We start from the raw sequence: 55,162 nt of genomic DNA, 5'->3' as shown, positions 1-55,162 counted from the left end.
GGACGCCGCGGCCAACCGCCGCCTGCTCGGCCTCTAAGGGAAACCGCCATGGCCAACCTCAACAACCGCGCCCGGGCCGAGAACACCTACGACGCCATCGTGGTCGGCAGCGGCATCTCCGGCGGCTGGGCCGCCAAGGAGCTCACCGAGCGAGGCCTGAAGACCCTGGTCCTGGAGCGCGGCGGGCCGGTCCGCCATATCGAGGACTATCCCACCGCCCAGATGGCGCCGTGGGAGGCCAAGTACCCCCGCGGCCGCCTCCCGGCCGCGGAGCTCAAGAGCCGCTATCCGATGCAGCAGCGCACCGGCTATGCGCTCACCGAGTACACCAAGCACTTCTTCGTCAGGGACGACGAGAACCCCTACAGCGAGGAGAAGCGGTTCGACTGGATCCGCGGCTATCACGTGGGCGGCCGCTCGCTGATCTGGGGCCGCCAGACCTACCGCCACTCCGATCTCGACTTCACCGCCAACGCCCGCGAGGGCATCGCCGTCGACTGGCCGATCCGCTACGCCGACCTCGCCCCCTGGTACGACCATGTGGAGCGCTTCATCGGGGTTTCGGGCCAGAACGAGGGCCTGCCGCAACTCCCCGACGGCCAGTTCCAGCCGCCCATGGAGCTGAACTGCGTCGAGAAGGTGCTGAAGGCGAAGAGCGAGGCCCGCTTCCCCGAGCGGCGCGTCACCATCGGCCGCACCGCCCACCTGACCGCGCCGACCGAGGAGCAGCTCGCGCTCGGCCGCGGCAAGTGCCAGTTCCGCAACCTCTGCATTCGCGGCTGTCCGTTCGGCGCCTACTTCTCGTCGAACTCCGCGACCCTGGTCGCCGCCGAGCGGACCGGCAACCTCAAGATCCGGCCCAATTCCATCGTCACCACCGTCGTCTTCGACCCCAAGGCGAAGAAGGCCTCGGGCGTGCGCATCCTCGACGCCGAGACGGGCAAGGAGGAGGAGTTCCACGCCAAGGTCATCTTCCTCTGCGCCTCGGCCATCCCGACCGCCTGGATCCTGCTGAACTCCGCCAGCCGCCACTTCCCCAACGGCCTCGGCAACGGCTCCGACCAGGTCGGCCGCAACATCATGGACCACCACCTGGGCGTCGGCGCGAGCGCCGAGGCCCCGGGCTTCGAGGAGATGTACTACTCCGGCCGCCGGCCGAACGGCATCTATGTGCCGCGCTTCCGCAACCTCGGCGACGCTGCCACCAGGCGCTCCGACTACATTCGCGGCTTCGGCTACCAGGGCGGCGCGGGGCGCGGGACCTGGGAGCGCGAGCCCGGCGGCTTCGGCGCAGAGCGCAAGCAGGCGCTGACCCAGCCGGGCCCCTGGGGCGTGCGCCTGCATGGCTTCGGCGAGATCCTGCCCTACGCCGACAACCGCATGACCCTGAACACCGACGTGAAGGACAAGCACGGTCTGCCGACCATCACCTTCGACGTCTCGATCCGCGACAACGAGAAGGCCATGCGCAAGGACATGGCCGCCGCCGCCGCCGAGATGCTGGAGGCGTCGGGCTTCACCAAGGTCACCACCTTCGACGGGACCTATGCGCCGGGCCTTGGCATCCACGAGATGGGCACGGCCCGCATGGGCCGCGATCCGAAGACGTCGGTGCTGAACGCCCAAAACCAGCTGCACGATTGCCCGAACGTCTTCGTCACCGACGGGGCGGCCATGACCTCGGCCTCCTGCGTGAACCCCTCGCTCACCTACATGGCGCTCACCGCGCGGGCTGCGGCCTTCGCGGCCGCCGCCGGCCGCAAGGGAGACCTGTGATGGCCCCGATGCTCGACCGCCGCGGCGCGCTCGTGGGCCTGGGCGGCCTCGCCGCGTTGTGGGCCACGCCCGTGGTCGCCGCCGCCCAGGCGGCCGGCCAGCCGGTGCTGGCCTGGACCCCGAAGGCGCTCACCCCGGATCAGGCGCGCACGCTCGCCGCCGCCTGCGAGCGGATCATCCCGGCCACCGACACCCCCGGCGCCATCGCCGCCGGCGTGCCGCAGTTCATCGACCGCCAGCTCGCCGGCTGGTTCGAGCCTCTCGAGGCCGAGCGCCTGCGCTCCGGCCTCGTCCGCCTCGACGCCGAGGCCCGCGCCAAGGCCGGCGCGCCGTTCGCCGCCCTCCCGGCCGCCCGCCAGGACGCCCTGCTGCGCGAGGCGGACGCGGAAGGCCAGGCGGCCGCCAAGCAGCTCAAGCCGCACTGGTTCCTGTCGCTGCGGGAGATCACGACGGTGGCCTATTTCACCTCCGAGCCCGGCGCGACCAAGGCCCTGCGCTACGATCCCGTGCCCGGCGACTACCGCGGCTGCGTGCCGCTGAAGGACATCGGCCGCGGCTGGGCGACCACCTGATGCGCCGCGCAGCCGTCCTCGCGCTCCTGCTGGCGCTCGCCCCTGCCGCGGCGTCCGCCGCGGAGTGGAAGCCGATCTTCAACGGCCGCGACCTCTCGGGCTGGGTCCCGAAGGTCAACCACCGCCCGGCGGGCGACAACTGGCGCGACACCTTCCGGGTGAAGGACGGGGTGCTGGTGGTCAGCTACGCCGGCTACGAGCGGTTCTCGGACGAGTTCGCCCATCTGATCTACGAGACGCCCCTCTCGTCCTACCGCCTGCGCTTCGAGTACCGGATCACCGGCCCGGGCGTGCCCGGCGCGCCGGCCTGGGCGGTGCGCAACTCCGGCGTCATGCTGCACGGCCAGGCGCCTGGCGACATGCAGCTCCACCAGCGTTTTCCGGTCTCGGTGGAGGCCCAGCTCCTCGCCGGCGCGCTGGGCCAGACGCGTCCGACCGGCAACGTCTGCACGCCGGGCGTGACGGTCACCATCGCCGGCGCTCCCATGGCCGAGCACTGCCGCAACTCCAGCTCGAAGACCTATCCGGAAGGCCAGTGGGTCCGCTTCGAGGTCGAGGTCCGCGGCGCCCGCCACGTCCGCCACATCGTCAACGGCGAGACCGTGATGGAATACGGCGACCTGCGCCTCGCCCCGGCCGAGAACGCCGAATTCGGCGCCGCCCCCGCCGACCCCGCCACGGCCGGAACCCCGCTCGCCCGCGGCTACATCTCCCTCCAGGGCGAAGGCCACCCCATCGAGTTCCGCAACATCGAGCTGATGGAGCTGGCGGAGTAGGGGAGGGCTTCTTCCGGGCCGGGCGTTCGATTGCCAACCGGCGCCGCAGACGCTAACGGCGGGTGTGCCCGGACCGACAATCTTCAGGGGGGCGGCCGGCCTTGCGCTCGCCCTCGGCCTTGCGGCCGCCGGCCCAGGCGCGGCCGCCACGCCGCCGGCCCCGCCCGCCGACGACCAGGCGAGCGCGTCGGCGCCCCTGCCGGCGGAGGCGGTGCGGGCGGACCTCCGCCACCTCTACGACACGCTCGCCGCCGGCCATTACGACCTCTTCGTCTACCGGAGCCGCGGCGACTACGACGCGGAGTTCCAGCGCGCGCTGGCCACCGTCAGCGGTCCCGTCCCGCGCCGGGAGGCGGCGGCGCTGTTCCAGCGCTTCCTGGCCTATGGCCGCGTCGGTCACGCCCGCACCGAAGCGCCGCTCCAGGAGTTCGTGAGCCATCTGGGACGTGGCGGGACCCTGCTGCCGATCTTCATCCGCGTGGACGGGGACAGGGTTCTCGTCACGCGGAGCGCCGACCTGGCGGGTCGGGTCGGCCCCGGCGCCGAACTGCTCGCCATCGAGGGCCAGCCCGTCTCGCAGTGGCTCGATAGGCTAGGAAGGCTGGTCTCCGCCGAGCGACCCTACATGGTCCACGCGCAGATGGAGGAGAGCTTCCCCGCGCTGCTCTGGCTCGAACTTGGCGAGCGAGAGGGGGTGAACGCCACCTTCCGCGGCGCGGACGGCCGGTCCTTCGAGGCGCGCATCCCGGCCGTGACTCGCGCGGAGCTACGCGAGATCGGCCTGCGCCATCCCACGCCGCGCCTCGGAACCGACTTCGCCTCGCGCGAGGTCAGACTGCTGCCGGACGGCGTCGCCTACCTCCGGCCCGGTCCCTTTATGAACACCACCGCCGGACGACCCGGGCCGGAGCCATCCTACGAGGACGGCGAGTACCGGACCTTCCTCGACGGCGCGTTCGAGGCCATCCTCGCCGCGCGTGCGCCCGACCTGGTCATCGACCTGCGCAACAACCCGGGCGGCGACAACAGCTTCAGCGACGCCATGGTCGCCTGGTTCGCCGACCGGCCGTTCCGGTTCGCCTCCAGTTTCACCCTGAGGGCCAGCGCGCCCACCAAGGCCTGGTATCGCCGCCGCGCCGAGGCGGGCGCGGTGGACGGCATGCTGGCCCGACTGACGGCGGCGGAGGCGGGTCAGCCGGACGGCGCCCGCTACCCCTTCGAGATCCCGCTGGTGCAGCCGCGCCGGGGCCCCCGGTTCGAGGGCCGCGTCTGGGTGCTGGTCAACCGGCACAGCTACTCCAACTCAGCCTCCGTCGCCGCCCTGATCCAGGACTATGGCTTCGGCGTGGTGCTGGGCGAGGAGACCGCCGACGTGCCCACCAGCCATGCCTCCACCGTGCATTTCGAGCTGCCCAACAGCGGCTACAGCGTGGCCTACCCGAAGAGCTACTTCGTCCGGCCCAGCGGCGACCGCGCCGTCCGCGGCGTCATCCCCCAGGTCCCGCTGCCGCGAGAGCCCATCGGCGTCGCCGCCGACGCGACGCTCGACGCCGCCCTGGCGCACATCCGCGGCCGGCGCTGACGGCGCACCCGGCGTCTCTCCCCTACCGCCGCCGCTCGGGCAGCACGTCGGTGAACAGCGGGTGGGCCTTCCACTCGGGCTCGAGGGGCGGGCAGCCGGCTTCGGGCGCATGGGGGGAGGGGGCCAGGCTCCCGGCGGTCGGGATGTATCGGCCGCAGTTGGGGAAGATGTCCGTGGGCGTGACCTCGACCATGAGCTGGGCGCCGGGCGTGGCGGCGAGGTCGGGGTGTTCCTCGAAGACCCGCGCCACGCCGTTGACCCGGACGCGCCAGGGCTTCGGTCCCATGGCGACGAACAGCAGGCCCACGTGCGGGTTCGCCCGGATGTTGCCCAGGCTGCGGAACATGCCGTTGCCGTCGTAGTCGGGGAACACCAGCCGGTCGGGCGCCGTGACCCGGGCGAAGCCGGGCGGGCCGCCCTTGAAGGAGCCGTCGGGACGTCCCTGTTCGTCGGCGGTGGCCAGGAAGAAGAAGCTCTGGGCGGCGATGAAGGCCGCGTCCTGGTCGGTGAACCGGTCGTGGCGGGTGCGCTGGTCGAGGCGGTCGGCCAGCGGGCGGCTGCCGAAGTCGTCCTGCAGTCGGCGCTGGGCCGGGTGGTAGAAGCTGTCGCTCATATTCTCAGCCTGCCCCGCCGGCCGCGCGGCGTCGAGCTTCCCTGACGCTGCGGCGCCGCGCTAGAGGCGCAGGATGAGCGTACTGGAAGCCGATCTCTTTCCCCTGACCGCCGTCGCGCCCGGCCGCTGGACGACCCAGGCCGGCCCGGAGTGGCGCAATCCGAACGGCCCGCTGTGGGGCGGTTATCCCATCGGGCTGTGCCTGAGTGTGATGGCGGCCGAGCCGGAGGCGACGGGCGAGCCCCTGTCCATCACCCTGACCTATGTGGCGGCCCTGGTGGCCGGCGAGATCGAGGTCAGGACCCGTCGGCTGCGTCAGGGCGGCTCGATCGGCGTCTGGGAAGTGGACCTGCGCCCGGCCGGCGCGGACCATGTGAGCGTCCAGGCCATCGTCACCATGGCGAAGCGACCGGCGACCCCGCCGTTCGCGTTCGCGAAGATGCCCGACGCGCCCGATCCCGAGAGCCTGCCCACGCCGATGAGCCCCGGCGGGGCTCGGCACTTCGGCGCCCAGGCCTTCGAGCGGCGCACCGCCGAGACCTTCCCGATCCGCGCGGCCGCCAGCTCCTACTCCACGGCCTGGGTGCGGCCGAGGCTCGGGCCCTGGGACAAGGCCATGCTCGGCATGCTCACCGACCATTCGCCGCCGCGGGCCTTCTACGCCCTCGGCCACACGGTGATGACCACGACGCTGTCGCTGACCGTCTACCTGCACGCCACCGCCGAGGAGGTGGCCGCGGCGGGCCGCGACTACCTGCTGGTCGAATACGAGGGCCGAGTCGGCGGGGGCGGCGCCTCGGACGAGCGCTCCAGCTACTGGCGGCGCGACGGCAAGCTGCTGGCGACCAGTGAGCAGCTGGTCTGGTATCGCGAGATGCCCAGGACCGTGCCCGAGTGAGCGCTCGCCCGGACGCGCCCGCCACCACAGATCAAGCCGGACGAAACCAGAGGTCATCCATGCAGTTCGACGACGTGATCCTCGGCCGCCGCAGCATCCGCGGCTACAAGCCCGACCCCGTGCCGCGGAAGCTGATCGAGGAGATCCTGGCGATCGCCATGCGGGCGCCGTCGTCGATGAACACCCAGCCGTGGAACTTCTACGTCATCACCGGCGAGCCGCTGGACCGCATCCGCGCGGGCAACACCGAGCGCAACCTGGCCGGCGTGCCGCACAGCCGCGAGTTCCGCACCGGCGAGGCGTTCGCCGGCGTCCACCGCGACCGCCAGGTGGGCGTCGCCAAGCAGCTGTTCGGGGCCATGGGCATCGCCCGCGAGGACAAGGAGAAGCGCCAGGACTGGGTGCTGCGCGGCTTCCGCCAGTTCGACGCGCCGGTCTGCGTGATCGTCACCTACGACAAGGTGCTGGCCGGCAGCGACGACACGCCCTTCGACTGCGGCGCGGTGACCAACGCCTTGGTCAACGCCGCCTGGTCCCGCGGCCTGGGCTGCGTGATCAACAGCCAGGGCATCATGCAGTCGCCGGTGGTGCGCGAGCACGCCAGCATCGCCGACGACCAGGTGATCATGAAGGCCATCGCGCTGGGCTGGCCCGACGAGACCTTCCCGGCCAACGCCGTGGTCTCGGAGCGCAAGTCCGTCGAAGAAGCCGCCGTCTTCGTCGGCTTCGACGACTGAGGGGCGCGGCGGCCTCGCGGCCGGGAAGCGTCAGTTCAGCGGCCGGATCTTGATGTTGCGGTAGGCGACCGCGTCGCCGTGGTTCTGCAGGGCGATGTGGCCGGTGGGCGATCGCGCGAACTGCGGCCAGGCCTTGAACTTGGTCGCCGCCACCTTGGCCTTGAACTCTGGCGAGTTCAGGTCGTACTCGACCACCTTCACTCCGTTCAGCCAGTGCTCGCCCTTGCCGCCGCGCAGGACGATGCGGCTCCGGTTGAACTCGCCCACCGGCTTGGTGACGTCCCGGCTCGGCGCATAGAGGCCATAGAGGGCGCCGGCCCGCTCCAGCGGCGGCTCCCCCCGGCTGTTGTCCAGCACCTGGTACTCGGGCCCGCTGAAGATGGTCTGGTCGCCCTCTTCGACGACGCGGAACATCACCCCGGAATTGCCCTTGGGGGCGATCTTCCAGTCGAAGGCGAGCTCGAAGTCGCCGAAGGTCTCCTTGGTGATGATGTCCTTCGAGGACTTCGGGTCGGGGCCGAGCGTTCCGTCCTTCACCGCCCAGCCCGGATCTGGGGCGGGCGCCTTGAAGCCCCGCCAGCCGTCGGTGGTGCGGCCGTCGAACAGCAGCTTCCAGCCCGCGGCCTTCTCGGCCGCCGTGAGGGTGTTCTCCTGGGCCGCCGCGCCCAGGGCGCCGGCGGCCAGAGCGAGGCCGAGCAGCAGAGCCTTCATGGTTCCTCCTAGAGACCCAGCGCCTTCAGGCGCTCCTCGAGGGCGAGCTTCACCTCGGCCGAGGGGCCGGGGTCGGTGGCGCGCGCCTGGTTGCCGATGTAGCCGATGTCCCTGAAGCCGGCTTCGGTGGTGTAGTAGGCGCCCACCGTGAGCGCCCGGAACCGCTTGAAGAAGGTCAGCGCGGCTTCGTCCGCCGCGCGGGGCAGGGCGGCCAGCGCCGCGTCCCGCCGCGGGCCGCCGGCCAGCAGCGCGGGCATGATCCGCTGCAGCCCGTTCCTGATCACCACCCGGTCCTTCACCTGGTCGGGGTAGGGGGCGCTCACCCACTCGTCGATGAAGTCGGGGATGCCCAGGGCGCTCGCCGCCGGCGCGGTGGCGCTGGCCGGCAGGATGAAGTCGGCGAGGACGGCGGCCGCCTGCAGCTCGTCCTTGGACAGCAGCCGCGGCCAGGGGGCCGGGGCGGGCTTCACCAGGTTCGGATCCGTGCCGTAGGCCTTGGCCTCCGCGCGGTCGCCGGCCCCATAGACGGCGAGGCCCACGCTCCCCGCCACGGCCGCGCCGGCGGCGCCGATCCAGGCCAGCGCCGTGCGCCGGTCGACCTTGGAGACGTATCCGTCGCTCATATGGCCCCCTGCTTGGCCACCGTCGCCAGGTGGTCGCTGGAGCGCCACGCCAGCGCCAGGATCGACAGCGTCGGGTTCTTGTCCGGGCTCGAGACCAGCACCGCCCCGTCGGTCACGAACAGGTTCGGGACCGCCCAGGCCTGGCCGAACTGGTTGACCACCGAGTCCTGCTCGGAGGCCCCCATCCGCACCGTGCCCACCTCGTGGATCATCTCGCCGCCCTTGGAGATCGCCTTGCGGCCGTCGCGCTCGACCTCGCCCAGCGGCGTCCCGCCCAGCCGGTCGATCACCTCCAGGAAGGTCTTAGCCATGTGCGCAGCCTGCCGGGTCTCGGCCTCGCCCCACTTCCAGTGGAACCGCAGCACGGGGATGCCCCAGCGGTCCTTCACCGTCGGGTCGAGTTCGCAATAGCAGTCGTCGTTGGGGATCATCTCGCCGCGGCCGTTGAAGCTGATGACGCTGCCGTACCGCTGGCGAAGGCGGGCCCGCAGCGCCTCGCCGACGCTGACGTCGTCCTCGGGCAGCAGCCGCGCCGTGCTCATCGAGGGCATGCCGCGCCCGCCACCGATCTCCACGTGATAGCCCCGCGGGAAGCCGAGCTCCGCGTGCCGGTCATAGCCCCACCAGGGGACGTAGGTGTGCGAGACGCTCATCCCGTCGTCGTTGGTCGGCGGCAGGCCCTCCAGCGCCGGGAACTGGCCGGTGACGTTCAGGCCGACCGAATCCATCAGGTAGCGGCCGACCATGCCGTGGTCGTTGCACAGGCCGTCCGGGAACTTCGGGCTCTTCGAGTTCAGCAGGATCCGCGCCGTCTCCCCCGAACCCGCCGCCAGCACCACCGCGCGCGCCGTGGCCGAGCGGTGCGCGCCGCTCACCCGGTCCACGTAGGTGACGCCCTTCGCCTTGCCGGCCCGGTCGAGGTCCACCTGGTAGACGAGGGCGTTGGTGACGATGGTCAGGTTGCCGGTCGCCACGGCGGGCGGCAGCAGCACGGTGGTCGACTGGAAGTTGGCCCCGATCGCGCAGCCGCGGCCGCAGGCGGTGGCGAAGACGCAGGTGTTGCGCCCCTCCATCGGCTCGGTGACCACCGCCCCGTGCATGGGGACCACCGGAATGCCCATGGCCTCGAAGCCGCGGGCGTAGAACAGCTCGAAGGCCCGCGGCGGCGGCGCCGCCAGCAGGCAGCCCGGCGGCGAGTCCGGGGTGTTCGTCAGGTTCCGGGGCGGCCCCGCGCCGGTCACCCCGATCAGCTTCTCGGTGCGGTCGTACCAGGGCGCGAGGTCGTCGTAGGTGATCGGCCAGTCGTGGCCCAGGCCGTCGCGGCTTCGGGGCTTGAAGTCCAGCGGCCCGAACCGCAGCGAGATCCGCCCCCAGTGGTTGGTCCGCCCGCCCAGCATCCTGGGCCGCCACCAGATGAAGGGCTCCGAACCCTCCGCCACCGTGTAGGGCTCGTTGGGCACCTCCCAGCCGCCGTCCACCGTGGCGTCGTAGAAGCCGAAGGGCTTGTCCGGCGTGGAGGTCCCGCGCAGCGGGGCCTCGGCGGGGATGTTGTACATGGGGGTCTCGGCGACGGGATCGTAGTCCCGCCCGGCCTCCAGCATCAGCACCTTCAGGCCCGAGCGGGTCAGGTGGTAGGCGCTCATCCCCCCGCCGGCCCCGGAGCCGACGACGATCACGTCATAGGGCTCAGCCATCCGCGCCTAGTCCCCTCCGCCGGCCAGGGCCCCACCTTGGCGCCGCCCGCCCTGACGGCCAAGCCGCCGCGGCGGTTTCGGACGCCCGAAAGTGGCGAAAGCCCCTCGGGTTCGGCTACAAGGCGCCTCGACGTCGCCCAGGCCCGCTGATTTCCAAGGGAAACCCGCTGACCCACCCGCCCCACAGACTGTCCGTCGCCCCGATGATGGACTGGGCGGAGAGAACGAAATAGATCAATGACTTAGGCGAAGTCGGGTGCAAAAATAGTGCACTGAGTTCGCGTTCGCTTCCCTATCCGTTCACGCGTCGCAGCACTCCAAGCGAGCTTGGCCGCATTGCGTATGCTGACGACTCTCAATGGGCGTTGAGAACGTCTGCTGGCCCGCAGAAGCCCTGGAATGGGGGAAGCATCGTTCGGCCAAAGGCGCCGCTGAAGCCGAAGCACATCTGGGCGATCGCTAAGCAGTTGGAGACGAGCGGGCGTCCTCGCAACCTGGCCCTGTTCAACTGCGCCATCGGCGCCAGGTTTGGCTTCTCCGACCTCGGCCTATGACGGCGCCGGACCTACAGACAGATTCACGGTTCCAGTCTGTAGATCCGGCTTGAGAGCAGCCCGCTTCTCAGCGGGCCTCGCCCTCATTCGGAGCGCCGTAGGATGACCGTCATCCGACGCCGGCCGCGGCGCGCCGTGGGGCGAAGCCCGGCGGATCAACTCTGCCAGCTGCGCACCCGGCCGACGTCCTCCTGGCGGCGCTCGTAGAGCTTCTTGGGGCCTTCCTCCTTCCACCCGTGGATCAGGTCCCGGCCGAGCAGACCAGCCAGTTCCGCGTCCGCGTCGCCGTCCAGGAACCCGTCCGGGACATGGGTGCGGTCCTCCTGCGGCTGGATGTACTCGCGGCAGTAGAAGGCGGCGAGGTTGACCCGCAGGCCCGGGACCTTGCGCGGGAAGGAGCCGTGCCATGTGTTGCCGTGGAAGACGATGGCCGAGCCTGCGGGAACCTCCACGGCGATGGCGTGCGGGTTGCGTTCGTTGCCGTCGAGGCCGCGCTCCGCGGGCGTGACCTGACGGGCATGCCGGTGGCTGCCCGGGACGACCGCGAAGGCGCCCTTCTCTTCGGCGTAGTCGGTCATGCAGAAGTTGACGTTCGCCACCTGGGAATAGGGCGGGAAGGGGTCGGGGTAGCCGTTGCCGTTGTCCGAGTGCAGCAGGAGGCCCGGGCCACCGGGACCCTTCACGTGGCTGCCGAGGCTCGACAGGATGCACCGCTTGCCGAGCAGGTAGCGGATAAGGGCCAGCGTCTTCCGGTTGGTGACTGCCTCCTTGAACATCGGGTCCTCGAACAGCAGGTACTGGGCGTATTTGGTCTCCTTGTGCTCGGTCTCGTTCTCGAGATCGAGGCTGTTGCCGAGCCGCTTCTCCGCCAGCGCGAGGATGCGGTCGCGCATGGCGACCGTGGTGTCGTCGTCGAGCGCCTTCTCGATGACGGTGAAGCCGAAGGCCTCCAGCTCCGCCAGATGCTTCTCCAGACCCAGAGCCTCGATGTCCCTATAGACGTCCACTAGGTCCGGACAGGCCGTCCAGTTGTCGATCCGCATGCGCTTTCCTCCTGTTTGAGAGAATGCAAACGAAAGTGCCACTCAGTGTCAAGTGGCGCGCGGTGTCACCAAATCGTGGGTGCGCGGCGCTGTTGACATCCGCCACGGGTCCGCTTTTGCTACTGAGTGACATAAGCGCCTAAGCGCCAATAAGAACGAACCAGGGAGGACAAGGGGATGCGGGTTTACCCAGGCCGCCGCCGTCTGGCGGGGCTTCTTTGCGGTGTGGCCGCCGTCGCGGTGGCACTGCCGGCCGGCGCACAGACCGCCAGCGAATCGACCGCCCTCGACGAGGTGGTCGTCACCGCCCGCCGGGTGGCGGAAGACCTCCAGAAGGTTCCGGTCGCAGTCACCGCCATCGGCGCGGAGGCAATCCGCGAGCAGGGGATCGTCACCACCACCGACGTGATGTTCGCTGCCCCGTCGGTGCAGATGACCACCAGCTTCGGGCGCCTGTCCGGCGGTTTCTCGATCCGCGGCCTTGCCGGCGGCACCCAGACCTACTTCGCCGAGATCCCCGGCGGGCCGACCGAGAGCGCCGCACCCCTCTACGACATTGCGTCGGTGCAGGTGCTGAATGGTCCGCAGGGCACCCTGTTCGGCCGCGCAAACACGGCCGGCGCCGTCCTGGTGGAGCCGGCCAAGCCGGAATTCAACGACTACTACGGCTCCGTGGAGGCGAGCGGCGGCAACCTGGGCCTGCTGCGCGCCACCGGCATCGTCAACATCCCGCTGATCGACGACATGCTCGCGATCCGGGCGGCGATCCACAAGGACCACCTCGACGGCTATGTCCGCGCCTTTCCCTCCAACGAGAGGCTGTCGGAGAACAACAGCGAGGAGGCGCGGTTCAGCGTCAACTTCAAGGGCTTCGATGGCCGGCTCACCAACTATGCGGTCCTCGACTACTACAATGTCGACCAAGCCTCTTCAGGCGCGACGGTCGGGGCCATCAACCCGAACCTGGCTATCTTCAACCTGCCGGCCAGCCTCGACGCGCCAAACGGGGCGGCGGTGGGCGCCCAGAGGTTCGGAGCGGTGTGCAACCAGGCCGTGGCGGCCGGCCTGTCGCCGAACGTGAACGCCTGCATCGACCAGCGGCTGCGGATCGCCGCGACCCTGCGGCCCGCGCTCGAGGCCGAGTACAACCGCCTGCGGACCGGCGGCCACGACGCCATCCGGCGGACGCCGTCGGACCCGTTCCTGGAGCAGCGGGAGACGCTCCGGAAGTGGACGTTCGTGAACCAGACCTCCCTGGACCTCGGCAAGGTCCTGGACCTCACGACCGTGTCGATCCGCAACATCTTCGGCTACCAGGCCGCCAAGGGCTACACCGGCTGGGACGTGGACGGCCTGGGCGGTCTTATCCAGTCCTCCGTCTCCGTGCCGCAGGGCGCGGCCTACGCCTTCTCGGTGGCCGCGCAGCAGTCCGGCAACCGGGCGGTGCTCGGCGCGGGGCCCTACCAGAAGGTCTACAGCAACGAGACCCAGGTGCGCGGGGAGGTGGGCGACCAGCGGCTCGTCTGGAGCATCGGTGGCTATTACCAGGAGAACCCCAACCCGGTGAGCCTCGGCGGGATCCGCAACCTGAGCCGGGTCAACTCTGGGGTCACCCTGGTCACCCTTGGCTACAATCCCTCTTTCCCCTTCTCGGACGGCGGCAAGACCACCCAGAAGGCGGTCTACGGCCAGGCGACGGCGGACATCTCCTTCGTCGCCCCGTTCATCGAGGCGCTTCGCCTGACCTACGGCTACCGCAAGTCCTGGGACAAGTCGGAGCTGTTCACCCGCAACGTCGTGACCGAGCTGCCGTCCGGCCGCTATGTCCCGGGCCCCAACCGCAGCCGCAGCTTCACCAAGAGCGACGGGTCCAACACCACCTTGACGCTCGACGCCCAGGTGACGCGGGACCTGCTGGTCTACGGCGCCACCCGCAAGGGCTATCGGCCGGGCGGCCTGAACCTGGTGCTGAACTCGACCGGGCTGCCGAACTTCCGGCCGGAATACGACCCGGAGACCGTCCGCGACTACGAGTTGGGCGCAAAGTGGGAATTCGGCGTCGGGGAGGGCCGGGCGCGGCTGAACGGCGCGCTCTACCGCACCGAATATTCCGACATCCAGCGGACGTTCTCGGCCGCCGTTGCGGGCGTGACCACGACCTACATCGTCAACGCCTCGGCCGCGGTGATCGAGGGCGCCGAGCTGCAGGGCCAGCTGGCCCTGGGCCCGTGGGACTTCTCTGGCTCTTACGCCTACGCCAAGCCGCGGTTCACGGATTGGGTCGGGGCGGATCCCCTGGCCCTGATCACCCCCGGCAACGCCCGCTGCGTGGCGCCGTCCAGCGCCTCCCTCTGCCTGATCGACCTCACCTCCAACCCGTTCCCCAACATCTCCAAGCACCAAGGAAGCCTGACGGCCAAGTACACCCTGCCGATCGACCCGGACCTCGGCGAAGCGAGCCTGCAGGGCACGGTCTACAAGCAGTCGCGCCGGTACTTCTCTGACGCGGCCCAGCGCAACATCGAGGTCTACGGGCCCGGGGTGCTGGAGGCGGTGTCTCAGAAGGGGTTCGAGCGGATCAACGTCCGCGCGGACTGGAGCAACATCCGCGGGACCAGCTGGAGCGCAGCGGCCTTCGTCAACAACCTGACCGACGTGAACTACAAGCTGACCACCGTCACCCAGCTCCACTCCCTGGGCACCGGCACGGTCATCTACGCCGAGCCGCGGACGTACGGGGTCGAGGTCCGCTACACGTTCGGAGGCTCGTGAGCGCCATGAAGTACGCCTTCGCCAGCCCGGGATGGATGGCCTTCATGCATGGCCTGATCGTGGAGCGCGTAGCGAGCCTGCCCCGCGACGTCGCCTGGTCGCTCTGCGAGGTCTTCACCGACCCTCCGCCGGACCTGTCGCCGGACGGGCGGCCGATCGCCTGGCACGCGGTGGTGAGGGACGGCAGGGTCGAGTTCGGCGCCACCGAGCGCGACGACGTCGAGGTGAAGATCACCATCGACTACGCGGCCTGCGTGCCGCTCGGCCGCTTCGACACTCGGGGCGAACCGGAGCGGGCCGCGGAACTTGGCGCCATGGCCCAGGACCTACGCGAGCGAGGCCTCATGACGGTACGTGGGGATCGGGCCGGGCGGGATCCGCGCGCTGGCAACTTCCATGACGTGATCGCCCGCGTCACCGCTTGACAGGGGAGGCTCAGCCGCCGAGCAGGCCTTCGCGGACCATCCGCAGCACCTTCCGCTCGGTGGTCTCGAGGTCGGCGTAGGCGCCCTGGGCGAAAAGCATCTGGGCGACCGCATAGTTGCCGCCTACCAGGGCGGCTGCGGCCACCTTGGAGACGATCTGCGCGTCCGGCCGGTCCCGGAAGTCGGCCTCGAGCCCGGCGGCGATGAGGATCTGGTAGCTCTCCTGGATCGCCAGGTAGGCCGGTCCCACCGCGGGCTCGCTGCCGGCGATCTGCCGCATGTCGGCGTAGGCGCCGCGCTGCATCACCTGGCGGGCGTGGTGGATGACGTGGTCCTGCCACACATCCAGCGTCGGCTTGGCGCCGCGCGCCGCCATTAGGTCGCGGAATTCCTCGAGGGCCGCGTACTGCCGGTGGAGCACGAGGTGCGCCTTCGTCGGGAAGTAGCGGAGCAGGGTGCGCTTGTGGACATCCGCACGTTCGGCGACCTCCTCCAGCGTGGTGGCCTCGTAGCCCCGCTCGCTGAACAGCTTCAGCGCCGCGTCCGCGATCTGGTCGCGGGTCCGCGCCATCTTGCGCGCCCTGAGTCCCACGTCATTCATCGTTCGATCCTAGTCTAGACCAATGGGCTTGACACCCGCCGCCCAACCCCGCTTCGTGCCACCCGGTGGCGAAAGTCACCCGGGCGAGCGCAGCCGATAGAAGCTGTGGCCGAGTGAGTCCAGGGAGAGCCCATGACGACGGCCGACAACGCCGCTGGATCCGGCAATACGGGTCCGAGCGCAGCCGGGCGACTGCCCGTCCGCATCCGATTCCTGTACGGCCTCGGCGAAGCCGGCGAGGGGATCAAGACCGCGGCCCTGGAGACCTTCCTCTTCTTCTACTACGTCCAGGTGGTCGGCCTGTCGGGCACGCTCACCGGCCTGGCCCTGTTCGTCGCCCTGCTGTTCGACGGAATCTCCGACCCGATGGTCGGCGCCTGGTCCGACCGGACCCGCACCCGCCTGGGCCGCCGGCATCCGTTCCTCTACGCCGCGCCCATCCCGCTCGCCCTGGCGCTGCTCGGCCTGTTCCAGCCCCCGGCCCTGAGCGAGGCCGGCCTGTTCCTCTGGCTCACCGCCTTTGCCATCGCCGCGCGGTTCGCCATGACGCTCTACTTCGTGCCGCACATGGCGCTCGGGGCGGAACTCAGCCGCGACTTCCAGGAACGGGTGGCGGTCGGGGGCTGGCGGACGCTGTTCGCCTATGTGGGCCGCATCCTGGCGCTCTTCCTCGCCTTCTCGGTGTTCTTCGCCAAGCGCCCGGGCTTCGAGAACGGCCAGCTCGACCCCGCGGCCTATTCGGGTTTCGCCATCGCGCTGGGGGTCCTGGTGGTGCTGTTCGTGGTCGGTTCGGCCCTCGGGACCCAGAAGATCACCTTGGCCCGGATGCCGCCCGCCGGCCCGTCCCCGGCCCAGCCCGGCGTCTGGCGGACCCTGCGGCTTGCCTGGACCATCCCCTCCCTGCGGGCGCTGTGGGTCGCGCTCCTGATCATGTACGCCTACAACGGCGTCCAGTTCGCGCTCGCCCTGCACATGAACACCTACTTCTGGCGGCTTCCGCCCCAGCAGGTGCAGTTCATGTTCTATGCGACCACGCTCGGCTTCATCATCGGCATCCCGCTTGCGCGTCCGCTGGCGAACCGCTGGGACAAGAAGGCCGTCTACATGGCCGGCGTCGCCGGCTCTTGCATCGCAGGCTCCCTGCCCACGATCCTGCGGCTCGCCGGGGTCCTGCCGGCGAACGGGGACCCGGTTCTGCTGCCGATCCTCCTGAGTTCCTCCTTCGCAGTTGGGTTCATCGGCGCGCTGCCTGTCGTGTTGTCCGCGGCCATGCTGGCTGACGTGGCGGACGAGTACGACCACCGGCACGAGGGGCGGGCGGAGGGGCTCTTCTTCGGGGTGAACGCCTTCTGCCGCAAGGCGTCGCTCGGCCTCGGCGGCGCGGTCGCCGGGGTCATCGTCGACGTGATCCGGTTTCCCGCCAGGGCCGATCCTTCGGCCGTCCCGGCGGAAGCCCTGACGCGGCTCGGCTGCGCCTATGCTCCAGTGATGCTCGCCGTGCTGTTCGTCGGGCTCGCGTTCATGATCCCCTACGATCTGGACCGAAGGCGGCACGGGCAGATCGCCGCCGCGCTCGCGCGCCGCGACCAAGCGGAGTCGGGACTGGCCTGACCGACCGCAGTTGCGTTCGGCTGGTTCGTGTTCCTGAGAGATCCGCTCTCTACTCGCGCGCAGAGCGAAGCAGGCGGGGGCCTGCTAGTCAGCTGGCCCCAGCACGCGGCCTGGGTTGACCGACTAGGTCAGGCCGGTCCGTTAGGAAGGCAAAGGCGGACCGAGCAGCACGAAAAATGATTCATCCGTTCAGGTCTTTTCTCCCCCTCGTGGAGGCCCTCACTGACGAAGTCGAGCTCGCGCTCACCTATGTGGGGCAGCTTGAGCGAGGCCGCCGCAATCCGACGCTTGCGGTGGTGGAGCGCATCGCACGGATGTTCGTGTCGAGCTGATCGAACTTCTCGACCGGGCGGCTATCGCTCGCCGCGCGAGCATGCCGGCCGGCTCTGCGAGCGCGTCAAGGCCGGCTTCGCCGCCGCTGCGCGGTGCGGCCTGGCGGCCGCAGCCTTGACCCGCTCCCGCCGGCCGGCTCGGGCTCGGCGTGTCGCGAAAGCCTCTTCCCCTTCGTGAACGAAGCGGTGTGTCAGGGGATGGTCCCGCGATCGCCGTTGATGCGGCTGGTGTTTTCGTCCAGCGCGGGACCATGGGCGTCCCTCGGGTCCCGCAAATTCCTCAACACCCACAGGCGCTAAGGACCTCCAGGTCCCGCGCCCTTATATCTTGCAGTCATGGGCGGTGTGTCATGGCGTGCTTTCGGCCGGTGCTCAGAGCCTGCTCGAGAATCGGTCGTAGGCGTCGATCCGGCGGTGCGCGATCTCGACCTCCCGCCGATAAATCTCGGCCCGCAGCCAGGCGAGCTCCGCGGTGTGGTCGGCTTCGGCGACGTCGGTCCACCAGGCCTTCGGAGCCCCATCGTCGCCGCCGCTCCACCGGTAGCCGCGCGCCTTGAGCAGGTCCTTCAGATCGAAGGGGGAGTTCTCGGCCCAGATGCGGATGGTGGGATTGCGGGCGGCGTCGAGCAACTGGGCAAGCCCGGTGCGGCCGGTCTTCGGGAGCGGGCGGGCGAGCAGTTCGATGGCGGCGTGGCAGTCGTGGGTGGCGCGGTGACGTTCGTAGAAGAAGCCCGCGGCGGCGGCGAGATAGCCCAGCTTGGTCCCCTCGTAGCCTTCCGCCGCCCAGTCCACTTGGCTCATGGAGCAGGCCCAGGCCTTGGTGGTGAAGACCTCGCAGAAGCGCTCGAGAAATTTCCGATCGAAGCCGGCATTGTGCGCCACCACGAGGTGGGCGGGCGCTGCGAAGGCGTGAACGGCTTCTGGTGCGATGGCGTGGCCGGCCACGGCGGCGGCGTCGAGGCCGGTGATGGCGGTGATCTCGGGCGGGATCGGATGCGAGGGTTCGCGAAGGCTGTGGAAGGGCTCTTCGACGCCCAGCAGTTCGCCCCCCAGCGTGTAGGTGAAGGGGACCATGGCGAGCTCGATAATCTCGTGGCGGCCGGGATCGAGCCCCGTGGTCTCCACGTCAACGAAGAGACCTCTGCGCACGGCGCTCGGCGATCCGACCACGGGCGCGCGCGTTTGCAGCTTGCGCAGCACGCGATAACGGCCGCTCGCCTCGAGCAGCCCCGCCATCCTCTCCAGCTCGGCCTCGTCCGGCTGCAATGCCCCTTCGCGCCAGCGGCGCGTCCCTGTCCGCTACGCTCTAGCGCTCATCGCGTGCGGGTTTCTGCTGGCCACCAGCGCGTGCAGCGACTCTGGCCGTAGATGAGTGTAGCGCTGCAGCATCTTCCAGTCCTTGTGACCGGTGACGAGCGCCACATGTTCGATGCGGAAGCCGGCCTCGAACAATCGGCTCGCGCCTTCGTGCCGCAGGTCGTGGAAGTGCAGGTCCTCGATGCCCAGGCACGCGCAAGCCCTCGTGAAGGCGGTCCCTGCCGAGCGATGGTTGTAAGGGAAGATCCGCGGATCGGCGTTGGAGCGGGCCGTCCGCTGCTCACCGATCAGCGCCATGGCGTCATAGCCTGACACGTCCAACAGCGGGATACGCTGGTCATTGCCCTTCTTCTGGCGGGGGTCCTTCCGGTCACGGATCAGCAACATCCGCGTCCGGGTGTCTAGATCAGGCCAGCTCACCCGGAAGATCTCCTCCTGGCGCATGGCCGTGGCGATCGCGAACCGGATGACACGGCTCATCGGGATGAGCTGCCGATCGTTGCGGTCGAAGAATTCGAACAGCCGCTCCAGCTCATCCTCGGTCGGGCGCCGGTCCCGGGCGTTGCTGCGGCCAACCAGACCCAGCCGCTTCAGGCCCGCGCGCGCCAGGTCCACGGCCGCGGGCATCGTCTCCAGCCCGTGTACGGCCGCAGCGTGCGTCAGCACGGTCTTGATGAAGCTGAGGTCCATAGCGACGGTCACCGGGCCGGCGCCTTCGGCCCCGCGTTCGCGGGCGAAGGCGATGAGCCGGTCCCGCGTCACGTGCTCGATCCGCACGTCGCCTAACCGCCGTTGCAGCATGAGCAGGGTCGCGTGCTTCGAGCGACCAGGAGCGCGACCTACCGCGGCCATGTCGTCGACGTGCAGGTCGATCAGGTCGCCGAACGTCTTCAGGCGAGTCGCGCGCGAGGGACGTGGCGCTTCGCCCCGCTCCAGTTGCCGTTCGGCTTCGAGGGCCCATCTCCTTGCGTCTTCCCGGCGCTGGAAGGTTTCGCTGAGGGAGTGTCCCTTCCGGCGGAGCTGGACACGCCAGCGACCGGACTTTTGCTTTATGATCGTGGCCATGGTTCTAGGGTGCAAATCCCGTGCAGCGCGGCGGAAAATCGTGGCGAATTCCGTCGCATTCCGTGCCGTAATTTCGAAAACCGCAATCAGCATAACATGCTGAAAGATAGACGAAAATCCGTGATTTTTCAGCCTTACAGATTTTCTATTGCACCTATGATGGACTGGACGGACCGGCACTGCCGGGTCCTGCACCGGACGCTGACGTCGCGGGCGCTGCTCTATACCGAGATGCTGACCACCGGGGCGGTGCTCCACGGGGACCGCGAGCGGCTCCTGGCCTACGATCCCGTGGAGCACCCGGTGGCCCTGCAGCTCGGCGGGTCGGAGCCGGCCGACCTCGCCGAGGCCGCCCGCATCGGCGAGGCGGAGGGCTACGACGAGATCAACCTCAACGTCGGCTGCCCCTCGGACCGCGTGCAGTCGGGCCGCTTCGGCGCCTGCCTGATGCGCGAGCCGGAGCTGGTCGCCGAGTGCATGGCGGCGATCGGCGCGGCGGTGAAGGTCCCGGCCACCGTCAAGTGCCGGATCGGCGTCGACGAGCAGGATCCGGAGGAGAGCCTGTTCCGGCTCGTGGACCTCTGCGCCGCCGCCGGCGTCCGCCGCTTCGTGGTCCACGCCCGCAAGGCCTGGCTGAAGGGCCTATCGCCGAAGGAGAACCGCGACGTCCCGCCGCTCGATTATCCGCTGGTCTGGCGGCTGAAGGCCGAGCGGCCGGCGCTGACCATCGTCATCAACGGCGGGATCGGCTCGCTCGACGAGGCGGAGCGGCACCTGCCGCACGTCGACGGCGTCATGCTGGGCCGCGCCGCCTACCATACGCCCGACCTGCTGGGCCAGGCCGACGCCCGCATCTTCGGCGAGGCCGGGACCGTCACCCCGTTCGAGGCGGTGGAGCGCTACCGGCCCTATGTCGCGCGCGAGCTTGCCAAGGGGACCCACCTGGCGGCCATGACCCGCCACATGCTGGGCCTGTTCCACGGCGTGCCCGGCGCGCGCGCCTGGCGGCGGATCCTCACGGTGGAGGGCGTGAAGGCGGGGGCGGGCCTCGAGGTCATCGACCGGGCGCTCGCCGAGGTCTCAGGGCTGCAGGAACAGGGCCTGGCGCGTGGCCTGGAAGCTGGAGAGGCGGCCTAGGTAGGTCATCCCCAGCAGGGAGGCGTCGAGCCCCTTCTCGATGACCAGGGCGTCGACGTTGTCGATCCGCGCGCCGTCCACCGAGACCGAGGCGAGCTTGACGGAGGCCGCGCGGGTCTGACCGGCGGCCGTGCCCACGGTGTAGTCGTACTTCAGCTGGTCCAGCCGGATGCCCAGGCGCTGGGCGTCGGCCGGCGTCAGCGCCACGGCGGTCGCCCCGGTGTCCACCAGGAAGCGCACCGGCTCGCCGTTCACCTCCGCGTCGGCCCAGTAGTGCCCGTCGGGCGCCTTGGCGATCTCGGCCCGCTCGCCGGCGGCGGCCTCGGGGGCGATGGCGATGGCGATGGGGGCCTCGGCGCGGGCGGCGCGCAGCTCCGGCGGCTTGGGCGCGAGCGCCACGACCATGCCGGCCGCGCCGAACGCCGAGACGGAGGCGACCAGCGCCACCAACGCGTACCTGACGAGGCTGGACACCCGTTCGCTCACCCGTTCCGCGGCCGCGCTCGGCCGGTCTTGCGCGGCGAAGGTTAGGGGACAGCGGTTTGCAAGGAATGAACGGCCGCGGTCAGCGGAACATGGCCAGCTTCTCGGGCCTGATGCGGCTGCGGCGGGACGGCAGCTCGGCCATGATCCGCTCGCGCTCCGCCTCCGTGAGCTTCGCCCAGCCGGCCACCTCGCTGAGCTGGCGGTAGCAGCCCATGCACAGCCCGCTCTCGCCGTCGACGACGCAGACCTTGATGCAGGGGGTCTTGATGGCCTTCGGCGGGCCCGAGGGGAGGCTCATGACGATGGAAGGCTCATGACAGGGGCAGGGCGTAGGTGACGCCGGCCTGGGCGGCAAGCCTGTCCGGCGCCTCCGTCCACAGGCGCACGTCGCAGACCGCGCTGCGGCGGCCCAGGTGCAGCAGCTCGGCCTCGGCGGTGATGTCCCCCGCCTTGGCGCCCCGCAGGAAGTTCATCGTCAGCTGCGAGGTCACCGCCATCAGCTGCTCGCCGATGTGGGCGAGGATCAGGGCGTAGGCGGCGCTGTCGGCCATCGACATCAGGGTGGGGCCCGAGACCAGCCGGCCCGGCCGCAGCATGTGCGTCGCGAACGGCCTGACCAGGGTGGCCCGGCCGGGGGAGAGCGCCGTCACCGCGCCCAGCGCGGCGGCGTCGGCCTCCGGAAAGGCCTTGGCCATCAGGGCGTTGACGGCGTCGGCGTCCAGCCGGAGTTCAAATCGCGCCATGGGCGTTTCATGCCCGGTGACGTCGAACATTACAATCTGTTTATAGTGGGAAGTAACAACGATGTATCATTGCAGAATATTAATCTGCGACTACTGAACATTGCGGCTAATTCATTTGAAGTAAAGCGGCCTCGCGAGCAGTTTCGCCTCAGCAGATTTCTTGAGGGAGACACACGAAATGAAAGTCGCCGCCATCGCTCTCGTCGCCCTGGGTCTCACCGCCGGCGCCGCCACCGCCGCCGAGCGCGTGACCGACCTGGACTACATGAAGGCCAGCCGCTGCAAGGGCATCGCCGAGGGCGTCGGCCACGCCGACACCGCCGGCCTCGACGCCTTCCTCAAGGACCAGAAGAAGGGCCGCCACGGCCTGGTGCTCGAGCGCGCCGGCAGCGAGCACGACCGCGCCAAGCGCGAGGCCCGCAGCGAAGACCGCCGCGAGCGCCTGACCGCCGAACTGGCCGGCGCCTGCATGGCCTACATGGGTCCGGCCAAGGACATGGCCGCCCGCTGACCGCCTGATCTCGGAGCCCTCGGCCGCAAGGCCAGCGCGCCGCTTCCCCCGGGGCGGCGCGCTTTTTCTTGCGCGCGGCGGAGCCGGAACCCACCTTGGCCACAAGGCTTTGTTGAAGCCTCAAGTCCGCCACGGGGCGGTGCGGCGCAAGGAGTACGATGACGGTCCTTCGACCCGGCGAGACCTGCTGGCGGACCGCGCGGGCCGACCGCGCCGCCTTCCTGATCGACACCGAGGCCTATTTCACGGCCGTGTTCGACGCCCTGCAGAAGGCGCGCCGCTCGATCCTGCTGCTCGGCTGGGGGTTCGATCCCCGCACGCGGCTGTTCCCCGACGGCTACGACGGTCCGGACGATCCCGACGAGGTCGGCCGGATCCTCGTGGAGCTGGCGCGCGCCCGGCCCGAGCTCGACGTCCGCCTGCTGATCTGGAAGTCGGCCCTGCCGATCAGCGCCAGCCAGGAGTTCTTTCCGCACAAGGCGCGCAAGTGGTTCGAGAAGACCCCGGTGAAGTTCCGCCTCGACGACCAGGTGCCGTTCGGCGCCTGCCATCACCAGAAGGTGCTGGTGATCGACGACCGGCTGGCCTTCTGCGGCGGGGGCGACATCGGCGTGGACCGCTGGGACACCGCCCACCACCACGACGACGAGCCCCGCCGGATCATGCCCAAGCAGGAGCACCACGCGCCGCGGCACGAGGTGATGATGATGGTCGACGGGGCGGCGGCGAAGGCGTTGGGCGACCTGTTCCGCGAGCGCTGGCGTCGCGCCGAGCACGGCGAGGAGGTGGCGCCGCCGCCCGACGCCGGGGGCGATCCCTGGCCCGACCACGTGCCGCCGGCCCTGAAGGACCTCGACGTCGCCATCGCCCGCACCGAGCCGGCGTGGAAGGGGCGGCCGCTGGTGGAGGAGATCCGCCGGCTGAACCTCGCCTGCATCGCCGAGGCCCGGGACGTCATCTACCTGGAGAACCAGTACTTCACCTCGCCCCTGATCTGCGAGGCCCTGGCCAAGCGGCTGGGCGAGCCGGACGGGCCGGAGGTGGTGCTGATCTCCACCGGCAAGGCGCCCAGCTGGTTCGACCAGATGACCATGGACCGGGCGCGCGGGACGATGATCTGGCGGCTGCGCGCGGCCGACGTCTTCGGCCGCTTCCGCGCCTTCTATCCGACGACGCCGGCCGGCGAGGTGATCATCGTCCACTCCAAGGTCAGCGTGTTCGACGACCGCATCGCCCGCGTCGGCTCGGCCAATCTCAACAACCGCTCCGGCGGCTTCGACACCGAGTGCGAGCTGGCGGTGCAGCAGGACGATCCGGAGGCGCGCCTCACCATCACCGCCTTCCGCGACCGGCTGGTGGGCCACTTCATGGGCATGACCGGGGACGCGGTCTCCAAGGCGCGGGCCGAGTTCGGCGGGCTGGGTCCGGCCATTGACGCCCTCAATCGGGAGGGCCGCCTGGCGCCCATCGAGCCGCCGATGATGACCGGGATCGGCGAGTTCATCGCCGCCTATCACATCGGCGACCCCTCCGACACGGCCGACTCCTGGCGCCTCGCCCGCCGGCGCGAGCGGCTGTTCCAGGAGGCGCGGCGGATCGCCGATGCGAGCAGCGCGGCCGAGGCCGACGAGGTCACGCGGGCGCTGCGGCGATCCTGAAGTCCATGACCAGCGGCAGGTGGTCCGAGGCCACCCGCCACGCCGGATCGAAGGGCACGAAGACGTCCTCCACCACCACCTCGGGGCTGACGAAGATGTGGTCGATCCTGAGCACGGGCAGGGGCGAGGGGAAGGTGGCCGTGGGCGTGCGCCTCGGCGCCAGCCGCCGCGCCGGCTCGAGCTTGGCGCTCAGCGTGCGGTAGACGATCGAGGTCGCCGTGGCGTTGAAGTCGCCCAAGAGAATCCTGGGGCCCGCGCAGCGCGGATGCTCCAGCCAGGACGGGCCGGCCAGGAAGGCCGCCTGCACCTGCTGTTCCTTGGGCACCAGGCCCAGGTGGGTGTTGATCACCTGCACCTTGCGGCCGTCGATCTCCACCTCGATCCACAGCGCGCCGCGTGGCTCCAGCTGCACGATCCGCGGGTGGCCGGGCAGCGGCCCGGTCTGGATCAGGGTCTCGGGATAGGCGGTGAGGATGGCGTCGCCGTAGAGTTCCTCCTCCACCCGCATCGCCGGGTGGAAGTGGCTGACCATGCGCAGGCGGTCGGCGATCTCGTGCGCCTGGTCGACGTGGTTGGTGCGCGCCCGGCCGACGTCCAGCTCCTGCAGGGCCACGATGTCAGGCTGCAGCGTGGCCAGAACGTCCGCGATCCGGGCCACGTCGAGCCGGCGGTCGTTCCCGACGCAGCGGTGCACATTGTACGTCACGATCCGGGGCATGGGGCGCGGAGGTGTCGCGCGCTTCCGTGGCGTTGGCAAGGCGAGGGGGGGCTTCCCGAACCCGGGCCGGCGCGGCAACGTGGGCGGGACGCCACCAAGGGTTGAACCATGCCGCTCGCCGCCGCCCTGTTCCTCCTCATGCAGTCTCCGGCCGCGCCCACAGCGTCCCTGGAGAACCCCCAGTGGGTGCGGCGGCCGAACATGGACGCCATGCGCAGGCACTATCCTCAGGCGGCCCTGGAGGAGGGGATCGAGGGGCGGGCCGTGATCGCCTGCGTCGTCGCCGCGGACGGCGCGCTCACCGGATGCACGGTCGCGGCGGAGGAACCGGCCGGCTACGGCCTCGGCGAGGCGGCCCTGAAGGTTGCGCCTGAGTTCCGGATGGAGGCCAGGACGAAGCAGGGCGCGCCGGTCGCCGGCGGCCGCGTGCGCATCCCGATCCGCTTCGGCATCAACCCCAAGGACGCCTTCATCTCGATCAAGGGCGAGGGGGGCTGGAAAATCCTGCAGCAGCCGTGGGAGTGGGAGCGGCTCTATCCGCTGAAGGCGCGCCAGCAGAAGGTGGCCGGCGAGGCGCGGGTGGAATGCAAGCCCAACGAGAAGCGCAAGATCATCTGCACCGTGCTCAGCGAGACGCCGGGCGGCCACGGCTTCGGCCAGGCGGCGCTCGACCTCCAGGGCAAGCTGATGATGGCCCCGCCCGTGGGCGTCAGCGAGAAGGTGCTCCGGATGACGGTGAAGTTCCGGCCGCCGCGCGACTGATAACGTTGACGTAAGCGTCATCTTTGCAAGCGCGGGGCGGGGGCGTATGGTCCGCGCCTTCTGCCGATACGCTGTAAAGCTTGCCAGGGAGTGGCCCCATGAACCTCGACTTCACGCCTGAAGAAAACGCCTTCCGCGAAGAGGTCCGGGCCTTCATCCGCGACAACTATCCGGCCGAGCTGCGCAAGGCGCAGGACGAGCACCGGCAGCTGACCAAGGAGGAGTACCTCCTGTGGCACAAGGTGCTGGCGAAGAAGGGCTGGGTGGCGCCGTCCTGGCCCGCCGAGCACGGCGGCACCAACTGGACGCCGACCCAGAAGTACATCTGGTCGGAGGAGCTGGCCAAGGCGGACGCCCTGCCGGTCCTGCCGTTCGGCGTCTCGATGCTGGCGCCGGTGATCTACACCTTCGGCACCGAGGAGCAGAAGAAGAAGTTCCTGCCGGGCATCTACAACGGCGACGTCTGGTGGTGCCAGGGCTACTCCGAGCCGGGCGCCGGCTCCGACCTCGCCAGCCTGAAGACCCGCGCCGAGCGGATCACCGCCGACGACGGCAAGGAGTACTACATCGTCAACGGCCAGAAGACGTGGACCACGCTCGGCCAGTTCGCCGACTGGGGCTTCTTCCTGGTCCGCACCGACGCGAACGCTAAGCCGCAGTCGGGCATCTCCTTCCTGCTGATCGACATGAAGAGCCCGGGCGTCACCGTGCGCCCGATCATCACCCTGGAGGGCGGCCACGAGGTCAACGACGTCTTCCTCGACAATGTGAAGGTGCCGGTCGAGAACCGCATCTTCCACGAGAACCAGGGCTGGACCTGCGCCAAGGCGCTGCTCGCCCATGAGCGCTCCGGCATCGCCGGCGTGGCGCGCTCCAAGCGCAACCTCGAGAAGCTCCGCAAGATCGCCGGCACCGAGCGGTCCGACGCGGGCGGCAGCCTGATCGGCGACGCCTTCTTCCGCCGGAAGGTGGCGGAGCTGGAGATCGACCTGACGGCCCTGGAGTTCACCGAACTCCGCACCCTGGCCGGCGAGTCCAGCGGCAAGGGCCCCGGCCCGGAGAGCTCGATCCTCAAGATCAAGGGCACCGAGATCCAGCAGCGCCTGCAGGAGCTGGCGCTCGAGGCGGTGGGCCACTACGGCGCGCCGTTCCTGCGCGACCTCGGCGACAACTTCCAGGCGGGTCCCGACTACGCCCGCGGCCTGGCCGGCGAGTACTTCAACGGCCGCAAGACCTCGATCTACGGCGGCTCCAACGAGATCCAGCGCAACATCATCGCCAAGATGGTGCTGGGGCTCTAGAGCTCAGCCATTCGACGCCATTCCTTTTTTGAGTTTCTGACGGAGCCGTTCGGGCGATGGATTTCAGCTTCACCGAAGAACAGTCGATGCTGCGCGACACGGTCGCGAGCTACCTGGCCGACAACTACACCTTCGAGCAGCGCCGGGCCGTGATCGGCAAGGAGCCGGGCTGGAGCCCGGCGGTGTGGAAGGCCTTCGCCGAGGAGCTGGGCATCCTGGGCGCGCCGTTCTCGGAGGAGCTGGGCGGCCTGGGCGGCGGCCCGATCGAGAACATGGTGGTCATGGAGGAACTGGGTAAGGCGCTGGTCGTCGAGCCCTACCTCGGCACGGTGGTGATCGGCGGCGGCTTCCTGAAGCACTCCGGCGCGGCGCAGGCCGCCGACCTGATCGGCGAGATCATCGCGGGCACGGCCACCTTCGCCTTCGCCTACGCCGAGCCGCAGGGCCGCTACAACATCGCCGACCTGACCACGACGGCGAAGAAGGACGGCGACGGCTGGGTCCTGAACGGCCACAAGGCCGTGGTGATCGGCGCGCCCTGGGCGAGCCATCTGATCGTCACCGCCCGCGTCAGCGGCGGCCAGCGCGACGCCCAGGGGATCAACGCCTTCATCGTGCCGAAGGACGCCGCCGGTGTCTCCACGCGCGACTATCCGACGGTGGACGGCGCCCGCGCCTCCGAGGTGACCCTGGAGAACGTTCGGGTCGGCGGCGAGGCCATCCTGGGCGCAGAGGGCAACGGCCTGCCGCTGATCGAGAAGGTGCTGGACGAGGCGATCGCCGCCACCTGCGCCGAGGCCTGCGGCGTGCTGCGCAAGCTGCACGAGGGCACGCTCGAGTACACCAAGCAGCGCAAGCAGTTCGGCCAGCCGATCTCGTCCTTCCAGGTGCTGCAGCACCGGATGGTCGACATGTTCATCCAGCTCGAGCAGTCGATCTCGATGACCTACATGGCCACCATCAAGCTCGCCGACGACGCCGAGCGCTCCAAGGCCGTCTCGGCGGCCAAGGTGCAGATCGGCAAGGCCTGCAAGTTCGTCGGCCAGAACGCCATCCAGCTGCACGGCGGCATGGGCATGACCGACGAGATGGCCATCGGCCACTACTTCAAGCGCGCCACCATGATCGAGAGCGCCTTCGGCAACACCGATCACCACCTGGCCCGCTACGAGTTCCTGAGCCTGGGCCAGGCGGCCTGAGCCATGGGCAAGGAGGCGCAGGTCAGCGTGACCTTCGCCGACGGGACGGATGAGGGGCGGCTCCAGCTGGAGCCGCCCCGTCTCGTTTTCAGGGGCGCCCGGCGCCGGGTCTGGGCGGGCGAGGCCCTGGCGGGCGTCCGCGCCGACGGACCCGACCTGGTCCTGGCCGACGGTGCGCGCTTCACCCTGGGCGAGAAGGCCGCCGCAGGGTGGGTCGAGGCGATCCTCAGACCCAAGGGGCGGATGGAGAAGATCGGCGTGAAGCCCGGCATGCGGGCCGCCGCCATTGGCGTCGCCGACACGACCCTGACGGGCGAACCGGCCGCCGCGGGCGCCGCGCCCGTGACCGAGCTCGCCGGCCTCGACCTGCTCTTCTACGCGGCCGACAGCGCCGAAGACCTGGCCCGCCTGGGCGACCTCGTCCCGGCGCTGGCGGCGCGCGGCGCGCTCTGGATCGTCTCGCGCAAGGGCAAGGCCGCCACGGTCCGCGACGTCGAGGTGATGGCCGCCGCCAAGGCCGCGGGGCTCGTCGACAACAAGGTGGTGTCGTTCTCCGACACTCACACCGCCCTGCGCTTTGTGCGCCGCCGAGCGGGTTGAGCGGCCTCTGCCTCAGGTCCAGATGTAGATGCCGCAAATAATTGTGGACCGTACAACATCCTCACTCGAGGATAACCAAGTTGAAAGGTGCGGCGTGGCAATAATGAGGAAATAAAAGTCGCACCTGAGAACATTATCTTGCTATCGATTGTCGCCGAGCGGGGATTTCATCCCTCCGACGCCGTGAAGGCGTTAGGCGCCGCCGTCGTCCTCACCACGGTGGTCGGCCTCGCCGCGCTGGCGCCCGGCGACTCCGCCGAGGCCGCGGCCGTCTTCCCGCCGTGGTGGCCACAGGGCGCGGCCGTCACCGCCGCCGCCTCGGCCGGCGACGTGGTCGCCGTCGGGGCGGGCCAGTCCATCGTGATCGTGCGCTCGTCCGGAGGCGGCCCCGTCGGGCGGCCCCTGCAGGACGCCGGCGCCCTCATCGTCTTCGCTCCCGGCCCGCTCGCGGGCTGCCTCGCACCAGGAGGACGTGTCCGTGCTCAAGACGCTCTCTGAACAGCGCCGCCAGGGCGGCCGCATCATGCTGGCGGCCGTCTGGCTGCTCGCGCCCCTCGTGCTCGCCGCCTCCCTGCTGATCGGCGGGCCGACGGCGCAGCTCGCCGGCGGCGCGGTCGTGGTGGCCGGCGGCTCGACGCTGATCGCCTGGCGTCACGGCGGGGCCCTGCTGGCGCGCCTGATCATGCCCATGGCCCTGATGAGTCAGGTCTCGCTGCTGGTCGCCGCCTTCGCGGGCCATCCGTGGCAGATCGACATGCACATGGCCTATTTCGCGGCGCTCGCCGTGATCATCGTCTACTGCGACTGGCGGGCCATCGCCTCCGGCGCGGCGCTGGTGGCCGTGCACCACCTGGCGCTGAACTTCCTCCTGCCGTCGCTGGTCTTCCCGGGCGGCGCGGACTTCGCCCGGGTGGTGATCCATGCCGTGATCCTGGTGGCCGAGGCCGTCGTGCTCATGTGGTCGTCCGCCAACCTCGCGAAGATGCTGGAGTCCTCGGTCGCCAGCCTTGGCGAAGCGTCGGAAGCCCGCTCCACCGCCGAAGCCGCCCAGCACGAGGCCGAGCAGGCCCGCCGGAACGAGGCCTCCGCCGCGCAGGAACGCGAGCGGCTGCACCGCGAGATCGAGGCCGAGCGCGCCGCCGTCGTGGGGGCCCTGGCCAGGGGTCTCGGCGCCCTGGCCGCCGGCGACCTGCGCTGCGAGCTCACCGAGCGCTTCCCCACCGAGTACGAGCAGCTCCGCTCCGACTTCAACCAGGCGGTCGCCAGCCTGCAGGACGCCGTCCAGGAGATCGCCTCGGCGGCCGGGGCGGTGCGCCACGGGGCGGGGGAGGTGTCGAACGCCGCCGTCCAGCTCTCCGACCGGGCCGAGCAGCAAGCCGCCACCCTGGAGGAGACCGCCGCTGCGCTGGAGGAGCTCTCCGGCGCCGTGCAGGGCACCGCCGCGGGCGCGGAGGACACCAATGCGCTCACCGCCGCCGCGCGCAGCTCGGCCGAACAGTCCGGCGTCGTGGTCCGCGAGGCCGTGGCCGCCATGGCTGAGATCGAGCGGTCCTCGCAGCAGATCGGCACCATCATCGGGGTGATCGACGAGATCGCCTTCCAGACCAACCTCCTGGCCCTGAACGCGGGCGTCGAGGCGGCTCGCGCCGGCGACGCCGGCAAGGGCTTCGCCGTCGTGGCTTCGGAAGTCCGCGCGCTCGCCCAGCGCTCGGCCGACGCGGCGCGCGAGATCAAGGCGCTGATCTCCGACTCCACCGGCCACGTGGCCACGGGCTCGGAGCTGGTCGGCCGCACCGGCGAGGCGCTGGAAGGCATCGCCGGCCAGGTCGCCGACATCGCCGAGCGGATCGCCACCATCGCCACCGCCGCCCGCGAACAGTCCGTCTCGCTCGGCGGCCTGAACAGCGCGCTCGCCCAGATGGACCAGTTCACCCAGCAGAACGCCGCCATGGCCCAGCGCTCCACCGCCGACAGCGAGAAGCTGGCCGCCGAGGCCCAGGCCCTCTCCCAGGCCGTGGCGCGGTTCACCGTCGAGGACGGCGAGCCGGAGCGGGTCCGCGCCGCGGCGTGACGATGACGTCACGTCCTTCCGTCGCGGCCGAGGTTGCCCGGCCGGGCGGCGCGCCCTAACCGGAAGCGATGGCCCTCCGCGACTTCGGCGTCCTCGTGCTCGTCTGCCTGCTCTGGGCGTCGAACAACATCGTCTCGAAGTATGCGGTGAGCCACCTGGGCGCGCCGCCGCTGTTCTATGCCGCCCTGCGGTTCGGCGTGGTGGCGCTGGCGGTCTTCCCCTGGCTCTTTCCGATGCCGAGGCCCCGGTGGCGGCTGATCGTCGTGGCGCTGCTGATGGGCGGCGGCAACTTCGCCCTGCTGTTCCTCGGCCTGAAGACCGCCACGCCGTCGGCCGCCGCCGTGGTCAGCCAGCTCGGCGTGCCGATCACCACGCTCTTGTCGGTGATGATGCTCGGCGAGCGGATCCGCTGGCGCCGCGCCCTCGGCATCGCGCTGACCATGGCCGGCGCCCTGGCGGTGATGTGGGACCCGCACGGCTTCGCGCTTTCCACCGGCCTGATGTTCGTCGTCGGTTCGGCCGCCACGGGCTCGCTGGGCGCGGTGATGATGAAGCAGATGGACGGCGTGAAGCCCCTGCAGTTCCAGGCCTGGGTGGGGCTCGCCTCCTTCGTGCCGCTGCTGGGCCTGTCGGCCCTCTTCGAGTCCGGGCAGGTGAGGGCGGGCCTCGACGCCGGCTGGCCGTTCCTGGCGGCGGTGGTCTACTCCGGCCTCGTCGTCTCGGTGGGCGCCCACACCCTCTACTACGCCCTCGTCCAGCGCTACGAGGCGAACCTGATCTCGCCGCTGACCCTGATGACGCCGCTGGCGACCATCGCGCTCGGCGTGGCCCTGCTGGGCGACCCGTTCGGGCCGCGCATGGCGATCGGCACGGCGGTGGCGCTGGCCGGGGTGCTGATCATCGCGCTGCGCCCCAACCAGGTGGCTCCCCTGCTGCTCGCCATCCGCAACCGCGCGCAGTAAGGCTGGGCCATGGAGTTCATCGAAGCCCCGTCGCCCAACTTCGACGCCCGGACCGCCCCGCCGGACCTCCTGGTGCTGCACTACACCGGCATGCCCACCGGCCCCGAGGCGCTCGACCGGCTGCGCGATCCGGAGGCCAAGGTGTCCTCGCACTACCTGGTGGAGGAGGACGGCCGGATCTTCCGCCTGGTGCCGGAGGAGCGGCGCGCCTGGCACGCGGGCGTCTCGTTCTGGAAGGGCCAGAGCGGCCTCAACGCCACCTCCATCGGCGTCGAGATCGTCAACCCGGGCCACGAGTTCGGCTACCGCCCGTTCCCCGAGGCCCAGATCGCCGCCGTCATCGCGCTGGTGGCCGACATCCGCACCCGCTGGATGATCGACGACGGCCGCATCGTCGGCCATTCCGACATCGCCCCCGACCGCAAGATCGATCCCGGCGAGCTGTTCCCCTGGAAGCGCCTGGCGGAGGCTGGCCACGGCCTCTGGGCCGAGGCGCCGGCCGCGCCCGGCGCGCCGCTGGCGGAGGGGGAGAAGGGCGCCGGCGTCTTCGCCCTGCAGGCGGGGCTCACCCGGCTGGGCTACGATTGCGCGCCCTCCGGCGAGTACGACGCCCACACCGCCACCGTGGTCGGCGCCTTCCAGCGCCACTGGCGGCCCGAGCGGGTGGACGGCATCGCCGACGGCGAGACCCGCGCGCGGCTGATCGCGCTCCTCAGGCTCGGCGCCTGATGCATCCGGCCAGGCTGTTCCACGTCGCCGACGAGGGCCGGCTGCTGGCCCAGCTCGCCGAGCGGCCGTTCGTGACCATCGCCGCGGCGCCAGACGGCCGGCCGCGGGTCGCCCACGCGCCCGTGGTGGTGCGGCGGCTGACGGACGGCCTGGCCATCGACTTCCACCTGTCGCGCAACAACGCGCTGGCGCCGTTCCTGGCCGACGGGTTCCGGGCGGTGATCGTCAGCCTCGGCCCCGACGCCTACGTCAGCCCCGACTGGTACGAGAGCGCCGACCAGGTGCCGACCTGGAACTACGTCACCGTCGAGGCCGAGGGGCCGGTGACGATCCTCGACGAGGCCGGCCTGGTCGCCCAGGTCGACGCGCTGTCGGCCCAGGAGGAGGCGCGCCTTCTGCCCAAGGGCCCCTGGACCCGGGCCAAGATGAGCCCCGGCGTGTTCGAGAAGATGGCCCGCGGCATCGTCGGCGCGCGCCTCGCCGTCGAGCGGCTGGAGGGGATCTCCAAGCTCGGCCAGAACAAGAACGCCGCCGACCGGGCGGGCGCCATCGCGGGCCTCGGCGACCATCCCGTCGCCCGGCTGATGGAAAATGGGCCGGAATGACACCAGCTTGACCCGGACGTCCGCTCCCACCATGTTCCGCCCGGACCAGACGGCCGGGCGGTCGCGGGCGCAAGCTCGAGGAAAGTCCGGGCTCCACGACGACATGGCGGCGGGTAACGCCCGCCGGGGGCGACCCCAGGGATAGCGCCACAGAAAGCAAACCGCCGCTCCTCGTGAGCGGTAAGGGTGAAAGGGTGGGGTAAGAGCCCACCGCGTCCTTGGTAACAAGGGCGGCACGGCAAGCCCCGCCAGGAGCAAGACCGAATAGGGACCGCGCGTTCCCAGCAATGGGAACAGGGCCGTCGTTGGCCCGAGCAGGTCCGGGTAGGTCGCGAGAACCGGCCCGCGAGGGTCGGTCCAGAGGAATGGCCGCCGCGTCCCTTCGGGGGCGGCACAGAACCCGGCTTACAGGCCGTCTGGTCCCTCACATCTCCTCGGAACGTCCGCAAAGCATCCCCAGCAGCTTAACGGGTTCTCTGTACGTTCTGTGGATAAGTAGAAGCCGTTAACCATGAGACTCTGCGACATCTTTGATTTGGCGCTGCATGGGCAACCAGAGTCATTGTATCCCATTCGCTCCCATGTTAACCCAATAGTCATTCGCTGACTGCGTCGCGGGTCCCCGTTGGGGGCGGACCCGCCGGCATCGGGGAAGCGGATAGCGGGGCGGCCGAGGGTGCGGTCGCAGGGCAGGGGTTCTCAGGCGGTGTTTCTCTCGACCTTCGAGAAACAGCTGGACGCCAAGCGGCGCATCGTCGTGCCGCAGGAATTCCGCGCGCTCGCCGCCGGCCCCTTCGACGGGGTGTTCTGCTTCCCCTCCATCGAGGCCGACTGCATCGAGGGCGGCGGCAAGGCGCTGTTCGACCGCTACAACGGCCTCATCGAGGAGCTGGACTTCGGCGATCCGCTGCGCAGCGCGCTGGAGACTTCGGTGCTGGGCGGCATGGCCCGGCTCTCCTTCGACACCGCCGGCCGCATCACCCTTCCGGAAACCCTCTGCGACATGTTCGGCCTCACCGACTGGGTCGTGGTCGTGGGCCTGGGCGATCGGTTCCAGATCTGGCAGCGCGAGGCGTTCCAGGCCCACCGCGCCGCCCAGCGCGAGCTGGCCCGCGAGGGCCTGGCCCAGATGCGCGCCCAGCAGCGCGCCGCCCGCCTGGGAGGCGGCCAGTGAGCGGCGCGCCCCACGTGTCCGTCCTGCGCGACGAGGTGGTGGACGCCCTCGCGCCCAAGCCCGGCGAGACCCACGTCGACGGCACCTTCGGGGCCGGCGGCTACGCGCGCGCCATCCTGGCGACCGGCGCCAGCGTCATCGCCTTCGACCGCGACCCCTCCGCCCGCCGCTTCGCCGAGGGCCTGCCCGCCGACCGCTTCCGGCTGGTGGAGGCGCGGTTCTCCGACATGGCCGAGGTGGTGGGCGAGGGCGTCGCCGACGGCGTGGCCATGGACCTCGGCGTCTCCTCCATGCAGCTCGACGAGGCCGAGCGCGGCTTCTCCTTCATGCGCGACGGTCCGCTGGACATGCGCATGGGCGACGCCGGCCTCACCGCCGCCGACCTGGTCAACACCGCCGAGCCGGTCGAGCTCGCGCGCATCCTCTACGTCTATGGCGAGGAGCGGCAGAGCCGCCGGATCGCTGGCGCCATCGCGCGCCGCCGCGCCGAGCAGCCGTTCACCCGCACCCTGGAGCTGGCGGAGTTCATCGAGAAGGCGCTCGGCGGCCGCCGCGGCGCCAAGGTCCATCCGGCGACGCGGTCCTTCCAGGCCATCCGCATCGCCGTGAACGAGGAGCTGTCCGAGCTGGAGGCCGGCCTCGTCGCGGCCGAACGGACGCTCAAAACCGGCGGCCGCCTCTGCGTCGTCACGTTCCATTCTTTGGAAGACAGAATCGTCAAAAGCTTCCTGACGGTGCGAGCGGGTAGAACGCCCTCGGGATCGCGCCACGCGCCGCCGGTGCAAGCCGGCGCTGCGCCCAGCTTCCAGCTCCTGTTCAACGGCGCGAAGTCGCCGTCGGACGCGGAGGTGGCGGCCAATCCCCGGGCCCGTTCGGCGAAGTTGAGAGCGGCCGTGCGCACCGATGCGCCGGTCTGGAGAGACGCGGCATGAGCCTGCTCGATCGGAGGGTGCGCGGTTTCCGCCTGGTCGACCTGGTGGCCCTGGGGCTGCTGGTGATGCTGATCCTGGGCGTCTACCTGGCCAAGACCGTCGCCGGACGCGAGCGGGCCGAGATCGCCCGCATCGAGCGCCAGATCGCGGCCGAGAAGGCGCGCATCCGCCTGCTGCAGGCCGAGGTGAGCCACCTGGAGCAGCCGTCCCGCATCGAGCGCCTGTCCACCGCCTACCTGGGCCTCGCCCCGGTCTCGGTGAAGCGCGAGACCACCACCGACGCCCTGCTGGACGTCGCCCGCAATCCGGCCCCGCCCGTGGTGCTCGCCCCGCCGGCGCCGGCCGCCGCGCCGGTCGCCACCGAGGAAGAGGCCGAGCCCCCCGAGGACGCCCAATGAGCCTCGGTCAGCACAGCTTCGGCGGCCTGCCGTTCTCCCGCTGGCTGTGGGGCCTGGAGCACGCCTTCGAGCGCGCGCGCGCCTCGGGCAAGGCGGAGGACGACACCCGCCTGCGGATCTTCTTCGTGCTGGCGATCTTCAGCGCCGCCTTCCTGGCCCTGGCCGTCGGCGCCACCCGCGCGGCCATGTTCTCGGGCCTGCGCGGTCACGACGGCCTGGCGCCGATCGCCGGCGCCTCGCGCGCCGACCTCGTGGACCGCAACGGCCAGATGCTGGCCGCCGACCTGCTGCACTACGGCCTCTACATCGACCCGCGCGAGATCTGGGACACCGCCGAGACCCGCGCGGCGCTCACCCGCATCCTGCCGGAGGTCGAGCCGCACCGCCTGGAGCGCGCCCTGCGCGGCGAGCGCCGCACCTTCCTGATGGGGGGACTGACGCCCGAGCAGCGCGCCCGCGTGCACAGCCTGGGCCTGCCCGGCGTCAGCTTCGAGCCCGAGGAGCGGCGGGTCTATCCGCTGGGCTCCACGGCGGCCCACCTGATCGGCTTCGCCGACACGGGCGGGGAGGGCCTGACCGGCGCGGAGGCCGCGCTCAACGAGGACATCCGCAAGGCGGCCGCCAACAAGGCGGCGATCCCGCTGTCCATCGACCTGCGCGTCCAGGCCGCGCTGGAGGACGAGCTCTACAAGGCCGCCGCCGAGTTCCGGCCGCGCGGCGCGGTGGGTATCGTCACCAACGTCCACACGGGCGAGATCCTGGGCATGGCGAGCTATCCCACCTTCGACCCCAACAAGCCGGGCCAGGCCACCGACGACGCCAAGCTGAACCGCGCGGCGGCCGCGGTCTTCGAGATGGGCTCGACCTTCAAGGCCTTCACCGTCGCCGTCGGCCTGGACGCCGGGGTGGCGACGCCTTCGTCGACTTTCGACGCCCGCTTCCCGTACCAACTGGGCTATCGGACCATCAACGACTACCACGCCGCGCGTAAGGTGCTGACGCTGGTCGAGGTGTTCCAGCACTCCTCCAACATCGGCACCGCCAAGCTGGCGGTCAGCGTCGGGCCGCAGCGGCTCAGCCAGTACTTCAATAAGCTCGGCCTCACCCGCACCGCCCCCGTCGAGCTGATCGAGAGCGCGCGGCCGCTGACGCCGAAGAAGTGGGACGAGGACACCGTCGCCTCCACCTCCTTCGGCCACGGGATGAACGTCTCGCCGCTGACCCTGGTGATCGCCTACAACACGCTGATGAACGGCGGCGTCCGCCGGCCGCTCACGATCCGCAAGGTCGAGGACGGCAAGACGATCCCCGGCGAGCGGGTGATGTCCGAGCGCACCTCCGCCCAGATGCTGCAGATCATGCGCGCCAACGTGACCGGCGGCTCCGGCAAGTCGGCCAACGTCCCCGGCCTGTCGGTGGGCGGCAAGACCGGCACGGGCGAGAAGTACGATCCGGCGATCCGGGGTTATAGTCGCCAGAAGCAGGTCTCTTCGTTCGCCGCCGCCTTCCCCACTGACGGGGCGGTGGAGGACGACCGCTATTTCGTGCTGATCCTCATGGACGAGCCGCACCCCAGCGCCCGGACCTACGGCTACTCCACCGGCGGGTGGGTGGCGGCGCCGGCGGCCGGCCGCGTCATCGACCGCATCGCCCCGTTCCTCGGCGTCCGCCGCAAGAACGACATCCTGACCATCGCAGAGGGCGCGGCCGCACCGCCGCCGGGCGTGCAATGAGCCGCCGCCTCTCCGAGCTGGTGAAGCGCGAGCTCTCCGCCGATCCCGAGATCACCGGCGTGACCGCCGACAGCCGCAAGGTGCAGCCGGGCTTCCTGTTCGCCGCCCTGCCGGGCAGCCAGGTGGACGGCGCGGCGTTCGCGGCCAAGGCCGTGGCGGCGGGCGCCGCCGCGGTCATCGCCGACCGGGACCTGGGCCTCTCCGTCCCGACCGTGGCCACTCCCGATCCCCGCCGCGCCTATGCGCTCGCGGCCGCCAACTTCTGGGGCCGGCAGCCCCAGACCTGCGTCGCGGTGACCGGCACCAACGGCAAGACCTCGGTCGCCAACTTCTGCCGCCAGATCTTCGCCCGCGCCGGCCGCACGTCGGCCAGCATGGGCACGCTCGGCGTGACGGTGAGCTATCCGGACGGCCGCGACGAGCAGGTCACGCCGCCCGGCCTGACCACGCCCGACGCCGCCGACGTGGCCGAACTGCTGGCCAGGATCACCGACATGGGCGTCACCCACTTCGCCATGGAGGCCTCCTCGCACGGGGTGGACCAGCGGCGGCTGGACGCGGTGAAGCTCACCGCGGCGGGCTACCTCAACCTGACCCAGGACCACCTCGACTACCACGGGACCATGGAGGCCTACCGGGCCGCCAAGCTGCGGCTGTTCGAGACCCTGCTGCCGCGTGGCGGGACCGCCGTGCTGAACGCCGACTCGGACGACTTCCCGGCCTTCGCCGCGGCCGCCGTCTGCGCCGGCCAGACCATCCTGTCGGTGGGCGAGGCGGGGCAGGGGCTGAAGCTCGTCTCCCGCAGCCTGCTGCCGGAGGGCCAGCGGCTGGAGATCCTCGCCCAGGGCCGCACCTTCGACGTCCGCCTGCCGCTGGCCGGCGGCTTCCAGGCGTCCAACGCGCTGGTCGCGGCGGGCCTCTGCCTGGCCGCCGGGCTGACCCTGGACGAGGCTTTCGCGGGCCTGGAGGCGCTGCAGGGCGCGCCGGGCCGGCTGCAGCGCGTGGGCGCGGGCCCGCGCGGCGGCGAAGCCTATGTGGACTACGCCCACACGCCCGACGGGCTGGAGACGGTGCTGAAGGCGCTGCGCCCGCACGTCACCGGCAAGCTGATCGTGGTGTTCGGGGCCGGCGGCGACCGCGACCGCGGCAAGCGCCCGATCATGGGCCGCATCGCCGCCGAGCTGGCGGACGTCGCCATCGTCACCGACGACAACCCGCGCTCCGAGGATCCGGCCGCGATCCGCGCCGAGGTGCTGGAAGGCGCGAAGGGCGCGCAGGACATCGGCGACCGCCGCGAGGCGATCCGCGCGGGCGCGGCCCTGCTGGGCGAGGGCGACATCCTGGTGGTGGCCGGCAAGGGCCACGAGCAGGGCCAGACCGTGGCCGGCGTGGTCCATCCCTTCGACGACGTCACCGAGACAATCCAGGCGCTGGAGCTGGTCCATGGCTGAGCCCCTCTGGACCGCGGAGGAGATCGCCGCCGCCGTGGGCGGCCAGGTGGCCGGCGGCTTCGCCGCGACCGGCGTCTCCATCGACACCCGCTCGATCGCCCCGGGCGACCTCTTCGTGGCCCTGGCGGGAGTCCGCGACGGTCATGAGTTCGTGGACCAGGCGCTCGCCAAGGGGGCCGCCGGCGTGCTGGCCTCGCAGGCCGTCTCCGGCCCGGCGGTGATGGTCCAGGACACCTTCAAGGCCCTGGAGCAGCTGGGCGTCGCCGCCCGCGAGCGCGCGCCGCAGGTCCGCCGCGGCGCGGTGACCGGCTCGGTCGGCAAGACCAGCGTCACCCAGGCGATCATGGCCGGGCTCCGCCTGGCCGGCCGGGCGCACTCGTCGGTGAAATCCTACAACAACCACATCGGCGTGCCGCTGACGCTCGCCCGCATGCCCCGCGACACCGAGCGCGCGGTCTTCGAGATCGGCATGAACCACGCGGACGAGATCACCCCGCTCGCGAAGTTCGTCCGGCCGCACGCCGTGGTGGTCACGACCGTCGGGCCCGTGCACACCGAGAACTTCCCGGACGGCGAGGCGGGCGTCGCCCGCGCCAAGGCCGAGATCTTCGCCGGCCTCGAGCCCGGCGGCGTGGCGGTGCTGAACGCCGACAACGCCTGGTTCGACCTGCTGGCCGCCGAGGCCCGCAAGGCGGGCGCCGAGGTCCGCACCTTCGGGACCGGCGAGGGCTGCGACGCGCGCCTGATCGACTTCCAGGTCCCCGGCCGCCACGGCGTGGTGCAGGCCCGCCTGCACGGCAAGGCGATGGACTTCCCCATCCTGCAGACCGGCTTCCACTGGGGCCTCAACAGCATGGCCGTGCTGCTGATGCTGGAAGCCCTGGACGTCGATCTGAACGACAGCCTGGCCGCGCTGGGCTCCTTCGAGCCGCTGGAGGGCCGCGGGGCCGAGAAGCTGGTCCGGACGAAGGGCGGGACCTTCACCCTGGTGGACGAGAGCTACAACGCCAACCCGATCTCCATGGCCTCGGCGATCCGCACCCTCGGCGCCCGGGCGACCGAAGGGCGGCGCATCGTCGCGCTCACCGACATGCTGGAGCTGGGCGACGAGGGCCCGGCCTTCCACGCCGCCCTCGCGGAGCCCCTGGAGCGGGCCGGCATCGACCTGGTGTTCTGCGCCGGACCGCTCATGAAAAGCCTCTGGGACGCCCTTCCGCCGACTCGGAGAGGCGGGTACGCCGAGACAGCGGCGGATCTCGCGCCGCAGGTCGCCCGGGCCGTAGAGCCCGGCGACCTCGTGATGGTGAAGGGGTCGAATGGGTCGAAGGCGGGCGCGGTCGCGCACGCCCTGACCGCGCTCGACTCCGGTGGCGGGGAGGCGGGCTGATGTTCTACTGGCTTTGGGTCCAGCTTTCCGCCGACGGCTACGTCCCCGTCCTCAACCTCCTGAAATACCAGACCTTCCGCACCGGGCTGGCGATCTTCACCGCCCAGTTCATCGTGGTCGCGCTCGGCAGCCGCTTCATCCGCTGGATGCAGGCCAAGCAGGGCAAGGGCCAGCCGATCCGCAAGGAAGGCATCGAGCGCCACATCGTCGAGAAGGCCGGCACCCCGACCATGGGCGGGGTGATGATCCTGGCCGGCCTGCTCGCCGGCACCCTTCTCTGGAGCGATCTCTCCAACCCCTACGTCTGGGCCGTGGTGCTGGTCACCGCCGGCTACGGCGTGCTGGGCTTCCTCGACGACTACGCCAAGGTCACCAAGCAGACCACCGAGGGCGTGTCTGGCCGGGTGCGGCTGCTGCTGGAGGCGCTGATCGCCATGGCGGCGGTGGCGATCATCATCCTGTTCGCGGCCAAGCCGCCGGAATCGCCGGATCTGCTGACCTCGGTCACCTTCCCGGTCTTCAAGCAGGCGGTGCTGGACCTGAACTGGTTCTACCTGCTGTTCGGGGCCTTCATCATCGTGGGCGCGGCCAACGCCGTGAACTTCACCGACGGCCTCGACGGCCTGGCGACGGTGCCGGTGATGATCGCCGCGGCCGCCTACGGCCTGATCGCCTACCTGGTCGGCAACTTCGTCTTCTCGAACTACCTGCAGCTCCACTTCGTGCCCGGCGTCGGCGAGATCGCGGTCTTCTGCGGCGCGCTGATCGGGGCGGGGCTGGGCTTCCTCTGGTACAACGCCCCGCCGGCCAAGATCTTCATGGGCGATACCGGCTCCCTGGCCCTGGGCGGCGCGGTCGGCACCATCGCGGTCGCCACCCGGCACGAGATCATCCTGTCGATCATCGGCGGCCTGTTCGTGGCCGAGACCCTGTCGGTGATGATCCAGGTCGCCTCGTTCAAGCTCACCGGCAAGCGGGTGTTCCGCATGGCCCCGGTGCACCACCACTTCGAGAAGCTCGGCTGGTCGGAATCGACCGTGGTGATCCGTTTCTGGATCGTCGCGGTGATGCTGGCCCTCGTCGGCCTCGCCACGCTCAAGCTGCGGTAGGGAGGGTCAGCGCTCAGCCATGATCCCGGTCCGCGGCTTCGAAGGCAGGACGGTCGCCGTGTTCGGCCTGGCGCGTACGGGCCTCACGGCCGCGCGCGCGCTGATCGCCGGCGGGGCCGAGGTGGCGCTGTGGGACGAGAAGCCCGCCACCCGCGCGGCGGCTGAGGCCGAGGGCTTCACCCTCACCGATCTCTCCACCGCCGACTGGTCGCAGTTCGCCGCGCTCATGCTGTCGCCGGGCGTGCCCCTGACCCATCCCGCGCCGCACTGGACCGTCGAGCGGGCCCGCGCCGCCGGGGTCGAGATCCTGGGCGACGTCGAGCTCTTCGCCCGCGCGGTCAACGCCGCGCCCGAGCACAAGCGCCCGAAGATCGTCGCCATCACCGGCACCAACGGCAAGTCGACCACCACCGCGCTCATCGCCCACATCTGCGCCCAGGCGGGCCGCGACACCCGCATGGGCGGCAACATCGGCGTCGGTGTCCTGGGCCTCGAGGACATGCACGGCGGGGCGGTCTACGTCCTGGAGCTGTCGTCCTACCAGCTGGACCTCACCACCAGCCTGCACCCCGACGTCTCGATCATCCTCAACATCTCGCCGGACCACCTGGAGCGGCACGGCGGCATGGAGGGCTACGTCGCCGCCAAGCGCCGGATCCTCGCCAACCAGGGCAAGGGCGACACCGCGGTGATCGGCGTGGACGATCCCTGGGGCCAGCGGATCTGCACCGAGATCACCGCCGCCAACCGCCGCACCATCGTGCCGATCTCCGCCTCCAAGGCCATGGGCCGGGGGATCTACGCCCTGCAGGGCATGCTCTACGACGCCACCGGCGAGCGCGCCGTGGAGGTCGCCGACCTGACCCGCGCCCGCTCGCTGCCCGGCCGCCACAACTGGCAGAACGCCGCGGCCGCCTACGCCGCCGCCAAGGGCCTGGGCATCGCCGCCGAGGAAGCCGCCGAGCACCTGATGACCTTCCCGGGCCTGGCGCACCGGATGGAGACCGTGGGCGCGCTGGGCCGCGTCCGCTTCGTCAACGACAGCAAGGCCACCAACACCGACGCCGCCCGCCAGGCCATGTCGAGCTATCCGAAGTTCTACTGGATCGCCGGCGGCCAGCCGAAGACCGGCGGCATCGAGGCGCTCGCCGACCTCTTCCCGCGCATCGAGAAGGCCTACCTGATCGGGGAGGGCGCGCCGCTGTTCGCCCGCACCCTGGCCGGCAAGGCCCCGGTGCAGGAGTGCGGGACCATGTCGGCCGCGGTCGCCGCCGCCTACGCCGACGCCGCGGCGTCGGGCCAGGACGCCGTCGTCCTGCTCTCGCCCGCGGCCGCCTCCTTCGACCAGTTCGCCGACTTCGAGGAGCGCGGCGAGGCCTTCCGCGCCGCCGTCGCGCGCCTGGCCGCCGCCCCGCTCGCCGCCAACAAGGGGGCCGCGTGACCACGCCCTCCCAGGCCCACGCCTTCGCCCGCTCCGACCGCTCGCCGATCGGCGTCTGGTGGTGGACGGTGGATCGCTGGATGCTCGGCGTCGTGGGCCTGCTGATCTTCGTGGGCGTCCTGATGTCGTTCGCCGCCAGCCCCGCGGCCGCCTCGCGGATGAACCTCGGCGACCCGTTCCACTTCGCCGTCCGCCAGTGCGTCTTCGCCGGCGCCTCGGCCTTCATCCTGATCACCGTCTCGATGCTGGACGTCAAAGGCGTCCGGCGGGCGGCCTTCTTCATCTGGCTGGCGGCCATCGCGGTGATGATCGCCCTGCCGTTCATCGGCCACAACGCCAAGGGCGCCACCCGCTGGCTCGAGTTCGGCGGCTTCACCTTCCAGCCGTCCGAGTACATGAAGCCGGCGCTGATCATCCTGGTCGCCTGGATGTTCGCCGAGGGCCAGAAGGGGCAGGGCGTGCCCGGCGTCTCCATCGCCTTCGGCCTCTACTTCATCTCCGTGGCCCTGCTGCTGATCCAGCCGGACGTCGGCCAGACGGTGCTGATCACCGTCGCCTTCGGCGCGGCCTTCTGGATGGCCGGCGTGCCGCTCTCGTGGGTGATGCTGCTGGGCGCGACGGCCATAGCCGGCCTGTCGTCGACCTATTTCCTGTTCCCGCACGTGGCCAGCCGCGTCGACCGCTTCCTCAGCCCCGACAAGGCCGACACCCACCAGGTCGACCGCGCGGCCGAGGCGATCGCCGCCGGCGGCGTCTTCGGCCGCGGCCCGGGCGAGGGCGTCATGAAGCGCCACGTGCCCGACCTGCACACCGACTTCATCTATTCGGTGGGCGCGGAGGAGTACGGCCTGATCTTCTCCCTGCTGCTGATCTCGCTGTTCGCCTTCATCGTCATCCGCGGCCTCTACCGCGCCATGAAGCTGTCGGACCCGTTCGAGCAGGTGGCCGCCGCGGGCCTCTTCGTCCTGGTGGGCCAGCAGGCCTTCATCAACGTGGCGGTGAACCTCAACATGATCCCCACCAAGGGCATGACCCTGCCGTTCATCAGCTACGGCGGCTCGTCCATGCTCGCCATGGGGCTGACGCTCGGCCTCGCGCTCGCGCTGACCCGCCGCCGGCCCGGCGCCTACCTGCCCTCGGAAGGGCTCGCCAAGGCCGGCGCGTTCGCTTAGTGGCGGGCCGGTCATGAACAAGATCGCGGTCGTCGCCGCCGGGGGCACCGGCGGACACCTGTTTCCCGCCCAGGCCCTGGCCGAGGCGCTGATCGCCCGCGGCTGGCGCATCGTGCTGGCCTCCGACGAGCGGGTGGCGGGCCTCGCCCAGGACTTCCCGGCGGAGCGCCGCATCGGCCTGTCGGCGGCCACCTACAGGCCCGGCGACCCGATCGGCATGGCCCGCGCGGGCCTGGCGGTGATGGCCGGCGCCATGAAGGCCCGGCGCGAGTTCCGCGAGATCGGCCCCAACGTCGTGGTCGGCTTCGGCGGCTATCCGTCCGCCCCCGCCCTGGTCGCCGCCATCCTCGACCGCCGGCCCACGGTGATCCACGAGCAGAACGCGGTGATGGGCCGGACCAACCGGCTGCTGGCCAGCCATGTGAAGACCGTCGCCTGCGCATTCCCGACCCTGCAGAAGGCCCCCCCGAAGGTCGCCGGCCGGGCCATCGTGGTCGGCAATCCCGTGCGCCCGGCGATTCGGGCGCTCGCCGAGCTCGCCTACGTCCCGCCGGAGCCGGGCGGCCCGGTGCGCCTGCTGGTCACCGGCGGCAGCCAGGGCGCGCGCCTGCTCTCCGAGCTGGTGCCCGAGGCGATCAAGGTCCTGCCCGAGGACCTGCGCCAGCGCCTCGTCGTGCAGCAGCAGACCCGCGCGGAGTCCATGACGCTCGCCCGCCGCGTCTACCGCGACGCCCTCGTTGACGCCGAGATCGCGCCCTTCTTCCGCGACCTCGCCGGCCGGCTGGCCGCCGCCCACCTCGTCGTCGGCCGCTCCGGCGCGGGCACGGTCTGCGAGCTGGCCGTGGCCGGCAAGCCGTCGATCCTGGTGCCGCTGGCCATCGCCATCGACGACGACCAGGGCCAGAACGCGCGCCTGCTCGCCGAGGCCGGCGGGGCCGAGGTCGCCCGCGAGCACCAGCTCACCGTCGACAGCCTGGCCAGTGCGCTGGAGAAGCTGCTGAACAATCCGGCGAGGCTCGCGCGCATGGCCGCCGCCGCCCGCTCGGTCGCCATCCCCGACGCCGCCGAGCGCCTGGCCGACGTGGTCGAGAAGACCGCCCGCGGCTGAGCCGCTACGCCCGCGCGTTAGCGGCGCATTATCCAATTTCTGCAACCTTGGGACGCAGGGCGTTCAGGGTAACAGTGATGCGTAGAGTTCCGGTCGATCCGGGTCAGCCAGGGCGGCTGGAAGTCCTCCACGTCGACGACGATCCGATGAATCTCAGGGTGGTCGGCGAGATCCTCACGGCCTTCGGCTTCGACGGCGTGCAGGCGCAGAGCGGGGCGGCGGCCCTCGAGCAACTGAGCCGCCGCCGGTTCGACATCGTCCTCATGGACATCCACATGCCGGAGATGTCCGGCCTGGAGGTGGTGAGCCGGATCCGCGCCTCCCTCGGACCCGAGCGGCTGACCCCCGTCATCGCCCTGACGTCCGACAGCCTGTCACGCACCCGGGCGCAGTACCTCGAGCTCGGCTTCGACGAGTTCGTGACCAAGCCGATCCTCATCTCGCGCCTGCTCGAGGCGATCCTGCGGTGCGTCTCGCCGCCGGCCGCCGCGTCCCTGCAGCAGTCCGCCTGAAGGCGCGCGCCTACTTCGCCACCGTCAGCCGGCCGGTCATCCCCGGGTGGAAGCGGCAGTAGAAGGCGACGGTCCCCGCCTTGGTCAGCGTCATCCGCCTGCGGGCCTTCGGCGCCAGGTCGACGTCGAAGGACCTGTCCCGGGCCGTAGCCGTGTGGCGGAAGATGTCGTCGTTGGCCCAGATCACCACGTCGCCGACCTTGAGGTCCGCCGGGACGGGCCCGAACACCATGTCCTTCATGGTGATGGTCCGCACCCGCGGCGCCGGCGCGGCGAGGGCCGCCCCGCCGGACGCCGCCGCCAGCCCCGCCGCAAGCGCGGCGACCAGCTCGCGCCGTTTCATCGCGCGGCCTGCGCCACCTGCTCGGCGTGCGCCTGGTGCTCGCTGAACAGCTTCAGCCCGGTCTGCAGCAGGGCCTTCAGCTCGCCGTTCTTCGCGTTCGGGATCAGGGTGGATTTGAGCGCGCCGTTGACCGTCTGGTGGAACGCGACCTCGTTGGCCAGGTAGGCGCGGTCGAACGCGGCGCCGTCCAGGGCGGCCATCGACTTCAGCTTGGCGGCCGCGTCGGCGGAGAGCGCCTGGCTGGTGGGGTTGTCCTGCGGCGTGACGCCCAGCTTCTTCACCAGGGCCAGCGCCTGGTCGTTCACCGCCGTATGGTCGCGGACCATCGACTGGGCGAACTCGCGCACCGCCTTGTCCTTCGACTTCTCCAGCGCCTGCTTCCCGGCGGCGATGTCGATCTGGCCGGCGGTGTAGGCGATGTGGGCGATCTGGGCGTCGTTCGGCGCGGCGGCCTGGGCGTGGACGGCGAACGGCGCGGCCGCGAGGGCGGCGGCGAGGAGGGTGGCCTTGAACATGGAATTCTCCGAAGGATTGGAGCGCGGCCGTGAAGGCCGTGCGCTGTCCGTTGGATGGCAGGCCGCCGCAAAGGTTCCCGCCGCCGCGGTTTCCCCGGGCGCAATGTTGGGCTAGCAGGACTCCATGACTCGCCGCCCCGTCCCCTTCGAGATCGGTCCCGTGCACTTCATCGGCATCGGGGGGATCGGCATGAGCGGCATCGCCGAGATCATGATGCGCACCGGCTACCAGGTGCAGGGCTCCGACGCGAAGGCCAGCGCCAACACCGAGCGGCTGGAGAAGCTGGGCGCGAAGATCTTCATCGGTCACGACGCGGCCAACGTCGAGGGCGCCTACGCCATCGTCTATTCCACGGCCGTGAAGCCGGACAATCCGGAGATGGTCGCCGGCCGCGAGCGGCGCCTGCCCCTGGTCCGCCGGGCCGAGATGCTGGCCGAGCTGATGCGCCTGCAGTTCTCCGTGGCGGTGGGCGGCACCCACGGCAAGACCACCACCACCTCCATGGTCGCGGCCCTGCTGGACGCCGGCGGCCTCGACCCGACCGTCGTCAACGGCGGCATCATCAACGCCTACGGCACCAATGCGAAGGTCGGGGCGGGGGACTGGATCGTCGTCGAGGCCGACGAGAGCGACGGCACCTTCCTGAAGCTGAAGACCACCGTCGCCGTGGTCACTAACATCGACCCGGAGCACCTGGACCACTACGGCGACTTCGAGGCCGTGAAGAAGGCGTTCCGCGACTTCGTGGAGAACATCCCCTTCTACGGCTTCGCCGCGGTCTGCATCGACCACCCGGAAGTGCAGGCCATGGCCAGCCGCGTGGAGAACCGCCGGCTCGTCACCTATGGCGTGAACCCCCAGGCGGAGGTGCGGGCGCACAACGTCAGCATGGGGCCGGACGGCGCGCGCTTCAGCGTGGTGATCCAGCCGCGCGCCGGCGGCATGCTCTCCATTGACGACCTGCGCCTGCCGATGGCCGGGCTGCACAACGTCCAGAATGCGCTGGCGGCCATCGCCGTGGCCCGCGAGCTGGGCGTGCAGCCCGACGCGATCCGCAAGGGCCTGGCCGGCTTCGGGGGGGTGAAGCGGCGGTTCACCACCACCGGCGTGGCCAACGGCGTGCGCGTCGTCGACGACTACGGCCACCACCCGGTGGAGATCGCCTCGGTGCTCAAGGCCGCCCGCGCGGTCACCGAGGGCAAGGTGATCGCGGTCGTCCAGCCGCACCGCTACACCCGCCTGCGCGACCTGTTCGACGACTTCTGCCAGTGCTTCAACGACGCCGACACCGTGCTGGTGGCCGACGTCTACGCCGCCGGCGAGACGCCGATCGAGGGCGTCGACCGCGACGCCCTGGTGGCCGGCCTCAAGCGCTTCGGCCACCGCCGCGCCCTGCCGCTCGAAGGACCCGCCGCGCTCGCCGGCCTGGTCCGCGAGGAGGCCAGGGCCGGGGACGTGGTCGTGCTGCTGGGCGCCGGCGACATCACCAGCTGGTCCTACGCCCTGCCGGGCGAGCTCACCGCGCTCGGCGAAGCCGCCGAATGAGCTGGAAGGACGATCTGCCCGCCGTCCGCGGCAAGCTCCTGCGGGACGAGCCGCTCGGCCCCTTCACCTGGTTCCGGGTCGGCGGCCCGGCCGAGGTGATCTTTCTGCCGGAGGACGAGGACGACCTTGCGACCTTTCTGAAGGGCCTGCCGCCGGAGGTTCCGCTGACGGTGCTCGGCGTCGGCTCCAACACCCTGGTCCGCGACGGCGGCGTCGAGGGCGTGGTGGTCCGGCTGGGAAAGGCCTTCGCCCGCGTCGAGCCGCGCAGCGACAGCCGCATCTTCGCCGGCGCGGCGGTGCTGGACGCCACGCTTGCCCGGGAGGCCGGCAAGGCGGGGATCGCGGGGCTGGAGTTCTACCGCGGCGTGCCGGGCTCGATCGGCGGCGCCCTGGTCATGAACGCCGGCTGCTACGGCGCCGAGACGAAGGACGTGCTGGTCGAGGCCTATGCGCTCACCCGCGCGGGCGAGCGGCTGACGCTCTCCAACGCAGACCTCGAGTACAGCTACCGCAAGTCCGCGCGGGCGGCGGCGCAGCCGCTGATCTTCACCGGCGCCCTGTTCGAGGGCCGGCCCGACGACCCGGCCGCCATCCAGCAGCGGATGGACGAGATCACCGAGCGGCGGGAGAAGACGCAGCCGATCCGCGAGAAGACCGGCGGCTCGACCTTCAAGAACCCGCCCGGCCACTCCTCCTGGAAGCTGGTCGACGAGGCCGGCTGGCGCGGCAAGCCGTTCGGCGGGGCGATGTTCTCGCCGCTGCACGCCAACTTCCTGATCAACACCGGCGAGGCGACCGCCGCCGACCTCGAAGGCCTCGGCGAAGCCGTCCGCGCCGACGTGAAGGCCAAGTTCGGCGTCGACCTCGACTGGGAAATCAAGCGCATCGGCAAGCCGGGCCCCTCCTGACCGTCATGGCCGGGCTTGTCCCGGCCACCCATGATCTCCGCGACGCAGGATCTTCGCGGGCCCCGCCCGTGCGCCGCCTGACATTTGGTGTTCATGGATGGCCGGGACAGGCCCGGCCATGACGAAGGTGGGGGAGGGGCCTCCGCTGCCCGAGCCATCCTCCTCGATGGAGGAGGGTTGGGTGGTGGTGTGGCCGCTGAGGCGACGCGAATGGCGCGCTTGGGCGCTGAGCCGTCCCGCGCTCGTCCCCCGACGCATTGCGACCACCACCATCCCTACCCTTCCTCCATCGAGGAGGAAGGGGCGACCCCTTCCTTTCCCGCGCAGCGGGAGAGGGGGCCGCTCGCCGAAGAGCGAGGGGTGGAGGGGGCAGGCGGCCGAACCGTCTCCCTCCGTCATGGCCGGGCTTGTCCCGGCCACCCATAATCTCCGCGTGGCAGGTGGGATGCGGCGCCGCACCGGCTCTCCCCGGCGCCGCGGGGTCTATGGATGGCCGGAACAGGCCCGGCCATGACGACCCGAGGGCCGCCTCACCCCAGCGCCTTCGCCGCCTCCACCAGCCGGCAGCTGGCCGTCGCCCGCGCCACCACGGTCCCGTCCTCGGTCAGCAGCTTCGCCTCGATGAAGCCGATGCTCCGCCCGAGCTGCACCACCTGGCCCTCGCCGTAGAGCCGCCCGGGCTTGGCGGGCGCGAGGAAGCTCACGTGCAGGTCGATCGTCGGGCAGTAGAGCCGGCCCTCGGTGTGGGCGAACACCGCCGGGCCCATGGTGTCGTCCAGCATGGCGGCCAGGAAGCCGCCCTGGACGAAGCCGGCCGGGTTGGTGAACTCGCGGCGGGCCTCGAAAGCGATGCGGATCCAGCCGTCGGCGGGCCGCGCGTCCACAACCTGCCAGCCGAGCAGTTCGGCGCACGGCGGGCGGGGGAGGGCGTCAAGCGCGGTGGCGGGGCGCACGGGCTCCTGCACGAGGGTCATGGGCGGTCTCCTTCGATCCCCCACAGCCTATCCATCGGCTGCTGACACCCTGCTGGCAGCAGTGCGCTTGACGGGAATCTTCCAGGGGCGCACCCGGAAAACATGCGAATTCCAGCCTTCCTCGCGGTGGCCGCCCTCGCGGCCGCCGTCGCCGCCCCTGCCGCCGCCCAAGACCTTGTTGGGCAGGACCTCGCCGCCAACGCCGCCGCCGTGCGCGACAAGGCGCTCACCGACCCCACCGCCTGGGCGATCGCGGAATCCCTGACCACCGAGGTCGGCCCGCGGATGACCGGCTCGCCGGCCATGGATCGCGGCCGCGACTGGGCGGTGGCGAAGTTCCGCGAGCTGGGCTTCGAGAACGTGCGGGTGGAGACCTTCACCACCCCCACCTGGTCGCGCGGGCCGGAGTCGGCCGAGGTGGTCGGACCCGTGCCGCACAGGCTGCACATCCTGGGCCTCGGCAACTCCAGCCCGACGCCGAAGGGCGGCCTCACCGCCGAGATCGTCCTCTTCCGCACCTACCAGGCCATGCTCGACCAGCCGGAGGGCGCGCTGAAGGGCAAGATCGCGGTGGTCACCCAGAAGATGCCGCGCACCCAGGACGGCTCCAGCTACGGCTTCGTCAACGCCCAGCGCAGCCGGGGCCCGCTCGAGGCGGCGAAACGCGGGGCGGTGGGCTACCTGACCCGTTCGCTCTCCACCGACGACACCCGCCTGCCGCACACCGGCGGGGCGGCGGCGGGCGGCATCCCCGCCGCGGCCCTGTCGACGCCCGACGCCGAGCTCCTGGAGAAGCTGGTCGCGCGCGGCAAGCCGGTGACGGTGAAGCTCGCCATGCAGTCCACGAGCAACAAGGCCTCGCCCGCCTACAACATCGTGGGCGAGATCCGCGGCCGCGAGCGGCCCGACGAGGTGCTGGTGATCGGCGGCCACCTCGATTCCTGGGATCCCGGCACGGGCGCGGTGGACGACGCGGCCGGCATCGCCATCTCCACCGCGGCGGCGAAGCTGGCGGCCGGCTTCGGCCGGCCGAAGCGCACGATCCGGGTGGTCATGTGGGGCTCGGAAGAGCAGGGGGGCTCCTCGGGCGCCTATCTCGCCGCCAACCGCGCCGAGGTCCCGAAGATGGTCGTCGCCGGCGAGAGCGACGGCGGCGCGGGCCGCGTCTGGAGCCTGAGCCTGCCCACGGGCAGCCGCAGCCATCCGGCCATGAAGGCGTTCGAAGCGGCGATCGCACCCCTGAACGTGGTGGTGAGCCGCGAGCCGCCGCGCTCCGGCGGCGCCGACATCTCGGGCCTGATCTCCGCCGGAACGCCCTTCGTGGACTTCAACCAGGACATGAGCCGCTACTTCGACCTGCACCACGCCGCCGACGACACGCTCGACAAGATCGACCCGGCGGAGCTCTCCCAGAACGTCGCGGTGTGGGCGGCCTTCCTCTACACGGTCGCCGACAGCGACATCGACTTCCGCCGGCTGGCCGCGGAGGCCCAAACCGCCAAGGAGACGAAGTGAGCCTTCCCCTTTCCGGACACCACGTCGCCGTCCTGCTGGGCGGCCCGTCCTCCGAGCGCGAGGTGAGCCTGGTCTCGGGCCGCGAGTGCGCCGACGCCCTGGAGCGGCTGGGCGCGAAGGTCAGCCGGGTGGACGCCGGCCGCGACGTCGCCCAGGTGCTGGCGCAGCTGAAGCCCGACGTCTGCTTCAACGCCCTGCACGGGGAGTGGGGCGAGGACGGCTGCGTCCAGGGCGTGCTGGAAACCCTGCAGATCCCCTACACCCACTGCGGCGTGCTGGCCTCGGCGCTGGCCATGGACAAGGCCAAGGCCAAGGCGGTTCTGGCCGCGGCGGGCGTCACCGTGCCCGGCGGCGGCCTGTTCAACCGCTTCGACGTCGCCGCCCGCCACGTGATCGAGCCGCCCTACGTCGTGAAGCCGAACGCCGAGGGCTCCTCGGTCGGCGTGTTCATCGTCCACGAGGGCGCCAACACCCCGCCGCAGGAGGTCGTGGCCCCGTCCTGGACGTTCGGCGAGGAGGTGATGGTCGAGCCTTACGTCCGCGGCCTGGAGCTGGCGGTGGGGGTGATGGACGGCAAGGCGATGACGGTTACCGAAATCGTGCCGAAAACCGCCTTCTATGATTACGAGGCGAAGTACGGGGAGGGGGGCTCGGAGCACGTGGTTCCGGCGAGGATTCCCGCCCATGCCCTTGAGAAGGCGAAGAAACTTTCCGAAATGGCGCACGCCGCGCTTGGTTGTCGGGGCGTTACCAGGTCGGACCTGCGTTATGACGACATTAACGACATCATGGTCCTTTTGGAGGTCAACACCCAGCCCGGCATGACGCCCACCTCGCTCGTCCCTGAGCAGGCGGCGGCGCAGGGCGTGGGATTCGACCAACTGGTGCTGTGGATCACGGAGGACGCCTATGCCCGCAGCGGTGCGGGGAGGATCGCAGGTTCAGGCGAGGCCTCGGGGCAAGTCGCCCCCTAGTCCAAAACGCGCGCCGGCCCGCAGGCCGGCCGCGTCCGCGCAACCGCGCCCGGACGGCGCGGGCCTCTCTCCCAAACACGCCCTGATCGCCGCCGCCGGCGTGCTCGCCCTGTCGCTGGTCGGCGTGCTCGCCACCGGCGGCCGCGGCGAGCGCATCGCCGAGACCGTCGCGGCCGGCGTCGACAACCGGTTCGGCCAGGCCGGCTTCAAGCTGCGCGCCGTGCACGTGGAGGGCGCCTCGCCCATGGCCACGCCCGACATCGTCGCCGCCGCCGGCGTCTACAAGGACCAGCCGGTGCTGGGCCTCGACCTGGAGGCCGTCCGCCAGCAGGTGGAGAAGGTCGGCTGGGTGAAGGAGGCGCGCGTCGTGCGGCTGCTGCCCGACACCCTGGTGATCGCCGTCGTCGAGCGACATCAGCTGGCCGTCTGGCAGCATTCCGGCAGGACGGTTGTGATCGACGAGCGCGGCCAGCCGATCCCGGAAGCCGACCCCGGCCGCTTCCCGACCCTGCCGCTGATCGTCGGCGCCGGCGGGGCCGAGATGGCTCCCGGCATCCTGCCGACGCTCGCCCAGCGCCCGCGGCTCATGGAGCGGATGGAGGCGCTGGTGCGCGTCGACAACCGCCGCTGGGACCTGCGGATGAAGGACGGCTCGATCATCCAGCTCCCCGCCGTCGGCGAGGAGGAGGCCCTGATGCAGCTCGAGCAGCTCGACCAGCGCTCGCACATCCTGGAACTGGGCTTCGAGCGCATCGACCTGCGCAACCCCGACGTGGTCGCCGTGCGGCCGCGCCAGACCGCTCCGGCCGGTCAGCTCGTCGCAGAAGGCGCGTGAGGACAAGATGTTGAAGGCCGCCACGCGCGAAGATCCCAGGAAGAAGGACGGCCGGGAGGGCCTGCGGGCCGCGATCCGGCCGCCGCAGGTCGTCGCCGCCGTCGACCTCGGCGCCTCGAAGGTCACCTGCTTCATCATGAAGCCGGAGGGCGTGCGCCGCGCCGACCGCACCCTCACCACGGCCGGCGTCGGCTACGTCCAGTCGCGCGGCATCCGCGGCGGCTCGATCGTCAACCTCGACGAGGCCTCAGAGGCCATCGCCCAGGCGGTCGAGCGGGCCGAGAACGTCGCCGGCGTCAGCGTCCAGGGCGTCACCGTCGCCACCGCCGGCGGCCAGCTCACCTCCGCCCGCGTGGCCGGCCGCGTCAGCCTCGGCGCCCGTCCGATCAGCGACACCGACCTGGTCCGCGCGATCAGCCACGCGCTGGCCCAGATCAAGCTCCCGGGCCGCCGCGCCGCTCACATCCTCCCCATCGCATGGTCCGTAGACGGACAAGGCGGGGTCCGCGACCCACGCGCCATGTTCGGTCGCACGCTCGGCGTCGAGCTGCTGGTCGTCTCGGTCTCCGAAGCCGTCTTCCAGACCCTCGGCGCCTGCGTCGAGCGCGCCCACCTGCAGTTCGAGGGCGTCGTCGCCGCCCCCTTCGTCTCCGCCCTCGCCGCCCTCGAGGAGGACGAGATGGACCTGGGCGCCGTCTGCATCGACATGGGCGGCGGCTCGACCTCGGCGGCGGTGTTCAACGCCGGCTCGCTGGTCCACGTTGAGACCGTCCCGGTCGGCGGCCAGCACGTGACCCAGGACATCGCCCGCGGCCTCTCCACCTCCATCGCCGGCGCCGAGCGCATCAAGACGCTGCACGGTTCGGCGATCGCCTCGGCCAACGAGGACCGCGAGATGATCGAGGCCCCGCCGCGCGGCGACGATCCCGGCGCCGGCCCCGTGGTGGCGCCCCGCTCCCTGCTGAAGGGCATCATCGCGCCGCGCGTCGAGGAGACCCTGGAGCTCCTGCGCGACCGTCTGAAAGCCTCCGGCGCCCCCGTCGAGCCGGGCGCGGGTCTGGTGCTGACCGGCGGCGCGAGCCAGCTGGCCGGCGTGCGCGAAGTGGCCGTGCGCGTGTTCGACCGCCCCGTGCGCCTGGGCCGCCCGCGCCGCGTGCCGCACCTGGCCGACGCCGCGTCGGGCCCGGCCTTCACCGCCGCCGCCGGCATCCTGCACCGGGCCGCCTTCGGCCCCCGCGAGGCGGTCAGCGCCAAGGCGCTGGCCTCCGCCAAGCTGCGCCGCGAGCCCCTCGACCCCCGCGCCAACCCGGTCGCCAAGGCCGCCGCCTGGCTGCGCGAGAACCTTTAGGTCAGGGCTGATCGTACGGCCGGTTGGCGGGCGCCTTTACGGCAGCGCTTGGCCCTGCGAGACAGGTGGTCGCAGCCGCGGCGCGATTCGCGCGACTCCTTGTGGAACAAGCGGTTTTTTCGCCTCCCGCGCGGTCGACGGCCGAACGACTCAGGCTATGGCCTTAACCCTCGCTTAAGGATGAGGGGCGCAATTTTAAACCCATCCTTAAGGAGCGCCGGCTGGGGGGGTCGGTCGGCGCTGAGCTCGGTTTTGGGAAGGACGCAGGGGTCCGATGGCAATTTCTCTCTCAGCTCCGCAGGCGACAGAATTGAAGCCGCGGATCGTCGTGTTCGGCGTGGGCGGCGCGGGCGGCAACGCCGTCAACAACATGATCGAGGCGGGGCTCGAGGGCGTCGAGTTCGTCGTCGCCAACACGGATGCTCAGCAGCTGCAGTTCGCAAGGACCGACCGCCGCATCCAGCTGGGCGTGCAGGCGACGCAGGGCCTCGGGGCCGGCGCGCACCCGGAAGTGGGCATGCACGCCGCCGAGGAGTCGATTCCGGAGATCGGCGAGCACCTGGACGGCGCGCACATGGTGTTCATCACCGCCGGCATGGGCGG

At 70.9% G+C, this 55,162-nt stretch carries 56 protein-coding genes and 1 other RNA gene (2 of these 57 running past the window's edge); 42 read left to right on the top strand and 15 right to left on the bottom strand.

The window, feature by feature from the left end:
* The 5 genes from VM685_RS15335 to VM685_RS15315 all read left to right on the top strand — a co-directional run.
* A protein-coding gene (locus tag VM685_RS15335; RefSeq protein WP_325461044.1) for a sugar phosphate isomerase/epimerase crosses the window boundary here: on the top strand, positions 1-37 show its end. It extends 1,016 nt beyond the left edge of the window; only the last 37 of its 1,053 coding nucleotides appear in the window; its start codon lies beyond the left edge, outside the window; the stop codon is at positions 35-37.
* A gap of 11 nt (positions 38-48) precedes the next feature.
* On the top strand, positions 49-1,776 hold the full coding sequence (locus tag VM685_RS15330; RefSeq protein ID WP_325461043.1) for a GMC family oxidoreductase: 1,728 nt from the start codon (positions 49-51) through the stop codon (positions 1,774-1,776).
* Positions 1,776-2,348, top strand: coding sequence for a gluconate 2-dehydrogenase subunit 3 family protein (locus VM685_RS15325; RefSeq protein WP_325461042.1), 573 nt, complete (start codon positions 1,776-1,778; stop codon positions 2,346-2,348). The genes VM685_RS15330 and VM685_RS15325 overlap by 1 nt, the downstream gene beginning before the upstream one ends.
* Complete coding sequence (locus VM685_RS15320) at positions 2,348-3,124, top strand: DUF1080 domain-containing protein (protein WP_325461041.1); 777 nt, start codon at positions 2,348-2,350, stop codon at positions 3,122-3,124. The genes VM685_RS15325 and VM685_RS15320 overlap by 1 nt, the downstream gene beginning before the upstream one ends.
* 64 nt (positions 3,125-3,188) lie before the next feature.
* On the top strand, positions 3,189-4,706 hold the full coding sequence (locus tag VM685_RS15315; protein WP_325461040.1) for a S41 family peptidase: 1,518 nt from the start codon (positions 3,189-3,191) through the stop codon (positions 4,704-4,706).
* Between the two features lie 22 nt (positions 4,707-4,728).
* On the opposite strand, the gene VM685_RS15310 is transcribed toward VM685_RS15315, so the two are convergent.
* Positions 4,729-5,319 (bottom strand): pyridoxamine 5'-phosphate oxidase family protein, encoded by a 591-nt coding sequence (locus tag VM685_RS15310; RefSeq protein WP_325461039.1) that lies wholly within the window; start codon positions 5,317-5,319, stop codon positions 4,729-4,731.
* Between the two features lie 73 nt (positions 5,320-5,392).
* Here VM685_RS15310 and VM685_RS15305 point away from each other — a divergent pair, with 73 nt between their 5' ends.
* Together VM685_RS15305 and VM685_RS15300 are read left to right on the top strand one after the other, a co-directional pair.
* Positions 5,393-6,217, top strand: a complete 825-nt coding sequence (locus VM685_RS15305; protein WP_325461038.1) for a thioesterase family protein — start codon at positions 5,393-5,395, stop codon at positions 6,215-6,217.
* Positions 6,218-6,276: 59 nt separating this feature from the next.
* The gene (locus tag VM685_RS15300) at positions 6,277-6,954 is read left to right on the top strand and encodes a nitroreductase (protein WP_325461037.1); all 678 of its coding nucleotides are present in this window, start codon (positions 6,277-6,279) and stop codon (positions 6,952-6,954) included.
* A gap of 30 nt (positions 6,955-6,984) precedes the next feature.
* On the opposite strand, the gene VM685_RS15295 is transcribed toward VM685_RS15300, so the two are convergent.
* The 4 genes from VM685_RS15295 to VM685_RS15280 all read right to left on the bottom strand — a co-directional run bounded on the left by VM685_RS15295 (position 6,985) and on the right by VM685_RS15280 (position 11,579).
* Positions 6,985-7,665: a DUF1080 domain-containing protein gene (locus VM685_RS15295; protein ID WP_325461036.1), complete on the bottom strand. Its 681-nt coding sequence runs from the start codon at positions 7,663-7,665 to the stop codon at positions 6,985-6,987.
* A gap of 8 nt (positions 7,666-7,673) precedes the next feature.
* Positions 7,674-8,288 carry a gluconate 2-dehydrogenase subunit 3 family protein gene (locus VM685_RS15290; RefSeq protein ID WP_325461035.1) on the bottom strand — a complete coding sequence of 205 codons (615 nt, stop codon included), beginning with the start codon at positions 8,286-8,288 and terminating at the stop codon, positions 7,674-7,676.
* Positions 8,285-9,982 (bottom strand): GMC family oxidoreductase, encoded by a 1,698-nt coding sequence (locus VM685_RS15285; RefSeq protein ID WP_325461034.1) that lies wholly within the window; start codon positions 9,980-9,982, stop codon positions 8,285-8,287. Before VM685_RS15285 ends, VM685_RS15290 begins: the two co-directional genes overlap by 4 nt.
* A 709-nt stretch (positions 9,983-10,691) precedes the next feature.
* Positions 10,692-11,579: a phytanoyl-CoA dioxygenase family protein gene (locus VM685_RS15280; RefSeq protein ID WP_325461033.1), complete on the bottom strand. Its 888-nt coding sequence runs from the start codon at positions 11,577-11,579 to the stop codon at positions 10,692-10,694.
* Between the two features lie 225 nt (positions 11,580-11,804).
* Between VM685_RS15280 and VM685_RS15275 the strand changes: the two genes are divergently transcribed.
* Together VM685_RS15275 and VM685_RS15270 are read left to right on the top strand one after the other, a co-directional pair.
* A complete protein-coding gene (locus VM685_RS15275; RefSeq protein ID WP_325461032.1) occupies positions 11,805-14,351 on the top strand; it encodes a TonB-dependent receptor in 2,547 nt (848 codons plus the stop codon).
* Positions 14,348-14,776 carry a hypothetical protein gene (locus VM685_RS15270; protein ID WP_325461031.1) on the top strand — a complete coding sequence of 143 codons (429 nt, stop codon included), beginning with the start codon at positions 14,348-14,350 and terminating at the stop codon, positions 14,774-14,776. The genes VM685_RS15275 and VM685_RS15270 overlap by 4 nt, the downstream gene beginning before the upstream one ends.
* 10 nt (positions 14,777-14,786) lie before the next feature.
* Here VM685_RS15270 and VM685_RS15265 read toward each other — a convergent pair whose 3' ends face one another.
* A complete protein-coding gene (locus VM685_RS15265) occupies positions 14,787-15,377 on the bottom strand; it encodes a helix-turn-helix domain-containing protein (protein ID WP_325461030.1) in 591 nt (196 codons plus the stop codon).
* 132 nt (positions 15,378-15,509) lie between these two features.
* Between VM685_RS15265 and VM685_RS15260 the strand changes: the two genes are divergently transcribed.
* On the top strand, positions 15,510-16,988 hold the full coding sequence (locus VM685_RS15260; RefSeq protein WP_325461029.1) for an MFS transporter: 1,479 nt from the start codon (positions 15,510-15,512) through the stop codon (positions 16,986-16,988).
* 176 nt (positions 16,989-17,164) lie between these two features.
* Positions 17,165-17,320 carry a helix-turn-helix transcriptional regulator gene (locus tag VM685_RS15255; protein WP_325461028.1) on the top strand — a complete coding sequence of 52 codons (156 nt, stop codon included), beginning with the start codon at positions 17,165-17,167 and terminating at the stop codon, positions 17,318-17,320.
* A 372-nt stretch (positions 17,321-17,692) separates the two neighbouring features.
* Here VM685_RS15255 and VM685_RS15250 read toward each other — a convergent pair whose 3' ends face one another.
* Entirely contained in the window at positions 17,693-18,586 is an 894-nt protein-coding gene (locus VM685_RS15250; RefSeq protein WP_325461027.1) for a 3'-5' exonuclease, read from the bottom strand.
* 33 nt (positions 18,587-18,619) lie between these two features.
* Positions 18,620-19,795 (bottom strand): site-specific integrase, encoded by a 1,176-nt coding sequence (locus VM685_RS15245; RefSeq protein ID WP_325461026.1) that lies wholly within the window; start codon positions 19,793-19,795, stop codon positions 18,620-18,622.
* 3 nt (positions 19,796-19,798) lie between these two features.
* Between VM685_RS15245 and dusA the strand changes: the two genes are divergently transcribed.
* Positions 19,799-20,839, top strand: coding sequence for a tRNA dihydrouridine(20/20a) synthase DusA (dusA, locus tag VM685_RS15240; RefSeq protein WP_325461025.1), 1,041 nt, complete (start codon positions 19,799-19,801; stop codon positions 20,837-20,839).
* On the opposite strand, the gene VM685_RS15235 is transcribed toward dusA, so the two are convergent.
* From VM685_RS15235 to VM685_RS15225, 3 genes are all read right to left on the bottom strand, one after another.
* Positions 20,783-21,313: a TIGR02281 family clan AA aspartic protease gene (locus VM685_RS15235; RefSeq protein ID WP_325461024.1), complete on the bottom strand. Its 531-nt coding sequence runs from the start codon at positions 21,311-21,313 to the stop codon at positions 20,783-20,785. The two genes, dusA and VM685_RS15235, sit on opposite strands and share 57 nt — an antisense overlap.
* 91 nt (positions 21,314-21,404) lie before the next feature.
* Complete coding sequence (locus VM685_RS15230) at positions 21,405-21,623, bottom strand: DUF1289 domain-containing protein (protein WP_325461023.1); 219 nt, start codon at positions 21,621-21,623, stop codon at positions 21,405-21,407.
* Positions 21,624-21,636: 13 nt separating this feature from the next.
* The gene (locus tag VM685_RS15225) at positions 21,637-22,068 is read right to left on the bottom strand and encodes a PaaI family thioesterase (protein WP_325461022.1); all 432 of its coding nucleotides are present in this window, start codon (positions 22,066-22,068) and stop codon (positions 21,637-21,639) included.
* Between the two features lie 178 nt (positions 22,069-22,246).
* On the opposite strand from VM685_RS15225, the gene VM685_RS15220 reads away from it, so the two are divergent.
* Both VM685_RS15220 and VM685_RS15215 read left to right on the top strand, forming a co-directional pair.
* The gene (locus VM685_RS15220; RefSeq protein ID WP_325461021.1) at positions 22,247-22,579 is read left to right on the top strand and encodes a hypothetical protein; all 333 of its coding nucleotides are present in this window, start codon (positions 22,247-22,249) and stop codon (positions 22,577-22,579) included.
* Between the two features lie 158 nt (positions 22,580-22,737).
* Complete coding sequence (locus tag VM685_RS15215; protein WP_325461020.1) at positions 22,738-24,237, top strand: phospholipase D-like domain-containing protein; 1,500 nt, start codon at positions 22,738-22,740, stop codon at positions 24,235-24,237.
* Here VM685_RS15215 and VM685_RS15210 read toward each other — a convergent pair.
* Positions 24,212-24,955: an endonuclease/exonuclease/phosphatase family protein gene (locus VM685_RS15210; RefSeq protein WP_325461019.1), complete on the bottom strand. Its 744-nt coding sequence runs from the start codon at positions 24,953-24,955 to the stop codon at positions 24,212-24,214. The two genes, VM685_RS15215 and VM685_RS15210, sit on opposite strands and share 26 nt — an antisense overlap.
* A 108-nt stretch (positions 24,956-25,063) precedes the next feature.
* On the opposite strand from VM685_RS15210, the gene VM685_RS15205 reads away from it, so the two are divergent.
* The 21 genes from VM685_RS15205 (at position 25,064) to VM685_RS15105 (ending at position 45,601) form a co-directional block, all read left to right on the top strand.
* Positions 25,064-25,717: an energy transducer TonB gene (locus VM685_RS15205; RefSeq protein ID WP_325461018.1), complete on the top strand. Its 654-nt coding sequence runs from the start codon at positions 25,064-25,066 to the stop codon at positions 25,715-25,717.
* Positions 25,718-25,815: 98 nt separating this feature from the next.
* Positions 25,816-27,018: an acyl-CoA dehydrogenase family protein gene (locus VM685_RS15200; RefSeq protein WP_325461017.1), complete on the top strand. Its 1,203-nt coding sequence runs from the start codon at positions 25,816-25,818 to the stop codon at positions 27,016-27,018.
* A 56-nt stretch (positions 27,019-27,074) separates the two neighbouring features.
* Complete coding sequence (locus VM685_RS15195; RefSeq protein WP_325461016.1) at positions 27,075-28,217, top strand: acyl-CoA dehydrogenase family protein; 1,143 nt, start codon at positions 27,075-27,077, stop codon at positions 28,215-28,217.
* A 3-nt stretch (positions 28,218-28,220) separates the two neighbouring features.
* Positions 28,221-28,817 carry a DUF3052 family protein gene (locus VM685_RS15190; protein WP_325461015.1) on the top strand — a complete coding sequence of 199 codons (597 nt, stop codon included), beginning with the start codon at positions 28,221-28,223 and terminating at the stop codon, positions 28,815-28,817.
* A 183-nt stretch (positions 28,818-29,000) separates the two neighbouring features.
* Complete coding sequence (locus VM685_RS15185; RefSeq protein ID WP_325461014.1) at positions 29,001-29,315, top strand: hypothetical protein; 315 nt, start codon at positions 29,001-29,003, stop codon at positions 29,313-29,315.
* Complete coding sequence (locus tag VM685_RS15180; RefSeq protein WP_325461013.1) at positions 29,296-30,888, top strand: methyl-accepting chemotaxis protein; 1,593 nt, start codon at positions 29,296-29,298, stop codon at positions 30,886-30,888. Before VM685_RS15185 ends, VM685_RS15180 begins: the two co-directional genes overlap by 20 nt.
* Positions 30,889-30,956: 68 nt before the next feature.
* Complete coding sequence (locus VM685_RS15175) at positions 30,957-31,850, top strand: DMT family transporter (protein WP_325461012.1); 894 nt, start codon at positions 30,957-30,959, stop codon at positions 31,848-31,850.
* Positions 31,851-31,859: 9 nt separating this feature from the next.
* Positions 31,860-32,579 (top strand): N-acetylmuramoyl-L-alanine amidase, encoded by a 720-nt coding sequence (locus tag VM685_RS15170; protein ID WP_325461011.1) that lies wholly within the window; start codon positions 31,860-31,862, stop codon positions 32,577-32,579.
* Complete coding sequence (locus VM685_RS15165) at positions 32,579-33,184, top strand: FMN-binding negative transcriptional regulator (protein ID WP_325461010.1); 606 nt, start codon at positions 32,579-32,581, stop codon at positions 33,182-33,184. Before VM685_RS15170 ends, VM685_RS15165 begins: the two co-directional genes overlap by 1 nt.
* Positions 33,185-33,229: 45 nt before the next feature.
* An RNA gene (rnpB, locus tag VM685_RS15160) (RNase P RNA component class A) lies at positions 33,230-33,608 on the top strand.
* 282 nt (positions 33,609-33,890) lie between these two features.
* Positions 33,891-34,358: a division/cell wall cluster transcriptional repressor MraZ gene (locus tag VM685_RS15155; RefSeq protein ID WP_325461009.1), complete on the top strand. Its 468-nt coding sequence runs from the start codon at positions 33,891-33,893 to the stop codon at positions 34,356-34,358.
* A complete protein-coding gene (gene rsmH, locus VM685_RS15150; protein ID WP_325461008.1) occupies positions 34,355-35,290 on the top strand; it encodes a 16S rRNA (cytosine(1402)-N(4))-methyltransferase RsmH in 936 nt (311 codons plus the stop codon). Before VM685_RS15155 ends, rsmH begins: the two co-directional genes overlap by 4 nt.
* Positions 35,287-35,688: a cell division protein FtsL gene (ftsL, locus tag VM685_RS15145; protein WP_325461007.1), complete on the top strand. Its 402-nt coding sequence runs from the start codon at positions 35,287-35,289 to the stop codon at positions 35,686-35,688. Before rsmH ends, ftsL begins: the two co-directional genes overlap by 4 nt.
* Positions 35,685-37,421 carry a penicillin-binding protein 2 gene (locus VM685_RS15140; protein ID WP_325461006.1) on the top strand — a complete coding sequence of 579 codons (1,737 nt, stop codon included), beginning with the start codon at positions 35,685-35,687 and terminating at the stop codon, positions 37,419-37,421. Before ftsL ends, VM685_RS15140 begins: the two co-directional genes overlap by 4 nt.
* Positions 37,418-38,872: a UDP-N-acetylmuramoyl-L-alanyl-D-glutamate--2,6-diaminopimelate ligase gene (locus VM685_RS15135; RefSeq protein ID WP_325461005.1), complete on the top strand. Its 1,455-nt coding sequence runs from the start codon at positions 37,418-37,420 to the stop codon at positions 38,870-38,872. Before VM685_RS15140 ends, VM685_RS15135 begins: the two co-directional genes overlap by 4 nt.
* Positions 38,865-40,259, top strand: a complete 1,395-nt coding sequence (locus VM685_RS15130) for a UDP-N-acetylmuramoyl-tripeptide--D-alanyl-D-alanine ligase (protein WP_325461004.1) — start codon at positions 38,865-38,867, stop codon at positions 40,257-40,259. Before VM685_RS15135 ends, VM685_RS15130 begins: the two co-directional genes overlap by 8 nt.
* The gene (mraY, locus tag VM685_RS15125; protein ID WP_325461003.1) at positions 40,259-41,368 is read left to right on the top strand and encodes a phospho-N-acetylmuramoyl-pentapeptide-transferase; all 1,110 of its coding nucleotides are present in this window, start codon (positions 40,259-40,261) and stop codon (positions 41,366-41,368) included. Before VM685_RS15130 ends, mraY begins: the two co-directional genes overlap by 1 nt.
* 19 nt (positions 41,369-41,387) lie before the next feature.
* A complete protein-coding gene (murD, locus tag VM685_RS15120) occupies positions 41,388-42,809 on the top strand; it encodes a UDP-N-acetylmuramoyl-L-alanine--D-glutamate ligase (RefSeq protein WP_325461002.1) in 1,422 nt (473 codons plus the stop codon).
* Entirely contained in the window at positions 42,806-43,981 is a 1,176-nt protein-coding gene (gene ftsW, locus VM685_RS15115) for a putative lipid II flippase FtsW (RefSeq protein WP_325461001.1), read from the top strand. Before murD ends, ftsW begins: the two co-directional genes overlap by 4 nt.
* A 13-nt stretch (positions 43,982-43,994) precedes the next feature.
* The gene (murG, locus tag VM685_RS15110; RefSeq protein WP_325461000.1) at positions 43,995-45,089 is read left to right on the top strand and encodes an undecaprenyldiphospho-muramoylpentapeptide beta-N-acetylglucosaminyltransferase; all 1,095 of its coding nucleotides are present in this window, start codon (positions 43,995-43,997) and stop codon (positions 45,087-45,089) included.
* Between the two features lie 77 nt (positions 45,090-45,166).
* Entirely contained in the window at positions 45,167-45,601 is a 435-nt protein-coding gene (locus tag VM685_RS15105; RefSeq protein ID WP_325460999.1) for a response regulator, read from the top strand.
* 10 nt (positions 45,602-45,611) lie between these two features.
* Here the strand turns inward: VM685_RS15105 and VM685_RS15100 are convergent, their stop codons facing one another.
* Positions 45,612-45,944: a cupredoxin domain-containing protein gene (locus tag VM685_RS15100; RefSeq protein ID WP_325460998.1), complete on the bottom strand. Its 333-nt coding sequence runs from the start codon at positions 45,942-45,944 to the stop codon at positions 45,612-45,614.
* Positions 45,941-46,459, bottom strand: a complete 519-nt coding sequence (locus VM685_RS15095; protein ID WP_325460997.1) for a DUF4142 domain-containing protein — start codon at positions 46,457-46,459, stop codon at positions 45,941-45,943. Before VM685_RS15095 ends, VM685_RS15100 begins: the two co-directional genes overlap by 4 nt.
* A 124-nt stretch (positions 46,460-46,583) precedes the next feature.
* Here VM685_RS15095 and murC point away from each other — a divergent pair, with 124 nt between their 5' ends.
* Together murC and murB are read left to right on the top strand one after the other, a co-directional pair.
* The gene (gene murC, locus VM685_RS15090) at positions 46,584-48,005 is read left to right on the top strand and encodes a UDP-N-acetylmuramate--L-alanine ligase (protein ID WP_325460996.1); all 1,422 of its coding nucleotides are present in this window, start codon (positions 46,584-46,586) and stop codon (positions 48,003-48,005) included.
* Positions 48,002-48,913, top strand: coding sequence for a UDP-N-acetylmuramate dehydrogenase (gene murB, locus VM685_RS15085; RefSeq protein ID WP_325460995.1), 912 nt, complete (start codon positions 48,002-48,004; stop codon positions 48,911-48,913). Before murC ends, murB begins: the two co-directional genes overlap by 4 nt.
* A gap of 530 nt (positions 48,914-49,443) precedes the next feature.
* On the opposite strand, the gene VM685_RS15080 is transcribed toward murB, so the two are convergent.
* Complete coding sequence (locus VM685_RS15080) at positions 49,444-49,887, bottom strand: PaaI family thioesterase (RefSeq protein WP_325460994.1); 444 nt, start codon at positions 49,885-49,887, stop codon at positions 49,444-49,446.
* A 102-nt stretch (positions 49,888-49,989) separates the two neighbouring features.
* Between VM685_RS15080 and VM685_RS15075 the strand changes: the two genes are divergently transcribed.
* The 5 genes from VM685_RS15075 to ftsZ form a co-directional block, all read left to right on the top strand.
* On the top strand, positions 49,990-51,402 hold the full coding sequence (locus VM685_RS15075) for a M20/M25/M40 family metallo-hydrolase (RefSeq protein WP_325460993.1): 1,413 nt from the start codon (positions 49,990-49,992) through the stop codon (positions 51,400-51,402).
* Positions 51,399-52,376: a D-alanine--D-alanine ligase gene (locus VM685_RS15070; RefSeq protein ID WP_325460992.1), complete on the top strand. Its 978-nt coding sequence runs from the start codon at positions 51,399-51,401 to the stop codon at positions 52,374-52,376. Before VM685_RS15075 ends, VM685_RS15070 begins: the two co-directional genes overlap by 4 nt.
* A complete protein-coding gene (locus tag VM685_RS15065; protein WP_325460991.1) occupies positions 52,312-53,211 on the top strand; it encodes a cell division protein FtsQ/DivIB in 900 nt (299 codons plus the stop codon). Before VM685_RS15070 ends, VM685_RS15065 begins: the two co-directional genes overlap by 65 nt.
* Before the next feature lie 7 nt (positions 53,212-53,218).
* On the top strand, positions 53,219-54,559 hold the full coding sequence (gene ftsA, locus VM685_RS15060; protein ID WP_325460990.1) for a cell division protein FtsA: 1,341 nt from the start codon (positions 53,219-53,221) through the stop codon (positions 54,557-54,559).
* 274 nt (positions 54,560-54,833) lie between these two features.
* Positions 54,834-55,162: the 5' end (the start) of a cell division protein FtsZ gene (ftsZ, locus tag VM685_RS15055; protein ID WP_325460989.1), read on the top strand. It continues 1,147 nt past the right edge of the window; the window shows 329 of its 1,476 coding nt (coding positions 1-329); the start codon lies at positions 54,834-54,836; its stop codon lies beyond the right edge, outside the window.

This window comes from Phenylobacterium sp., assembly GCF_035539035.1.
Taxonomy (GTDB): Bacteria; Pseudomonadota; Alphaproteobacteria; order Caulobacterales; family Caulobacteraceae; genus Phenylobacterium.
This window is presented reverse-complemented; position numbering and strand designations above follow the sequence as displayed.

Excerpts from the sequence above, each read along its gene's own strand:
- VM685_RS15330 (WP_325461043.1), top strand. The coding sequence starts at position 49 with ATGGCCAACCTCAACAACCGCGCCCGGGCCGAGAACACCTACGACGCC.
- VM685_RS15325 (WP_325461042.1), top strand. The coding sequence starts at position 1,776 with ATGGCCCCGATGCTCGACCGCCGCGGCGCGCTCGTGGGCCTGGGCGGC.
- VM685_RS15320 (WP_325461041.1), top strand. The coding sequence starts at position 2,348 with ATGCGCCGCGCAGCCGTCCTCGCGCTCCTGCTGGCGCTCGCCCCTGCC.
- VM685_RS15310 (WP_325461039.1), bottom strand. The coding sequence starts at position 5,319 with ATGAGCGACAGCTTCTACCACCCGGCCCAGCGCCGACTGCAGGACGAC.
- VM685_RS15305 (WP_325461038.1), top strand. The coding sequence starts at position 5,393 with ATGAGCGTACTGGAAGCCGATCTCTTTCCCCTGACCGCCGTCGCGCCC.
- VM685_RS15300 (WP_325461037.1), top strand. The coding sequence starts at position 6,277 with ATGCAGTTCGACGACGTGATCCTCGGCCGCCGCAGCATCCGCGGCTAC.
- VM685_RS15295 (WP_325461036.1), bottom strand. The coding sequence starts at position 7,665 with ATGAAGGCTCTGCTGCTCGGCCTCGCTCTGGCCGCCGGCGCCCTGGGC.
- VM685_RS15290 (WP_325461035.1), bottom strand. The coding sequence starts at position 8,288 with ATGAGCGACGGATACGTCTCCAAGGTCGACCGGCGCACGGCGCTGGCC.
- VM685_RS15285 (WP_325461034.1), bottom strand. The coding sequence starts at position 9,982 with ATGGCTGAGCCCTATGACGTGATCGTCGTCGGCTCCGGGGCCGGCGGG.
- VM685_RS15280 (WP_325461033.1), bottom strand. The coding sequence starts at position 11,579 with ATGCGGATCGACAACTGGACGGCCTGTCCGGACCTAGTGGACGTCTAT.
- VM685_RS15265 (WP_325461030.1), bottom strand. The coding sequence starts at position 15,377 with ATGAATGACGTGGGACTCAGGGCGCGCAAGATGGCGCGGACCCGCGAC.
- VM685_RS15260 (WP_325461029.1), top strand. The coding sequence starts at position 15,510 with ATGACGACGGCCGACAACGCCGCTGGATCCGGCAATACGGGTCCGAGC.
- VM685_RS15255 (WP_325461028.1), top strand. The coding sequence starts at position 17,165 with ATGATTCATCCGTTCAGGTCTTTTCTCCCCCTCGTGGAGGCCCTCACT.
- VM685_RS15245 (WP_325461026.1), bottom strand. The coding sequence starts at position 19,795 with ATGCTGATTGCGGTTTTCGAAATTACGGCACGGAATGCGACGGAATTC.
- dusA (WP_325461025.1), top strand. The coding sequence starts at position 19,799 with ATGCTGAAAGATAGACGAAAATCCGTGATTTTTCAGCCTTACAGATTT.
- VM685_RS15230 (WP_325461023.1), bottom strand. The coding sequence starts at position 21,623 with ATGAGCCTCCCCTCGGGCCCGCCGAAGGCCATCAAGACCCCCTGCATC.
- VM685_RS15225 (WP_325461022.1), bottom strand. The coding sequence starts at position 22,068 with ATGGCGCGATTTGAACTCCGGCTGGACGCCGACGCCGTCAACGCCCTG.
- VM685_RS15220 (WP_325461021.1), top strand. The coding sequence starts at position 22,247 with ATGAAAGTCGCCGCCATCGCTCTCGTCGCCCTGGGTCTCACCGCCGGC.
- VM685_RS15215 (WP_325461020.1), top strand. The coding sequence starts at position 22,738 with ATGACGGTCCTTCGACCCGGCGAGACCTGCTGGCGGACCGCGCGGGCC.
- VM685_RS15210 (WP_325461019.1), bottom strand. The coding sequence starts at position 24,955 with ATGCCCCGGATCGTGACGTACAATGTGCACCGCTGCGTCGGGAACGAC.
- VM685_RS15205 (WP_325461018.1), top strand. The coding sequence starts at position 25,064 with ATGCCGCTCGCCGCCGCCCTGTTCCTCCTCATGCAGTCTCCGGCCGCG.
- VM685_RS15200 (WP_325461017.1), top strand. The coding sequence starts at position 25,816 with ATGAACCTCGACTTCACGCCTGAAGAAAACGCCTTCCGCGAAGAGGTC.
- VM685_RS15195 (WP_325461016.1), top strand. The coding sequence starts at position 27,075 with ATGGATTTCAGCTTCACCGAAGAACAGTCGATGCTGCGCGACACGGTC.
- VM685_RS15190 (WP_325461015.1), top strand. The coding sequence starts at position 28,221 with ATGGGCAAGGAGGCGCAGGTCAGCGTGACCTTCGCCGACGGGACGGAT.
- VM685_RS15175 (WP_325461012.1), top strand. The coding sequence starts at position 30,957 with ATGGCCCTCCGCGACTTCGGCGTCCTCGTGCTCGTCTGCCTGCTCTGG.
- VM685_RS15170 (WP_325461011.1), top strand. The coding sequence starts at position 31,860 with ATGGAGTTCATCGAAGCCCCGTCGCCCAACTTCGACGCCCGGACCGCC.
- VM685_RS15165 (WP_325461010.1), top strand. The coding sequence starts at position 32,579 with ATGCATCCGGCCAGGCTGTTCCACGTCGCCGACGAGGGCCGGCTGCTG.
- ftsL (WP_325461007.1), top strand. The coding sequence starts at position 35,287 with ATGAGCCTGCTCGATCGGAGGGTGCGCGGTTTCCGCCTGGTCGACCTG.
- VM685_RS15140 (WP_325461006.1), top strand. The coding sequence starts at position 35,685 with ATGAGCCTCGGTCAGCACAGCTTCGGCGGCCTGCCGTTCTCCCGCTGG.
- VM685_RS15135 (WP_325461005.1), top strand. The coding sequence starts at position 37,418 with ATGAGCCGCCGCCTCTCCGAGCTGGTGAAGCGCGAGCTCTCCGCCGAT.
- VM685_RS15130 (WP_325461004.1), top strand. The coding sequence starts at position 38,865 with ATGGCTGAGCCCCTCTGGACCGCGGAGGAGATCGCCGCCGCCGTGGGC.
- mraY (WP_325461003.1), top strand. The coding sequence starts at position 40,259 with ATGTTCTACTGGCTTTGGGTCCAGCTTTCCGCCGACGGCTACGTCCCC.
- murD (WP_325461002.1), top strand. The coding sequence starts at position 41,388 with ATGATCCCGGTCCGCGGCTTCGAAGGCAGGACGGTCGCCGTGTTCGGC.
- murG (WP_325461000.1), top strand. The coding sequence starts at position 43,995 with ATGAACAAGATCGCGGTCGTCGCCGCCGGGGGCACCGGCGGACACCTG.
- VM685_RS15105 (WP_325460999.1), top strand. The coding sequence starts at position 45,167 with ATGCGTAGAGTTCCGGTCGATCCGGGTCAGCCAGGGCGGCTGGAAGTC.
- VM685_RS15100 (WP_325460998.1), bottom strand. The coding sequence starts at position 45,944 with ATGAAACGGCGCGAGCTGGTCGCCGCGCTTGCGGCGGGGCTGGCGGCG.
- VM685_RS15095 (WP_325460997.1), bottom strand. The coding sequence starts at position 46,459 with ATGTTCAAGGCCACCCTCCTCGCCGCCGCCCTCGCGGCCGCGCCGTTC.
- murC (WP_325460996.1), top strand. The coding sequence starts at position 46,584 with ATGACTCGCCGCCCCGTCCCCTTCGAGATCGGTCCCGTGCACTTCATC.
- murB (WP_325460995.1), top strand. The coding sequence starts at position 48,002 with ATGAGCTGGAAGGACGATCTGCCCGCCGTCCGCGGCAAGCTCCTGCGG.
- VM685_RS15080 (WP_325460994.1), bottom strand. The coding sequence starts at position 49,887 with ATGACCCTCGTGCAGGAGCCCGTGCGCCCCGCCACCGCGCTTGACGCC.
- VM685_RS15075 (WP_325460993.1), top strand. The coding sequence starts at position 49,990 with ATGCGAATTCCAGCCTTCCTCGCGGTGGCCGCCCTCGCGGCCGCCGTC.
- VM685_RS15065 (WP_325460991.1), top strand. The coding sequence starts at position 52,312 with ATGCCCGCAGCGGTGCGGGGAGGATCGCAGGTTCAGGCGAGGCCTCGG.
- ftsA (WP_325460990.1), top strand. The coding sequence starts at position 53,219 with ATGTTGAAGGCCGCCACGCGCGAAGATCCCAGGAAGAAGGACGGCCGG.